General features: G+C 32.0%; 54 protein-coding genes and 1 tRNA gene (2 of these 55 only partly in view). 31 read left to right on the top strand and 24 right to left on the bottom strand.

Annotation, left to right across the window (positions count from 1 at the left end; genetic code table 11):
- Window positions 1-586, top strand: partial view of an O-antigen ligase family protein gene (locus EDB96_RS01000; RefSeq protein ID WP_134138808.1) — the final stretch only. 632 nt of this gene lie to the left of the window's left edge; 586 of the gene's 1,218 nt are visible here — the last part of the coding sequence; its start codon lies off the left edge, out of view; it ends in the stop codon at window positions 584-586.
- On the opposite strand, the gene EDB96_RS00995 is transcribed toward EDB96_RS01000, so the two are convergent.
- The 7 genes from EDB96_RS00995 to EDB96_RS00965 all read right to left on the bottom strand — a co-directional run bounded on the left by EDB96_RS00995 (window position 530) and on the right by EDB96_RS00965 (window position 7,783).
- Window positions 530-1,717, bottom strand: a complete 1,188-nt coding sequence (locus tag EDB96_RS00995; RefSeq protein WP_134138807.1) for a hypothetical protein — start codon at window positions 1,715-1,717, stop codon at window positions 530-532. The genes EDB96_RS01000 and EDB96_RS00995 overlap by 57 nt on opposite strands.
- 34 nt (window positions 1,718-1,751) lie before the next feature.
- A complete protein-coding gene (locus EDB96_RS00990) occupies window positions 1,752-2,279 on the bottom strand; it encodes a hypothetical protein (protein ID WP_134138806.1) in 528 nt (175 codons plus the stop codon).
- A 17-nt stretch (window positions 2,280-2,296) separates the two neighbouring features.
- A complete protein-coding gene (locus EDB96_RS00985; protein WP_057115478.1) occupies window positions 2,297-3,277 on the bottom strand; it encodes a hypothetical protein in 981 nt (326 codons plus the stop codon).
- Complete coding sequence (locus EDB96_RS00980; RefSeq protein ID WP_113676991.1) at window positions 3,278-4,966, bottom strand: DUF6909 family protein; 1,689 nt, start codon at window positions 4,964-4,966, stop codon at window positions 3,278-3,280.
- 120 nt (window positions 4,967-5,086) lie between these two features.
- A complete protein-coding gene (locus EDB96_RS00975; RefSeq protein WP_057115476.1) occupies window positions 5,087-5,767 on the bottom strand; it encodes a hypothetical protein in 681 nt (226 codons plus the stop codon).
- 13 nt (window positions 5,768-5,780) lie between these two features.
- Window positions 5,781-7,265 (bottom strand): GH3 auxin-responsive promoter family protein, encoded by a 1,485-nt coding sequence (locus EDB96_RS00970; RefSeq protein WP_134138805.1) that lies wholly within the window; start codon window positions 7,263-7,265, stop codon window positions 5,781-5,783.
- Between the two features lie 11 nt (window positions 7,266-7,276).
- Entirely contained in the window at window positions 7,277-7,783 is a 507-nt protein-coding gene (locus tag EDB96_RS00965; RefSeq protein ID WP_057115474.1) for a hypothetical protein, read from the bottom strand.
- Between the two features lie 212 nt (window positions 7,784-7,995).
- Here EDB96_RS00965 and EDB96_RS00960 point away from each other — a divergent pair, with 212 nt between their 5' ends.
- The 9 genes from EDB96_RS00960 (at window position 7,996) to EDB96_RS00920 (ending at window position 17,933) form a co-directional block, all read left to right on the top strand.
- Window positions 7,996-8,172: a twin-arginine translocase TatA/TatE family subunit gene (locus tag EDB96_RS00960; RefSeq protein ID WP_057115473.1), complete on the top strand. Its 177-nt coding sequence runs from the start codon at window positions 7,996-7,998 to the stop codon at window positions 8,170-8,172.
- Window positions 8,173-8,399: 227 nt separating this feature from the next.
- The gene (locus EDB96_RS00955) at window positions 8,400-9,068 is read left to right on the top strand and encodes a twin-arginine translocation signal domain-containing protein (RefSeq protein WP_134138804.1); all 669 of its coding nucleotides are present in this window, start codon (window positions 8,400-8,402) and stop codon (window positions 9,066-9,068) included.
- A gap of 35 nt (window positions 9,069-9,103) precedes the next feature.
- A complete protein-coding gene (locus EDB96_RS00950) occupies window positions 9,104-9,613 on the top strand; it encodes a phage tail protein (protein ID WP_134138802.1) in 510 nt (169 codons plus the stop codon).
- Between the two features lie 21 nt (window positions 9,614-9,634).
- Window positions 9,635-10,156 (top strand): phage tail protein, encoded by a 522-nt coding sequence (locus tag EDB96_RS00945; protein ID WP_134138801.1) that lies wholly within the window; start codon window positions 9,635-9,637, stop codon window positions 10,154-10,156.
- 108 nt (window positions 10,157-10,264) lie between these two features.
- Window positions 10,265-10,717 (top strand): phage tail protein, encoded by a 453-nt coding sequence (locus tag EDB96_RS00940; RefSeq protein WP_348773906.1) that lies wholly within the window; start codon window positions 10,265-10,267, stop codon window positions 10,715-10,717.
- Between the two features lie 13 nt (window positions 10,718-10,730).
- Window positions 10,731-11,225 carry a GNAT family N-acetyltransferase gene (locus EDB96_RS00935; RefSeq protein ID WP_198530105.1) on the top strand — a complete coding sequence of 165 codons (495 nt, stop codon included), beginning with the start codon at window positions 10,731-10,733 and terminating at the stop codon, window positions 11,223-11,225.
- Between the two features lie 27 nt (window positions 11,226-11,252).
- Window positions 11,253-11,552: a DUF6916 family protein gene (locus EDB96_RS00930; protein ID WP_057115468.1), complete on the top strand. Its 300-nt coding sequence runs from the start codon at window positions 11,253-11,255 to the stop codon at window positions 11,550-11,552.
- A 23-nt stretch (window positions 11,553-11,575) separates the two neighbouring features.
- A complete protein-coding gene (locus EDB96_RS00925; protein WP_134138800.1) occupies window positions 11,576-16,426 on the top strand; it encodes an Ig-like domain-containing protein in 4,851 nt (1,616 codons plus the stop codon).
- 103 nt (window positions 16,427-16,529) lie between these two features.
- Window positions 16,530-17,933, top strand: a complete 1,404-nt coding sequence (locus EDB96_RS00920) for a glycosyl hydrolase family 8 (protein WP_057115466.1) — start codon at window positions 16,530-16,532, stop codon at window positions 17,931-17,933.
- Between the two features lie 98 nt (window positions 17,934-18,031).
- Here EDB96_RS00920 and EDB96_RS00915 read toward each other — a convergent pair whose 3' ends face one another.
- Window positions 18,032-20,155, bottom strand: coding sequence for a Tex family protein (locus EDB96_RS00915; RefSeq protein ID WP_057115465.1), 2,124 nt, complete (start codon window positions 20,153-20,155; stop codon window positions 18,032-18,034).
- 115 nt (window positions 20,156-20,270) lie between these two features.
- On the opposite strand from EDB96_RS00915, the gene EDB96_RS00910 reads away from it, so the two are divergent.
- Window positions 20,271-20,540, top strand: coding sequence for a DUF1294 domain-containing protein (locus tag EDB96_RS00910; RefSeq protein WP_057115464.1), 270 nt, complete (start codon window positions 20,271-20,273; stop codon window positions 20,538-20,540).
- Between the two features lie 155 nt (window positions 20,541-20,695).
- On the opposite strand, the gene rpiB is transcribed toward EDB96_RS00910, so the two are convergent.
- A complete protein-coding gene (gene rpiB / locus EDB96_RS00905; protein ID WP_057115463.1) occupies window positions 20,696-21,127 on the bottom strand; it encodes a ribose 5-phosphate isomerase B in 432 nt (143 codons plus the stop codon).
- Window positions 21,128-21,906: 779 nt separating this feature from the next.
- Complete coding sequence (locus tag EDB96_RS00900; RefSeq protein WP_134138798.1) at window positions 21,907-22,140, bottom strand: DUF2007 domain-containing protein; 234 nt, start codon at window positions 22,138-22,140, stop codon at window positions 21,907-21,909.
- A 110-nt stretch (window positions 22,141-22,250) separates the two neighbouring features.
- On the opposite strand from EDB96_RS00900, the gene rnr reads away from it, so the two are divergent.
- Genes rnr through EDB96_RS00885 form a run of 3 tightly spaced genes read left to right on the top strand, consistent with a single transcriptional unit; the run spans window position 22,251 to window position 25,817 of the window.
- Window positions 22,251-24,431 (top strand): ribonuclease R, encoded by a 2,181-nt coding sequence (rnr, locus tag EDB96_RS00895; RefSeq protein WP_134138797.1) that lies wholly within the window; start codon window positions 22,251-22,253, stop codon window positions 24,429-24,431.
- A 25-nt stretch (window positions 24,432-24,456) separates the two neighbouring features.
- Window positions 24,457-25,125 carry a head GIN domain-containing protein gene (locus tag EDB96_RS00890; RefSeq protein ID WP_134138796.1) on the top strand — a complete coding sequence of 223 codons (669 nt, stop codon included), beginning with the start codon at window positions 24,457-24,459 and terminating at the stop codon, window positions 25,123-25,125.
- Window positions 25,126-25,139: 14 nt separating this feature from the next.
- Window positions 25,140-25,817: a LysE family translocator gene (locus EDB96_RS00885; protein WP_057115459.1), complete on the top strand. Its 678-nt coding sequence runs from the start codon at window positions 25,140-25,142 to the stop codon at window positions 25,815-25,817.
- Between the two features lie 191 nt (window positions 25,818-26,008).
- On the opposite strand, the gene EDB96_RS20975 is transcribed toward EDB96_RS00885, so the two are convergent.
- The 4 genes from EDB96_RS20975 to EDB96_RS00870 form a co-directional block, all read right to left on the bottom strand.
- Window positions 26,009-26,079 (bottom strand) — tRNA-Cys (locus EDB96_RS20975).
- 94 nt (window positions 26,080-26,173) lie between these two features.
- Window positions 26,174-26,533, bottom strand: a complete 360-nt coding sequence (gene folB, locus EDB96_RS00880) for a dihydroneopterin aldolase (protein ID WP_129745791.1) — start codon at window positions 26,531-26,533, stop codon at window positions 26,174-26,176.
- A gap of 2 nt (window positions 26,534-26,535) precedes the next feature.
- Complete coding sequence (locus EDB96_RS00875) at window positions 26,536-26,844, bottom strand: hypothetical protein (RefSeq protein ID WP_134138795.1); 309 nt, start codon at window positions 26,842-26,844, stop codon at window positions 26,536-26,538.
- Window positions 26,835-27,050, bottom strand: coding sequence for a hypothetical protein (locus EDB96_RS00870; RefSeq protein ID WP_134138794.1), 216 nt, complete (start codon window positions 27,048-27,050; stop codon window positions 26,835-26,837). The genes EDB96_RS00875 and EDB96_RS00870 overlap by 10 nt, the downstream gene beginning before the upstream one ends.
- Before the next feature lie 144 nt (window positions 27,051-27,194).
- On the opposite strand from EDB96_RS00870, the gene EDB96_RS00865 reads away from it, so the two are divergent.
- From EDB96_RS00865 to EDB96_RS00845, 5 genes are all read left to right on the top strand, one after another.
- Entirely contained in the window at window positions 27,195-29,312 is a 2,118-nt protein-coding gene (locus EDB96_RS00865; protein ID WP_134138792.1) for a glutamine--tRNA ligase/YqeY domain fusion protein, read from the top strand.
- Window positions 29,313-30,445: 1,133 nt separating this feature from the next.
- Window positions 30,446-30,925 (top strand): hypothetical protein, encoded by a 480-nt coding sequence (locus tag EDB96_RS00860; protein ID WP_057115455.1) that lies wholly within the window; start codon window positions 30,446-30,448, stop codon window positions 30,923-30,925.
- Window positions 30,926-31,005: 80 nt separating this feature from the next.
- Window positions 31,006-31,332 carry a YtxH domain-containing protein gene (locus tag EDB96_RS00855; protein WP_057115454.1) on the top strand — a complete coding sequence of 109 codons (327 nt, stop codon included), beginning with the start codon at window positions 31,006-31,008 and terminating at the stop codon, window positions 31,330-31,332.
- An 86-nt stretch (window positions 31,333-31,418) separates the two neighbouring features.
- On the top strand, window positions 31,419-31,769 hold the full coding sequence (locus EDB96_RS00850) for a competence protein (RefSeq protein ID WP_134138790.1): 351 nt from the start codon (window positions 31,419-31,421) through the stop codon (window positions 31,767-31,769).
- A gap of 5 nt (window positions 31,770-31,774) precedes the next feature.
- On the top strand, window positions 31,775-32,029 hold the full coding sequence (locus tag EDB96_RS00845) for a DUF6327 family protein (protein WP_134138789.1): 255 nt from the start codon (window positions 31,775-31,777) through the stop codon (window positions 32,027-32,029).
- A 20-nt stretch (window positions 32,030-32,049) separates the two neighbouring features.
- On the opposite strand, the gene EDB96_RS00840 is transcribed toward EDB96_RS00845, so the two are convergent.
- Both EDB96_RS00840 and gltX read right to left on the bottom strand, forming a co-directional pair.
- Window positions 32,050-33,033 (bottom strand): SPFH domain-containing protein, encoded by a 984-nt coding sequence (locus tag EDB96_RS00840; RefSeq protein WP_057115451.1) that lies wholly within the window; start codon window positions 33,031-33,033, stop codon window positions 32,050-32,052.
- Window positions 33,034-33,166: 133 nt separating this feature from the next.
- Window positions 33,167-34,672 (bottom strand): glutamate--tRNA ligase, encoded by a 1,506-nt coding sequence (gltX, locus tag EDB96_RS00835; protein ID WP_134138787.1) that lies wholly within the window; start codon window positions 34,670-34,672, stop codon window positions 33,167-33,169.
- Window positions 34,673-34,835: 163 nt separating this feature from the next.
- Between gltX and EDB96_RS00830 the strand changes: the two genes are divergently transcribed.
- Window positions 34,836-38,246 carry a hypothetical protein gene (locus tag EDB96_RS00830; RefSeq protein WP_134138786.1) on the top strand — a complete coding sequence of 1,137 codons (3,411 nt, stop codon included), beginning with the start codon at window positions 34,836-34,838 and terminating at the stop codon, window positions 38,244-38,246.
- Window positions 38,243-38,662, top strand: coding sequence for an rRNA maturation RNase YbeY (gene ybeY, locus EDB96_RS00825; RefSeq protein ID WP_134138785.1), 420 nt, complete (start codon window positions 38,243-38,245; stop codon window positions 38,660-38,662). Before EDB96_RS00830 ends, ybeY begins: the two co-directional genes overlap by 4 nt.
- A gap of 291 nt (window positions 38,663-38,953) precedes the next feature.
- Here ybeY and EDB96_RS00820 read toward each other — a convergent pair whose 3' ends face one another.
- Window positions 38,954-39,355, bottom strand: coding sequence for a hypothetical protein (locus EDB96_RS00820; protein WP_134138784.1), 402 nt, complete (start codon window positions 39,353-39,355; stop codon window positions 38,954-38,956).
- A 72-nt stretch (window positions 39,356-39,427) separates the two neighbouring features.
- On the opposite strand from EDB96_RS00820, the gene mnmG reads away from it, so the two are divergent.
- The 5 genes from mnmG (at window position 39,428) to EDB96_RS00795 (ending at window position 46,501) form a co-directional block, all read left to right on the top strand.
- A complete protein-coding gene (gene mnmG / locus EDB96_RS00815; protein WP_134138782.1) occupies window positions 39,428-41,299 on the top strand; it encodes a tRNA uridine-5-carboxymethylaminomethyl(34) synthesis enzyme MnmG in 1,872 nt (623 codons plus the stop codon).
- A 324-nt stretch (window positions 41,300-41,623) separates the two neighbouring features.
- Complete coding sequence (locus EDB96_RS00810) at window positions 41,624-42,472, top strand: class I SAM-dependent methyltransferase (protein WP_134138781.1); 849 nt, start codon at window positions 41,624-41,626, stop codon at window positions 42,470-42,472.
- Between the two features lie 225 nt (window positions 42,473-42,697).
- Window positions 42,698-43,282 (top strand): OmpH family outer membrane protein, encoded by a 585-nt coding sequence (locus tag EDB96_RS00805; RefSeq protein ID WP_057115446.1) that lies wholly within the window; start codon window positions 42,698-42,700, stop codon window positions 43,280-43,282.
- Between the two features lie 101 nt (window positions 43,283-43,383).
- Window positions 43,384-45,663 carry a helix-turn-helix domain-containing protein gene (locus EDB96_RS00800; protein ID WP_134138780.1) on the top strand — a complete coding sequence of 760 codons (2,280 nt, stop codon included), beginning with the start codon at window positions 43,384-43,386 and terminating at the stop codon, window positions 45,661-45,663.
- Window positions 45,664-45,739: 76 nt separating this feature from the next.
- The gene (locus EDB96_RS00795; RefSeq protein ID WP_134138778.1) at window positions 45,740-46,501 is read left to right on the top strand and encodes a hypothetical protein; all 762 of its coding nucleotides are present in this window, start codon (window positions 45,740-45,742) and stop codon (window positions 46,499-46,501) included.
- A 41-nt stretch (window positions 46,502-46,542) separates the two neighbouring features.
- Here the strand turns inward: EDB96_RS00795 and EDB96_RS00790 are convergent, their stop codons facing one another.
- Both EDB96_RS00790 and EDB96_RS00785 read right to left on the bottom strand, forming a co-directional pair.
- Complete coding sequence (locus tag EDB96_RS00790; RefSeq protein ID WP_134138777.1) at window positions 46,543-46,983, bottom strand: hypothetical protein; 441 nt, start codon at window positions 46,981-46,983, stop codon at window positions 46,543-46,545.
- A gap of 123 nt (window positions 46,984-47,106) precedes the next feature.
- Window positions 47,107-48,078, bottom strand: coding sequence for an SPOR domain-containing protein (locus tag EDB96_RS00785; RefSeq protein WP_057115442.1), 972 nt, complete (start codon window positions 48,076-48,078; stop codon window positions 47,107-47,109).
- Between the two features lie 236 nt (window positions 48,079-48,314).
- Between EDB96_RS00785 and dprA the strand changes: the two genes are divergently transcribed.
- Window positions 48,315-49,415 carry a DNA-processing protein DprA gene (dprA, locus tag EDB96_RS00780; protein ID WP_134138776.1) on the top strand — a complete coding sequence of 367 codons (1,101 nt, stop codon included), beginning with the start codon at window positions 48,315-48,317 and terminating at the stop codon, window positions 49,413-49,415.
- 258 nt (window positions 49,416-49,673) lie between these two features.
- On the opposite strand, the gene trpS is transcribed toward dprA, so the two are convergent.
- The gene (trpS, locus tag EDB96_RS00775) at window positions 49,674-50,648 is read right to left on the bottom strand and encodes a tryptophan--tRNA ligase (protein WP_134138775.1); all 975 of its coding nucleotides are present in this window, start codon (window positions 50,646-50,648) and stop codon (window positions 49,674-49,676) included.
- A gap of 264 nt (window positions 50,649-50,912) precedes the next feature.
- Here trpS and EDB96_RS00770 point away from each other — a divergent pair, with 264 nt between their 5' ends.
- Window positions 50,913-51,296 (top strand): GxxExxY protein, encoded by a 384-nt coding sequence (locus EDB96_RS00770; protein ID WP_134138774.1) that lies wholly within the window; start codon window positions 50,913-50,915, stop codon window positions 51,294-51,296.
- A gap of 141 nt (window positions 51,297-51,437) precedes the next feature.
- Entirely contained in the window at window positions 51,438-52,184 is a 747-nt protein-coding gene (locus tag EDB96_RS00765; RefSeq protein WP_057115438.1) for a lysophospholipid acyltransferase family protein, read from the top strand.
- 547 nt (window positions 52,185-52,731) lie between these two features.
- On the opposite strand, the gene recA is transcribed toward EDB96_RS00765, so the two are convergent.
- The 4 genes from recA to EDB96_RS00745 form a co-directional block, all read right to left on the bottom strand.
- Window positions 52,732-53,739, bottom strand: a complete 1,008-nt coding sequence (recA, locus tag EDB96_RS00760; protein WP_057115437.1) for a recombinase RecA — start codon at window positions 53,737-53,739, stop codon at window positions 52,732-52,734.
- Between the two features lie 157 nt (window positions 53,740-53,896).
- Window positions 53,897-54,406, bottom strand: a complete 510-nt coding sequence (locus EDB96_RS00755) for an acyl-CoA thioesterase (RefSeq protein ID WP_134138772.1) — start codon at window positions 54,404-54,406, stop codon at window positions 53,897-53,899.
- A 123-nt stretch (window positions 54,407-54,529) separates the two neighbouring features.
- Window positions 54,530-54,913 carry a hypothetical protein gene (locus EDB96_RS00750; protein WP_057115435.1) on the bottom strand — a complete coding sequence of 128 codons (384 nt, stop codon included), beginning with the start codon at window positions 54,911-54,913 and terminating at the stop codon, window positions 54,530-54,532.
- Between the two features lie 7 nt (window positions 54,914-54,920).
- On the bottom strand, window positions 54,921-56,069 hold the full coding sequence (locus tag EDB96_RS00745) for an ATP-binding protein (RefSeq protein ID WP_134138771.1): 1,149 nt from the start codon (window positions 56,067-56,069) through the stop codon (window positions 54,921-54,923).
- A gap of 433 nt (window positions 56,070-56,502) precedes the next feature.
- Between EDB96_RS00745 and EDB96_RS00740 the strand changes: the two genes are divergently transcribed.
- Window positions 56,503-56,955, top strand: coding sequence for a hypothetical protein (locus tag EDB96_RS00740; RefSeq protein ID WP_057115433.1), 453 nt, complete (start codon window positions 56,503-56,505; stop codon window positions 56,953-56,955).
- A 190-nt stretch (window positions 56,956-57,145) separates the two neighbouring features.
- Window positions 57,146-57,671, top strand: the start of a protein-coding gene (locus EDB96_RS00735; RefSeq protein ID WP_057115432.1) for a hypothetical protein. It continues 767 nt past the right edge of the window; 526 of the gene's 1,293 nt are visible here — the first part of the coding sequence; its start codon is at window positions 57,146-57,148; its stop codon lies off the right edge, out of view.

The raw sequence follows: 57,671 nt of genomic DNA, 5'->3' as shown, positions 1-57,671 counted from the left end.
TCTTTTTATTGTTGTTTTATTGCGTTTGGCAATTTTAAAAAGAGAAAAAATTACAATAAGCATTAAACAAAAGATAAGTATAGCAGTGATCATTTTACTAATCATCTTATTATCTCAGAGATATCTTGATGCAATTGATTTTTTGGCTAATGATTCTTTTAAAAATTCTACGCGATATGCAAGCTGGACATGCAGTTTAAAACTTATTTATGATTCGCATTTTTTTGGAATGGATTATAATTTAATTCAGCAAAAATTAAATGAATGTTACGTTCCTTTCAATAATTTTGAATTGAAAAAATTTCGGATAAACTCTCACAACCAATATCTGGATTTTTTATTAAAGGGTGGATTATTACTATTTTGCGCTTTTATTTGGTCGTTATTTGTTAAACTAAAAGAAACTTTACAACAGAAACAATATCTATATTTTTCTGTAACTGTTTTATTTGCAATAGCATTTATCACAGAAAACATTTTAGTACGCCAATATGGTATTTATATTTATTTTCTTTGTGATATTTTGCTTTTAGGCGCTCTTTTTAGGAATAAAGATCATGGTATTAATGAAGTAAAAGAATGCTAAAGTAGGAATGTAAAGCATACAGCCATCACTTAAGCACACAAACAGATAAGTTAGACTTCCTAAAAGATAGGGATAATTATTATTTCTGGTACTTAGCGCAACGTAAATTTGTGAAAAAAAAGAAATTAGAAACAATATTAAACCGACAATTCCTAGTTGTTTAAAAATTGATAAATAAACAATTTCTTCAATAAAATCGAAGGTCTGGCTGCCAAAAAAACTTAAGCCTGTAAATTGTTTTATCTGGCTTATTCTTCCTCCTAAATTAGAATCTAAAATAAATCCTGATAATGAACCATATTGAAAATATCGATTCATTAAAAAGGTGGCAAAAACAAATAAAATAAGTCCTAAAAAAGCATATACCTTGACAAGTTTAAAAACTCTATCTCTGTAAATAAGGACAAAATAAAAAAGCAATCCCAGCCAAACGGTTCTTGAAAGTGTAAGAAGTAAAGCTAAAATTACAATTCCAAGTTTAATTTTTGATACATTTTGCTTATGAAATATTGGAAAGAGCATTAACATACAAACCCCAAAGATATTACCGTTGTTGTAAGTAGAAATTAGTTTATACAAGGACCCTCTCATGTTATACTTTCCCTCGAGCGTGCCTAAATCGTCAGCATTTACAGTTAAATAGGGAATTTCGATATAACTTCCCGTTATTTGTTTGAAAGCAAATAAAATTATTCCATAAAGCGAAATCCAAAAAACGGCATTGGTCAGCAAATTTTCAACAAATTCCTGATTTATTTTCTTTAAAAAGGAACTTAAAAAGATATAAAATAATAAAGGGAGAAATCCAAAACTTACATAAAAAGCAATTAGATTTCCGAAAGAGCCATCATAGCCCCTAAACAATAAATTAATAGAAAAATATATAACAAACGGTAAAGTGGCAGCCCAACACAAAAAGTGTTTTGATGAAACCAAAAATCTCCTTTTGTCTAATATTATTAAAATTGAAAGCAAAAAAAGAAATCCTAAATATAAATAGCCCCAAGTAATTGGAATTCCTGCAATTTTAAATCCTCCCTTTGGTAATAATATTAAAAATAGAACGCCTATAAAAAAAAGATACTCTCTAATTTTTTCATTATTTAAGATAATTTTAAAATTAAAACGCATCTTCAAATTTTTAAACTATTGCTGTAGAATTACTCTATTCTTTAATTGGGTTTTTTATCTGATCAAGCTTATCTATTAGTACATCATTACCCATAAAATAAGGATCATATCCGTTATTAATTTTACTAAGCTTATAACCAAAATATACTGGATCCCATGTTATAAATTCATTTGGATAAAAATATATTTTAAAGTTATCATTATCACCGCTTATAGTATCATTTTTATATAATACAGAAATATTTTTTAGCGTAATATTTGATTGATATTCATTTTCGCTGACATCAACTCTTATATTTTTGGGTACTATTTTTTCAGGAAAATCTATTTGAATTTTCTGCATTTCTGATGAAGCATAAACGGGAGTAATTACTGAGTTTTCATCATTCCAGTCTTTATCTTTCGTTAAATAAAAAATCTGAATCCTGTCATTTTTTGCAAAGATTCCCTCCAGAATTACAGAAAAATTATCTTGTGAAGCAGCTTGGTTTTCACTTTTCTGGTTACAGGAAATTAAGGTGAAAAACAACATTAAATAAAAATAAAATGATTTTTGGCTCATTATTTTAGCGTTAGAATTTATTTGTTCAGGATAGAATATCTTTTATAAAAACTAAGAAATCGTATAGCAAAAATATACAAGAACAGAAACAAAATTGGCAATACAAATTTCATTTTTCCTTTTATAGATTTTGTTTCCTCAATATTAGTCGTGACAGAACATTCTTTTATAATTTTATCCGATTTACTAATCTGAAGTTTTAATTCTCCATTTTCTTTTATGAGTCCATCTTTGGTTTTGATAATATCGTTTAATTGTACATTTTCACTGTAATAAACGAGTTTATCATTTCTTAAGGAACTTGGTGATTCATTATTAGAAAACTTACTTAAAATACCATCTATCTGTAAAAGTATTTCTTCATTAGCTTTTACTTTTTGTTTCATATTGTTTAATGAAATCTTTTGAATTTCAACATAATATGAATCGGTGTTAAGATAATTCAATAAAGCTTTTACCGTATTGCTGTTTTTTAAAATTCCTGTTGTCGAAAAACTTATAATATAAAAAGGATAGTTTTTGCTTGTAGTTTTTTCTGTAATTATCGATTTCAAATCTCCATTTGGAGTCATTAATTTTAAAACCTCTAAATTCTGTTCATTATTATTAACAAACTTAAATACATCAACAATTGGTTCTATTTCAATTTTAGTTATTTTTGGAATTTCAGATATTCCGATTTTTTTTAAAAATACCTCATCTTTTGAGACAATCTTAGACTGAAGCAAATCAATTTTAGCATATAAATAATCGACACTGCCAAAATTTGGTGTTACAATTATTTGATTATCAAAAGTTTTCTGCGTTTTATCTAAAACCATTCCCAGACCAAACCCAGCCACAATTAAAATTAAAACTATAATCCAATTTCGAACAAAAAACTGAATTCCATTAAAAATAGAAATTTTAAGAGATTCAAAAAAATTGCCTATTTTTTTTGAAATCTTGGCCAAATCAATCTCTTGATCTTCTGAATTGTGGGGTACTTTTGTACTCATTTACACTGGTTCTTTTATATTGAAAATCTGTTCAAGAATTTTTATTGTAATCAAATAAGTTGGTTTTACTCCTGTTGTTCCTAATCCGCCTGATGCTAATGTACTTCCTGTTTCTAGCGGGTTATCTGAAGCGTAATAAGCATAACGAACTTTAATATCATGCGGCACACTTTTTCTAATTTTAGATGCCGACTGAATTGCTTTTTGGTAATAAGATCCTTCCATTTCAAGACCAATTACGCCCCAAGTTGATTCATGGAAAAATTTTAATAAATCTCTATTTTGTAAAGATGTTCCAAGAACGGTAACCATCGCACCTTCATAAATGTCAATATCATTTCCTTCAAACATAGCGCCTGTAAGTTCATTTTCAAAGAAATAATTATCTGCTGTACCCTCGTTTATATGTGCCGTCGGGATCATGATATCTCCTTTTCCACCTTCTAGAATTCCAGCTTTACCCATAATAGAAACCGATTTTACATTTAGTAAAGTCTCTTTCTTAAATGGTTTCAAAAGTTCATCGATAGTTTCATAAGCTTGTTCTCCAAAAGCATAATCCATTACAATGATAACTGGTTTTTCTTCGTCGATATTAGCATAAGAAAATGCCGTTTTCGACCAGTCAATTTTCGCCGTATCAAAAATCTGAACGTCGATATTCGTTCCAGAAGTATCTGGAAGCGAAATCATTCCGTTTTTAAGAGCCAATTCTTCAACTTGCCCTCTAATTTCTTTTGATCCTGAACTGCTTAGTTCTTCGTAAATAAAGAAATCTGTTTTTCCTTTAAATTTTGTTTTTAATAACGGCGTTGCAAAAATCGAATTCATGACACTGTGCATATTCGCACTAATGACGTGAATTGGTCTTTTCAGCAAATCGTTTGCTTTAAGAACTTCCTTGATATTTGTTGCCCAGATTTCTCCGTGAATATGATGCCCTAAACGCTCGCGTAAAACCGGGCTAAAAGTAATTGTACGTTTATTATTCTCAACAATCTCTTCGATTGCCAATTTTCCTAACCAATAAATAACATGCAGGAAACGATCTGGCGCATTTTCAGAACCAAAAGCATCGTAAATATCTAAAACTTCCTCGAAAGTTCTTGCTAAAATATTAGCAACGTGAGAAATAGCTTTTTCTTTTTCGACTTGAGAAAGCTTTTTGGTCTGCATAACTGCTTGTTCCAATTTCTGCCAGTCGCGAGAAACTTCTCCTCCATCATCAATTAAAACTCTATTTTTAATTTTATGAGATTCAATAAAAATGAAAGTCAAATGCGTTAGAATGTCATAGATATCAGAGCGTCCGCGTGTAATTTCTACGTTCATTTGTTCTTCGTCGATTCTGTAGCAGTTTCTTCTTCTTTTTGGAGGAACAATTGCCTGAAAATGCGATTTAGAATATCCTTCGTCCGAAGTTAAATTGATAAAACGGCATTGTTCGATTCCAATTGGTAAACGCTCAATAACGTATAAAAGTCCGTTAAGTTCTACTTTTTCTTCGGCTATATTTCCGTAGATTTCAGGACGTAATGCTAATAATGATTCTCGTAAGCTGTCGCCAGAAACTCCCATTGGTTTGTAAAAACCACGGTTGAATAAATGGCGCATTGTAATGTACATTTTTTCTATAGCCGCAGATGATTCCTGCGCTCTAGATCTTGATATATGTTTGGTTTCTTTCATACTTTTTGATTTTATAAATCTTCTATATAGAAGATATAATATGTACTTTGATTAACGAAAATACTAATTAAATAATAATTTACTCTGAAATCATTATTTCCAAATCAATATCATTAATCTTTAATCTATAATTTTTTCAATTTTTAATAACTTCAGAAATATATCACACTCTTCCTTATTTTTCCCATAAATGTGAATATAAAAAGAATGTTCATGGAGCCATAGTCCTTTATTAATTACTAAACTTCCATTAGATATCCATTTATTAAATTTATCATTTGAAGAATCATAGATAGTAAAACTTTTAACTAATTCATCAAATCGAGTAAAATCTAATAAATTATAGTATCCAGGATGTTCATATTTTTTATTTTGTTTAACTAAATCAATGAACGCATAATTTTCAATAAACTTTTCAAATGAAGTATATAAAATATTTACAGTTTCGTTATTGTTATTATAAGTGCAAATTTCACCTTTATCACTGATTACAAACCAAAACTGAGCCGTTTGATGATCTCCACAAAAAAAATAATAAGTATTTTCGATTATCAAATATTCGATTTCATTATTATTCTTAATATCAGTTTTAGAAACTAAAAAAGCATTGAAATTTGAAGATTCATCATTTTCAATTTTTAACTCTATTCCCGAGAATTTCAATTGGAATTCTATTATTTTTTCAAACTTGGGAATATTATGTACCTCAAAATATTTTATTAAGTCATCCGCATTTATTACAAATTCTTCATTTCTCTTTAATTTAGAGAAATATCTATCAGCATTATTTGACAACTTCATTTTATAATAATTTCTACTTTAAATTATCCGCAATATCTCTATTATTCGACAATCTCGGAATTTTATTCTGTCCGCCCAATTTTCCCTGTGATTTCATATAATCCTGAAATCCGTTTTTAGAAACTTTAGTAACCACGACTTTTCTTAAAACATTTCCAGTAATCAAATCATCGTAATAAATGTTTTGCTTGCGCATTGAATTGTCAATAGTTTCGGCAAAAACTTCCATGTTTTCTGGCTCATTTTCAAATTCAACCAACCATTCGTGATATGGAAGTCCGTTTGAAGGATTAATTTGCGGCGCTACCGTGAATTCGTTAATTACAATATTAGTCGATGCAACGGCTTCTTTCATTGCATTTTCTACTTCATTAGCAATTACATGTTCGCCAAAAGCCGAAATATAATGCTTAATACGTCCAGAAACTATAACACGATATGGAGATAAAGATGTAAACTGAACAGTATCTCCGATATTATAACGCCAAAGTCCTGCATTGGTCGAAATAATCAAAACGTAGTTTACTCCTACCTCAACTTCCCCAATTGTATATACTTTCGGATTTTCGTTAAAAAATTCGTCTGCTTTTATGAACTCGTAGAAAATTCCTGAATTCAACAATAAAAGCATTCCTTTTTCTTTCTGAGAATCCTGATAGGCAAAAAATCCTTCAGAGGCCGGAAATAATTCTATACTATCTACCTTTCTGCCAATCATGTTTTCGAACTTTGCACGATATGGTTCGTAATTAACGCCCCCATAAATAAACAGATTAAAATTTTTAAAAATATCGCCTATTTTCTTCCCGCCGCTTTTTTGCTGCAAACGTTCAAAATACATCTGAACCCAAGACGGAATTCCAGAAATCACCGACATATCTTCTTTAATTGTTTCGTCTACAATTGCATCTACTTTGGTTTCCCAATCTTCAATGCAATTGGTTTCCCAAGATGGCATTCTATTTTTCTGGAGATATTTAGGAACAAAATGCGCTACAATTCCAGAAAGCCTCCCAAATTTGATTCCATATTTTTCAGTCAGAATAGGGCTTCCCTGCAAAAAGATCATTTTTCCGTCAACAAAATCGACATTTCCGGTTTCATGAACATAATGTAAGATGGCATTTCGAGCAGCTTCAATATGATAGGGCATGGATTCTTTCGTCAGCGGAATAAATTTTGCGCCCGAAGTTGTTCCCGAAGTTTTAGCAAAATATATGGGCTTTCCTTTCCATAAAATATCTTCTTCTCCTTTTACAACTTTTTCTATATAAGGTTTTAAATCTTCATAATCTCGTACCGGAACATTTTTCTGAAAATCTTCAATTGTATTTATTTCATCAAAACGATGGTCTTTACCAAAACTTGTTCCTTTTGCCTCTTTTATTAATTTCTTAAAGATTCTCTGTTGGGTTTCGACTGGTTTTTGTGCCCAAGTTTGTGTTTGATGGTATATTTTACTGGCAAATAATTTTGCCGCGATTCCTTTAATTGACATTTGATGTGGTATTATTTTTTGTCACTTTTCTTTTTGTCCTTCGATTTGGTGTTTTGTTCCTTTTCAGTTGCTGCGACTTCTTCTCTTAATTTAATTTCAGCATCAGAAGCTTTCATGTTTAAATCTGATGGATCTACAACTGTTTCTGCTAAAATAGAATCTTTGTTAAATTTTGAATATTCTAATTCTCCTTTTAATACTTTTTGAACTCCTTTAATATAAGCTTCATTTTGTTTTAAAGCTGTTTCTAGTGAATCTGATTTAATTGCCAATTTCGTAGCATTTCTTTTTAATTCGGTAGAAGAATATCCTGGAATAAACTCGCGAAGCGGTGTAAAGGCTATTATGAAAGTTGTAATTAGAATTAAAAAAATACCTCCTAAAGTAAATGTCACAAATACATTCATTAAAGTAAGTCTAAAGGAAAATATTTCTTCAAAAGTATCCTCATTCAAAACTACCAGCCGATTTTTGATGAATAATTTTTTCCTTAGATTTTTCTTTTTTTTCTTAGCCATTATACTTCTTTATTCAAGCAAATATAGTAATTAATCATATTGATAATGCCCCGTTAATTTCTCCAAATTTGCTTAATATAGCATTTTATAAAATATTTAACGTGGTATAAGACAAATATTTTAAACCAAAAATACTTTTAGTTCGTATATTTCTATATACCTTTGCGGTGAAAACTTAATAATCAATTTGCTTCGGCATTAAATATACAGTCATGGGAAGATTAGGTCTTACAGAAATCCTTGTTATAGTAGGTATTGTGATATTACTTTTTGGAGGTAAAAAAATTCCAGAATTAATGAAAGGTTTAGGAAGTGGAATTAAGGAATTTAAAAACGCTGCTAAAGACGATCAACCTGCTGCTAAAAAACAAGAGGAAGAAACAAAATAGTAACCTTCAACTTATTAATTAATCCCAGACTATAAATTATAGTCTGGGATTTTTTTGTGCTAAAAATCCCAGTAAATACAAAATTTTAGCTTATAAGTGTTTTCTTTAAAAAATAAAAAAAGCAACGTAGTTATACGGTTTTTATTGTTCTTTTAACATAATTTTATCATTTGCATTTTTCTTTTACTTATTTTTATCAAGAATTTGTAACTGATAAGCAGATAATTATGATTAATTCAACACGTAGGAGTTTTATAAAAAACGTTGGCATTGCAGGAGCTGCAACATTATTCAGCAGTTCTCTTATTGCCCAAAATACCTTTACAGACTTTTGGGATTTAAAGCATTCAAATGAGGAAAATATTCTATCAAAGTTTTTAAAATTATCCGCTTCAAGTACTTTTCAACTTGACCATTCTTTGCAGGAATGCTATGCTAAAGGTATTATAACTTGGCAAAAAAATGGATATGAAGCAGCTTCAGATGTTTGTTACAGTTCTCAAGATGGTTTTTTAAAAATGTTTCCAATGCATCTTCATACCGAAACAACTGGAAAAATAGATGATGTTTTATTGTGTTTTGGAAAAAATGAAAACGGCGAATGGAAACCTGTAAAATCTTTATCAGGTTTTGATTTGGAAGCGATTTCTCATGCAATGACAGAATTAAAGAAAAATAATCCTAATGTTGATTTATCAAAATATTTATTTCCTGCTCCAACGCAGCAATTAAATCCGTATTCTTTTGATACACAAAAAGGAAGCGTTTCTTTGCAAACTATTTTAGCTTCAGATCAAACTTCAACAAAAATTATCATAAAAGAAGGTAGTTCTATTGTATATCAAAAAGAAGTTATTTCTCAGCATAAGCTTACTGTTAATTCTTTTTTGATTTAAAAAAAATCTTCTTTAACCTATAAATAGTCAAAATTATGGCACAACCTTTTTTAGGAGAAATACGCATCATGTCATTTAACTTTGCTCCAAAAAACTGGGCGATGTGTAATGGACAGCTTTTACCGATAAATCAAAACCAAGCTTTGTTTTCATTATTGGGAACGATGTATGGTGGAGATGGAAGAGTTAATTTTGCTTTACCTAATTTACGCGGCAGGACCCCTATTCATTTTGGAAATGGACATATTATTGGTGAACAAGCTGGCGAATATGCACATACCTTAAATATTTCTGAGCTGCCACAGCATACTCATGCCTTGAAGGTGAAAACAGATGCAGTAAATACAAATATTCCTGCTTCTGCAAATTATTTAGGAAATACAGCTCCAAATTTAGTTTATAGCGGCCAAAGTCAAAATTTTACTGCTATGAACTCTGGATCAATTACAAATGTGGGTGGAAGTCAGGCACATTTAAATATGCAGCCTTTCTTAACGTTGAATTTTTGTATTTCGTTAGTAGGTATTTTTCCAAGTCAAAATTAAAATAATTAGAAAAAATTAGATATGTCACAACCTTACATTGGTGAAATCAGAATGTTTGCGGGAAATTTTGCTCCTAACGGATGGCAATTTTGTGAAGGACAAATTCTCCCTATTTCGGAAAATGAAACGCTATTTCAATTAATTGGTACTACGTATGGAGGTGACGGCCAAAGTACATTTGCACTACCCGATTTAAGAGGCAGAGTTCCTATACATACGGGTAATGCTAATTATGGTACAAACTTTACATTAGCAGAAACAGGTGGTGCTGAAGAAGTGACTCTTACTGTTAATCAAATTCCTGCGCATAGTCATTCATTATTGGCGGCAACAGATTTAGCAGATACTGCAAGCGCTGCAAGCTCTCAATTAAGTACAACTCCGCCGGGAAGTAAAATGTATTCAAGTGCTAATCCTACAACAGCTTTAAACTCAGCTGTAATAACTCCAGTTGGAGGTAATCAGCCACATACTAATTTTCAGCCGTATTTGTGCATCAATTTTATTATCTCTTTGTTTGGAATATTTCCTAGTCAAACTTAAAAATTTAAAGTTTAATTTTTTTTAATAAACAAAAACGATATATCTATGGATCAATTTGTTGCCGAGATACGCCTGTTCCCATTTAACTTTGCACCCACAGGTTGGGCTATGTGTAATGGCCAATTATTACCCATATCTCAAAATACAGCACTTTTCTCTTTACTGGGGACAACTTATGGAGGTGATGGAAAAAGTAATTTTGCATTACCCGATTTACAAGGGAGTGTACCAATGCACCCCGGACAAGGTCCTGGTTTATCATTACATAATCTGGGAGAAATTGGTGGATCTGAAACGGTTACTTTACTAGAATCTGAAATTCCATTGCATACTCATTCATTAATGGCGGCTACTTTAAATTCTCAATCAACTTCTCCCGCTAATAATAGTTTAGGTCGAGGTAATCCTATAAGAGTTTATACTAATGCTGGTACAGATGCTCTTATGGGAGAAAAGACAATTGCTACCAGTGGATCGAGCATCCCTCACAATAATATGATGCCTTATTTGACAATGAATTTTTGTATCGCTCTTCAAGGAATTTTTCCTCAAAGACCCTAATTTTATTAATGATTTGGAATTAGAAATAAAAGATATTGGTTTTCGCAGCATTGAGGAAATGGACATGCCACTTCTTCGTGAAATATATGGCAGTACACGTCAAGAAGAATTAGATAAAGGAACGAATTGGAATGATGAACAAAAAAAGCTTTTTATTGACCAGCAGTTTTATGCTCAACATCAATATTATCAGAAAACTTTTTTAAAAACTAAATACTATATAATTGAAAAAGAGAATATACCAATCGGAAGATTATATATTGATTTTTCTTTTGAAAACGAAGGGATTAAAATTATAGACATTACAATATTACCAGAGTGGCGAAATAAAAGTATTGGCAGCTCTATTTTAAAAGAAATTTTGAAAAAAGCGGCTGATCATAACCGAAGTGTAGAGATACATGTAGAAGTTTTTAACCCTGCGATGGAATTATACAAAAGATTAGGATTTAAAAAAATAAGCGAAACAAATGGAGTTTATCATTTAATGGAATGGACCTCTAAATAATTGAAATATAACGACTAACTATACTCTATGGATATAACTTTACTCTCTGTAAATAACTTTAATTCATTACTTAATACAATTTTTGTCATTAAAATTTCGGAAGAAGTTCAGCTTGACGCGGAATTAATTTCGGCAACAGAATTCAACAGTTATTCTCCCTTAGAAAGAACTCCATTTTCTTTAGTTTTTCGTACTCAACAAAAAGATGAATATTACGAGCAGGGTATTTTTACTGTAATCCACCCTCAAGAAGGCAATTTAGAATTATTTCTGACTCCACTTGGTTTTGATGAAGTGGGAATGAAATATGAAGCAGTATTTTCTTAATCAGGCAATTTAAAGCAAAAAAAATGAAAAATAACAAACTCTTAGTTGTAATAATATTATTAGGATTTCTAAGCTTCGGTATGAAATACAATAGTATTATCAAGAAAAATGTTGTTGCCCCTATAGTTGAAAGTTTAGCAAAAGCTGAAATAACTTTTATTAATCAAAAAGAAGAAAAAAATAAAGGTAAAAAGCCTGAGATTAAGAAAATCCAGAAAACTACCTCTGCAGTTGCTGCAACTGTTACTGTAACAAATGCTGTAGCTGTAAATGGTGGTGGAAATGCACAACCTGGTTCTCAGCTTGATTATACTATTACAATTACAAACACGGGCGCAGATGATGCATTAGGAACCACTTTTCAGGATATATTAGATTCAAATTTAACCTTAGTGCCTAATTCTTTTAAAGCCACTCCAATTGGTAATAATGATTCTTATTCTTGTATAGGAAATGTTGGTATTACTGTAAATGCTGCACAAGGAGTTTTAGTAAATGATATAAGTCCAGACGGAACAACTTTAACCGCTGGTGTTTTAACTAATCCGACAAACGGAACTGTTAATCTGGCATCAAATGGCTCTTTTACCTATAATTCTAATGCAGGATATTCTGGAGCGGATAGTTTTACTTACACTGTAACAACTGGAAGCGGAAAAACCTCAACAGCCACAGTAAACATTACTGTTACTACACCTATCATATTTGTTAACGGAGCCGCTGCAACAGCAGGAAACGGTACTTTGGCTACACCTTATAAAGCTTTAAGCAGTATTACAGGTACAAGCGCAAATCCTATTTTTATATATAGTGGAACAGCTCTTGGAACTTTGAATTTAAATAATGATCAAAAAGTAATTGGCCAAGGTGCGGCGCTAAGTTTAGTTTCTATATTAAGCCTTACAGTGCCAAGTTATAGTAACACACTCCCTTCAACAGCAGGAACAAATCCTATTATTGCAGGTATTAATTTAAAAGCAAATAATGATATTCAGGCTGTAGCAATGACTGGAACCTTGTCTGGGTCTGCTGTTGGTAATTTAAAAATCAAAAATGCTACGATTAGTGTAACAAATGGTCAAGCTGTAAGTATTGGTAATGCAAGTACAGCAAGTACAATAGATTGCGTTTTTCAAAGTATTTCTTGTAATAATGCTGTAAAAGGAATCTCGGTTACAAATGCTGCAGGAAATTTTCAAATAACAGGAACTGGAACTACAGCAGGATCTGGAGGTACTATTTTAAATATTCAAGATAGAGGTGTTGAATTTATTTCATGTGCCAATATCTCACTTAAAAACATGAATTTTACGAATGCAAATAGTTCAACTTCAATCGCAAGTAATCCAGAAGATGATAACAGCAGTTCTTTTGGAGCGATGTTTTTTAAATCTATTTCTGGTGGTGTTACTTTAGATAACATTGCTATTACAGGAACAACTAATTCTATGGGTATTAACCTTAATAATGTTACTAATTTTGCTTTAAGTAATAGTACATTAACTGGTTGCGGAAGTTATAATGGCGGAAATGTAAATGTCGGCGGAATATTTGCTCTTAACTTAAAAGGAACTTGCTCCATAACCAACACAAATGTAAATGACTCTTGGGGACGAGGCTTTTTTGGATTTAATGGACTTCTTTCTCAGAATCCAAATCTTTCATTGGCCGTTACAGGATGTCAATTTAAAAATTCTTTCAATAAATCAAACGGAGATAGTAACTTTATTTTTCAGGCTAAAGGGAGCACCATTAACAATTTAGTTTTTAAGAAAAATGATTTTTCGAATTCTAAAAGTACTGGTTTAGCACTAAACTTTTATGGAACATCTTCAAATACTTTACAAATAGGTGGTAATAATGCTGCTACAGATGCAAATACTATAAATGCAGCAACCTCTAGTCCAGGAAGCAGTGGTTTATCATTACAAGTAAATGAATCTGCAACTGTAAATTATAATATTATAAACAATACTATAAAATCAAGTTATAATGCCCTTTATACATGCAATGTTGGAAATCAAGGATCTGGAACTGTTAAAGGACGAATAAATAATAATATCATTGATGCAGGTGGTGTATCATCTTCTACTACTGCAATTACTGTTTCTGCATACGGAAGTGCCAAACATATTACTGAAATAATTGGTAACACCATTACCAATGCTGGTACTTATGGTATTTCTTCTGAGGCAAATGATAATAATACAGTAAGTACTGCTAGAATCGATGCTACAATTAAAAATAATAACATATCGCTTATTAACGGTAGCTATGCTCATATAGCAATAGTATCTTATGCTGATAATAATTCAAGTAACATGATAAGTGCTGCCAATATAACAGGAAACATAACAAACGCTCCTACTGGATTAATAGCAGGAACATTTGATGTTGTCTCTCAAGGTACAAATTCTCAAGTAATATTGCAGGGTACAGCTGCCTTTGTTCCTGGAACAAATTTTACCAATAATTCTGTGCAGCTAAAAACATTCTGGGACGCAAATAATAGCACTGGGACAGCATTACATGAGCCTCCATATACTGGAAAAATAGTTTCAGGTACAGTTACTGCTCCTGATAATGCTTCAGCTTCAAAAATGGCTCCTACTCAAACCGTTCCTACAGAAGAAACAGCTCCAACAGTAGAAACTGTTGCTGCAAATCTCCAAAACAATAATTCAGTTACTGCAAAAAGTGCATCTGCTGCTGCAACTGCAACAACACTTTCTGCTGGACCATTTACTTTACCAGCAGGAAAATCTACAGTAATTACATTTAGTGCAACAATTAATGCTGCTGCGACATTACCACAAAACACTTGTTCTGTTACAAATCAAGCGACGGTAAGTGGTTCAAATTTTGCAACGGTAAATTCAAATATCACTACCACATCGATCAAACCAGCAAATGCTACAGTTACTACTGATACACAAAATATTACTTGTTTAGGAAGTACTGCAGTTACTTTGAATGCTGTTTGCCCGCTTAATACAACTGCTACTTGGTATACTGCAATGACTGGAGGAACAAGTTTTGCAACTGGAGCTTCCGTTTCAGCAACTCCAACGGCAAATAATACAACTTACTGCGTAGCGTGTGAAACTGCATATTGTGCAAGTGACAGAGTTTTGGTAAAAACGGTTACTGGTACACCTTCCACTGCTTCTCCACCAGAAAATGTAGTCGCGTGCGATACTTACAAATGGAGTGTAAATGGAACAACATATACTAGTTCAGGTACATATACATCGACTGTAGGCTGCGATACTAAAACGTTGAATTTAACCATAACACCTTCTACAACTTCTGCACCAGAAAATGTAGTTGCATGTGATACTTATAAATGGAGTGTTAATGGAGTAACTTATAATAGTTCTGGTACATATACAGCTACTGTTGGCTGTGATACTAAAACATTGAATTTAACCATAACACCTTCTACATCATCTCCTGTGGAAACAATTTCTAGATGTGATTCATATACTTGGCCTGTAAATGGACAAACATACACAGCTTCTGGAACTTATACAGATAAGATAGGTTGTGATACAAAAACTTTAGCATTAACAATAACTAATACAACGAATTCTACACAGACAGAATCTGTTTGTGACAGTTACACTTGGCCAGTAAATGGAGAAACATACACAACTTCTGGAACATACACAAAAACTGTAGGATGCGATACTAAAACTTTAGTATTAACAATAACTAATACTACAAGCTCTACCCAGACAGAATCTGTTTGTGACAGTTACACCTGGCCTGTAAATGGGGTAACATACACAACTTCTGGAACATACACAAAAACTATTGGTTGTGATACTAAAACTTTAGTATTAACAGTAACTTATGCAACAAATTCTACGCAGACAGAATCCGTTTGTGACAGCTACACTTGGCCTGTGAATGGAGAAACTTATACAACTTCTGGAACATACACAAAAACTGTAGGATGCGATACTAAGACTTTAGTATTAACAGTAACTAATACTACAAGTTCTACGCAGACAGAATCTGTTTGTGACAGTTACACCTGGCCTGTGAATGGGCTAACATACACAACTTCTGGAACATACACAAATACTGTGGGATGTGATACTAAAACTTTAGTATTAACAATAACTAATGCAACAAATTCTACGCAGACAGAATCTGTTTGTGACAGTTACACCTGGCCTGTGAATGGGCTAACATACACAACTTCTGGAACATACACAAATACTGTGGGATGTGATACTAAAACTTTAGTATTAACAATAACTAATGCAACAAATTCTACGCAGACAGAATTAGCTTGTGACAGTTACACTTGGCCTGTGAATGGGGTAACATACACAAATTCTGGAACTTACACTTATAGTGCTGGCTGTGATACTAAAACGTTACAATTAACTATCAACAATTCATCTGCCATTTTAAAATCTGTAAGTTTAAATTCAGGAATATTAACATCTGATCATGCAGGAGCCGTATACCAATGGTATAAATGTCCAAATACATTATTAGCTAACGAAAACAATCAATCCTTTACACCATCTGTTGTTGGAGAATATAAGGTTGAAATTACGGTGGCAGGCTGTACAATTGTTTCAGATTGTATAAATGTATCAACATTAGGTGTTGATGATTTTAAATCAGCCGAATTTAGAATGTATCCTATTCCAAGTAAAGGAATATTAAATATTGTAACTAAATATAATGGAAATTATATCATTATTGATGCTTCTGGTAAAATTGTAAAATCAGTAAATCTAGATTCAGATATTCTAAATACAATTCACATAGAAAATCTTTCTGATGGTGTTTATTTAATTAAAAACAGCAATCATAATACATTTAAAGCTCAAAAATTTATTCTAAAAAAATAATATATTTTAATATTTAAAGTAGCCCCGAATTAAAATTTAATTCGGGGTTTTTTATATCTAAAAATCTTACTTTTAGAGTCCCTAAATCTATTAAACAATAATTATGAAAAACCTACTTCTAATTACTGTTGCTTTTTTGTGCCTCAAAAGTAATGCACAAAAGCAGCCCTTTCCTGCCAATGTTGTTTTTGCGAATGGCTTGATGCCTTCACCCAAAAACAGTCTGGATGCCCAAAACAATTATGATATTTGGAAAAACAATTTTGTTGAGTCTTGTTCTAACGGAAGATACAGAGTGAAATTTGATACTTCTTCTCAAACAGTTTCTGAAGGAATTGGATACGGAATGCTCTTATCTGCTTACATGGCAGACAAAAACCTTTTTGATGGACTTTGGTTGTATTATAAAGACAATGTAAACAGCAACAAAGTAATGAACTGGAAAATTAATGGCTGTTCTGGAGCTATTGGTCAAAACGGAGCTACAGATGCAGAACTTGATGCTGCATTTGCCCTTATCGTTGCCGATTATCAATGGGGAAGCAGTGGTAACATTAACTACAAAACCGATGCGACTGCTTTAATTTCTGCTATTAAAAATTATGAAGTGGAAGCCAATACTTATGTTTTAAAACCTGGAGATCAATTCGGCGGCAGCCAAATCACAAATCCTTCTTACTTCTCGCCTGCTTATTACAGAGCATTTGGAGTTTTTACAAATGATGTCGTTTTTTGGAATCAGGTTGCAGCGAAATCTTATACGGTTATTAACAATAATCTTACTGTAAACAATGCCGTTGGCGGATTAGTTTCGGACTGGTGCGAAGCTTCTGGCGCTTATTCTGCTATAGCTGCAGCAAACGGATATAACAATTCCGGAAAAGGATATACATATGATGCTGCAAGAACTCCTTGGCGTATTGCGGTTGATTATTTATGGTATGGAAATGCCGATGCCAAAACTTATGCTAAGAAATCATCTGATTTTGTTCGTGTTAATCTTGGAGGTTCGGCAAATATTAAAGATGGATACAATCAAAACGGAACAGTAAGCGGCCAATGGCACAATGCTACTTTTGTGGGTGCATTTGCCTGTGCTGCAATGGCTGGAGAAAATCAAGCGCATTTAGATGCTTCTTACACCGATTTAAAAAACCTCAACGAACCAAACAGCTACTTCAATCACACCCTAAAAACATTATATTCTTTTTTACTAACTGGTAATTTTTATCTGCCTCCAACTGCTACTTTGTCCAATGAAAATTTTGATATTGAAAAATCTACTGTTACGCTTTTTCCAAATCCGAGCGCTGATCGAATCACAGTTAGTGCACCTGGGAAATCTACTATCTCGATAATATCTCCTTCAGGGAGTGTTATTCATCAACAAAAAACAACTTCAGAATTGACAGAAATAAATTTAGCCAACCAAGCGCGAGGAGTTTATTTGGTAAAAATATCCAATGATGATTTTAAAAACATTACCAAAAAAGTGATTTTGAAATAGTCTAAAAATAGAAACTCCCAAATTACAATTGTAATTTGGGAGTTTTTCATTTAAAGATTCCAAACAGTTTGGAATTTGGAATTTTATAAATTGGAATTTTATAAAATCATCGTCAGCTGAATCCTTTTTCTATCTTCATCAACTTCCGTAACCTTCACATCAACATGCTGATGTAATTTTACAACCTCGTTTACATCGCTTACAAATCCAGCTTTTAACTGTGAAATATGTACTAAACCGCTTTCTTTGATTCCGATGTCAACAAAACAGCCGAAGTTGGTAATGTTATTCACAATTCCAGGTAAAATCATTCCTGTTTTCAAATCTTTGATTGATTTTACATTGGCGTCAAATTCAAAAACCTTAGCCGACTTTCTTGGGTCTAAGCCAGGCTTTTCCAGCTCTTTTATGATGTCTTTTAGCGTAAGCAAACCAATTTCAGGTGTAATATAGTTTTCGGCCTTAATAAGCGCTGTTTTCTCTTTATTAGCAATTAATTCGTTTACAGAAATTTTCAAATCTTTTGCCATTTTCTCCACAACTGGATAAGCCTCTGGATGCACTGCCGAATTATCCAGCGGATTTTTAGCATTTGTAATTCTAATGAACGCTGCTCCTTGTTGATAAGCCTTATCTCCCAAACGAGGCACTTTTTTCAACTGTTTTCTGTCTTCAAAAGGTCCGTTTTCAGAGCGGTATTGTACGATGTTTTCTGCCAGCTTCTCTCCTATTCCACTCACATAACTCAGTAAATGTTTACTTGCGGTGTTGATGTTAATTCCAACCGAGTTTACGCAGCGAATTACGGTGTTATCCAATTCTTCTTTTAATTTCGTTTGGTCAACATCGTGCTGATACTGACCTACTCCAATGGCTTTTGGGTCAATTTTTACCAATTCGGCTAAAGGATCTGAAAGCCTTCTTCCGATAGAAACCGAACCACGAACCGTTACATCATAATTTGGAAATTCTTCCCTCGCAATTTTGGAAGCTGAATAAACTGAAGCTCCAGCCTCAGAAACTATAAAAACCTGCACTGGTTTGTCGAACGCGATTTTTTTGATGAAAAATTCGGTTTCGCGCGAAGCAGTTCCATTTCCAATAGAAATCGCATCAATTTGATAGGCGTTAACCATCGAACGAATTTTTTTAATCGCCATAGATTCTTCGTTTTGAGGCGCGTGCGGGTAAATCGTTTCGTTATATAACAAATCGCCTTTTTCGTCTAGACAAACTACTTTACAACCGCTTCTAAATCCTGGATCGATTGCCAGAATACGTTTTTCTCCCAAAGGCGGTGCCAATAATAATTGTCCTAAATTGTTGGCAAAAACCTGAATAGAATTCGCATCGGCTTTTGCTTTTGCTTCCTGAAGTGTTTCGTTTCCAATTGCTGGGTTTAATAAACGTTTGTAACTATCTTCAATTGCTAACTGCAAATGAGCTGTTGTGCTATTTTGTTTTTTAATAATGATTTCGTCAATAACATCGTAAGCATCATCGATATCAACATCTATTTTCATTTTAATAAAACCTTCGTTTTCAGCGCGAAGCATTGCCAATAAACGATGCGCCGGCGCTTTTGTCAAAGGCTCCTCCCAATCAAAATACTGACTGAATTTTTGTGCTCCTTCTTCTTCCGCTTTCTTTTTTACGACTTTGGTTGCAATTGTTGCTTTTCGTTGATATAATCTACGAAGCTGTTTACGAACATAAATATTTTCATTAATCCATTCTGCCACAATATCTCTTGCGCCTTGCATAGCCGCTTCTTCATTAATCACATTTTCATTAATGTATTGTGTCGAAACAAAATCGACATCAACATCACTTTCAGACATTATGATTTTTGCCAAAGGCTCTAAACCAAACTCGCGGGCAACATCTGCTTTTGTTTTTTTCTTCTTTTTGTACGGAAGATAGAAATCTTCAATTTCCTGCAGATCAAAACTGTCTTCAATTTTTTTCTTCAAATCCGCCGTGAGCGCTTTTTGTTCTTCAATAGATTTCAGAACTGCTTCTTTACGCTTTACAAGTGTGTCAAAATCTTTCTGCAATTTTGCAATCTGTTCAATTACAGTTTCATCAAGATTACCAGTCGCGTCTTTTCGGTATCTCGAAATAAACGGAATTGTACAATCTTCCTCTAATAATTTTACGGTGTTTTGAATGCTGACTGCAGGTGCCTGAACAGATTTGGCAATGAATTGAATATTAGTCATACGTTTAATGAAATAAATTCTTAATTACAACATGATATAATTTACTTGTTAAAACGATTTGTAAATTCATCAATGATTCGGCTAAAATAATATCTTTGTTTTTAATTTTACGCCAATGGAAATTTTTTTACTCTATTTTTTATTTATAAATATTGTTCTTTTTATTCTTGCTGGATACGATAAATATCTGGCTCGAAAAAATAAACGAAGAATTCCTGAAAATACTTTGTTTTTTCTTCAAACAATTGGCGGAACAATAGGTTTATTAACAGCTATGTTTTTCTTTAAACATAAAACGAGTAAAACTTCATTTATTGTCAAATTCTTATTGATTCTTTTACTACAAGTTGTTTTAATTTACTTCATGCTAACTCAAAAAATATAGATATTAACATTGTTAATAACCTTAAAAAGTATAATTTAAAATAACTTCAATATATTGAATGTAAGTACTTTAAATAAAAAAACCGGATGAATTTTAAAAATCCGCCCGGCTTGTTTATTTACATTGGTGCGAAGCACCCGATTTTTTTTGACTTTTTACGAACAAGCAATCTTATTAACTCTGTTTTGATGTCTTCCGCCTTCAAAAGCTGTTGTCAGGAAAGTTTCAACGATTTCAACTGCTTGATGAATAGAAGTAAAGCGCGCCGGAATACTTACAATATTAGCATCGTTATGCAAACGTGTCAAATAAGCAATTTCCTTAGTCCAGCATAAACCAGCTCTCACTTTCGGATGTTTATTAACAGTCATTGCAATTCCGTTACCGCTTCCGCAGATCACAATTCCAAAATCAGCTTTTCCTTCAGATACATCATTTGCAACTGGATGTCCAAAATCTGGATAATCTACAGAAGCATCAGTATCAGTTCCGTAATTCGTTACTTCGTATCCTTTTGCTTTAAGCATTTCAACAATTGCTTTTTTATATTCTGGTCCAGCGTGGTCGTTTCCTATCGATATTTTCATTTTCTATACTATTAAGTTGTGTAGTACAAATTTACTCAATTAATAAATGGTTGCCACGAATTACACCAATTTTCACAAATTATTTTCTTTTTTGAATACTATATAAACATTCCAATATAAATTCGTGTAGATTCGTGAAATTCATAGCAAAAAGCTTAGAAAGATAACTTACGTAATATCAAATATTTACCACTTATTAACAATTTTAATAACTTCATAAGTATCTCATAATCAATAAAGAATAATCAGAATATTTGTTAAAATTTTAGGGTGTTAATAGGAGTTTGTAATTCGTTGATATTCAGTTAACTTTAAATTAACAGAAACTGTTAATAAGTTCGAAAAGAAAATTAGAAGTTTTTTTTGGTTGTGTCGAAAAAAAACCTAATCCAAAACTGGAATCAAAAATCCTAATAAAGTTTCGGGAATTTTTAGAAAAGTTATCAATATCAAAAATGCCATTTTCAACAAATATCAACATATGAACTTATCTACAAAATCAATTCAATTTTGGTTGTCAACCGTTGTTAATTAAAATACAAAAAGTCTTATAAATTAATCATTTAACTAAAAATAACTATGTTGATAACTCAAAATAACTAAGAGAAACTTCATTTCAATGCTTTTAAAAATAAATTTATTCGACATATTAACACACTATAATAACCAACAAATTTTTTTAAATTTTTAAAAATCTTTTTTGTTGTATTTAATATATGTTGAAAACTAAAAAAGTTTAAAAAGAAAAAAATTGAATTTAGTTTGAAAAAAGAATTTGTTTAAACGATTTTTAGAGGATTGTTTAGTCTGTCAAGAATTTCTTGAACTTGTTCGAAATCGTTGGGATGAACTTTAAGTTTGATTCCACCCAGCGCCGAAGTGTACATTGGGACTACTGAAAGTGTCATTTCGTTTTCGAAAAAATAAGGGATTTGTTCCTGTTCCAGTAAGTGTTTGAGAACCACTGTTTCGTGCTGATAATTGAATATGGCGATGGTCTTAAAGCTTTCCATATGAGGTGTTTTTGTAAATGTACGAAAAGTTATATTTTTAATAATTCTATTTGTTAAAAAGTATTATCTGATTTCTTATTTGTAATTTTAAACCTTATAAGAAAAGATATATGAGTAAGAAAATTAGAAAGCCGATAAAAAAAGAGAAAGATTTCTCTGGAAAAATAATAAAGATTTTATCGCAAAATGCTAATAAACCATTCAATTATAAACAAATAGGAGCAAAGCTTGAACTTGACGATACCAATAGCAGGAATCAAATTATAAAAGAACTAAAAATTCTAGCTTCGCAAAAGAAAATTATAGAATCAGAGCCTGGAAAATATCTAGTAAAAGCCGAAAGTCAGGATTACTACGAAGGAACAATAGATATGACGAGCAGAAAAACTGCTTATTTTATTTGTCCAGATTTTGCAGAAGATGTTTTTATTCCGACCAATAATTTGAATCGTGCATTAGATAAAGACAAAGTAAAAGTCTATGTTTATAATAGAAGAAAAGGTAAAAGACCTGAAGGTGAAGTAATTGAAGTTGTAGAAAGAGATAAAACAGAATTTGTTGGTGTAATTGATATGCAGCCAAATTTTGCATTTGTTTCTACTGCAAATCCTAAAATGTATACCGATATTTTTATTCCGAAGGATAAAATTGGTGAAGCAGAAAACGGTGATGTTGTTTTAGTTAAGATCGAAGATTGGCCAAAAAGAGCTGACAGTCCGTTTGGATCTGTCATAAAAGTTTTAGGAAAACCTGGTGAACACAATACTGAGATTCACGCTATTTTAGCGGAATATGGACTTCCATCAGATTTTCCGGTAGAAGTAGAGGTTTATGCACAAAAAATAGATACTTCGATTCAGGAATCTGAAATAGCGAAACGTCGTGATATGCGTGATACGCTTACGTTTACGATAGATCCAAAAGATGCAAAGGATTTTGATGATGCCTTGTCATTCAAAAAGTTAGAAAACGGAAACTACGAAATTGGGATTCACATTGCCGATGTTTCATATTATTTGGAAGAAGGTACAATCTTGGATGATGAAGCTTATCAAAGAGCAACTTCTGTTTACTTAGTAGATAGGGTAGTGCCAATGCTTCCTGAAGTTTTATCTAATTTTGCCTGTTCACTTCGTCCGAATGAAGAGAAATATACATTCTCTGCGATATTCGAAGTTTCGCCAACCGCACAAGTTATTAACCAATGGTTTGGTAGAACAGTAATTTATTCAGATCAGCGTTTTGCTTACGAAGAAGCACAGTATATTATTGAAACAAAAGATAATACAATTCCAGTTGATGTTTCAATTACTGGAGAATCTTATGTTGTTTCAGATGAAATTACAGAAGCAACTTTAAAATTAGATGAATTAGCGAAGATTTTAAGAAAGAAAAGAATGCAGAATGGTGCTATTTCTTTTGATAAAGTTGAAGTGAAATTTAATTTGGATGCAGAAGGTGAACCAGAAGGAGTTTACTTTAAAGTATCTAAAGATGCCAATCATTTGATTGAAGAATTCATGCTTTTAGCCAACAGAAAAGTGGCTGAATACATTGGAAAACAAAAGAAAACATTTGTTTACAGGATTCACGACGAACCAAACGAAGAAAAATTAATTGCGATGCAAACCGTAATTGCTAAATTTGGTTATAAAATAGATTTCCGTAACAAAGGCGATATTTCAAAGTCTTTGAATGCATTGATGGAAGAAGTAAATGGTAAAAAAGAACAGAACTTAATCGACACTCTTGCGATTAGAAGTATGAGTAAAGCCAAATATTCTACAGATAATATTGGTCATTACGGTTTAGCTTTTGATTATTACAGCCATTTTACATCGCCAATTCGTCGTTATCCAGACGTTATGGTACACCGTTTGCTGCAGTATTATCTGGATGGTGGAGCTTCTGTAGACGAAGAAGTGTACGAAACAAAATGTCTGCATTGTTCCAATATGGAAAGTTTAGCGACAAATGCTGAGCGTGACAGTATTAAATACATGCAGGTTAAATACATGCAGGATCATCAGGATGAAGAATTTTTGGGAGTTATTTCAGGAGTTACAGAATGGGGAATTTATGTTGAAATTGTTTCTAACAAATGCGAAGGAATGGTAAGAATCAGAGAAATAAAAGATGATTACTATACTTTCGATGAAAAACAATATGCGTTAGTTGGAGCAACTTCAAATAGTATTTTACAATTAGGAGATGAAATTTATGTTAAAGTAAAAAATGCCGATTTAGTTAAAAAACAATTGGATTTTCATTTTTTAAGAAGAGCAGAATAAAGTTTAATTTAAAAAAAATAAAAGTATGAAAAAGTTAATTATAGGAGCTGCAATTTTATTTGTTCAAATGTCTTTTGGTCAGGTTACCAAAGAGTTAGGTGAATTTGATACCGTAAAAGTTTACGATAAGTTAAGTGTAAAATTAGTTCAATCTTCAGAGAATAAAGTTGTTATAAAAGGAGCAAGAGAAGCAGAGGTTGAAGCTGTCAATAAAAATGGAATATTAAAATTAAGAATGCCTTTTCCTAAACTATTATCAGGAAATGATTTAGATATTACTTTGTATTACAAAAGAATAGAATTGATTGATGTTAATGAAGGAGCAGAAGTTACAAGTAAAGAAACACTAAAAGCAACTTCGTTTAAAGTAAGTGCGCAGGAAGGTGGAAAAATTAATGTAGATTTGAATGTTGATAAGTTAAAAGTAAGTTCAGTTTCTGGTGGAGAAATCACTGCAACTGGTAAAGCAGATAGCCTTGATGCCAGTTTAGGAGCCGGTGGTTATTTCCTTGGAAGTAAATTAGCGACTTCTCAGACTAATGTAAGCGTTTCTGCGGGAGGAAAAGCTGATGTTAATGCTTCGACCTTAGTTGATGCAAAAGTAAGCGCAGGAGGCTCTATTTACATTTATGGAAAACCAAAGCAAATAAATCAAAAAACAGTTTTTGGAGGTAAAATCGAAGAAGTAAAATAACAAGTTGTATTTTGATGGTAAATGATATTTTGGCTGGACTGCCATGGGGACTTTTTCTAAGTTTTATGGTAGGTCCAGTATTTTTTATACTACTAGAAACCAGTATTACAAAAGGATTCAGAGCAGCAATTGTCTTTGACTTCGGTGTAGTTCTAGGTGATATTTTTTTTATAGCTATCGCGTATTTAGGAAGTTACAGATTAATTCAGAGTTTAAAAGATAAACCAGCTTTGTTTATTTTTGGAGGAATAATAATGCTGGCTTATGGTATAATTTCTTTCGTTCGTTTAAAAAATGAAGAAAAAATAGACGATGAAGAAATTGATCGTGATATCATCAAAAGAAACTACGGAAGTCTATTTATAAAAGGCTTTTTACTCAACGTTATCAACATTGGAGTATTAGGTTTTTGGCTGGCTGTTATCATTTCTGTAGGACCAAAATTAGAAATGCAAAACTCAAGAATGATTACTTTTTTTACATCAGTTATCATTACTTATTTACTGGTTGATTGTCTTAAAATAGTATTAGCCAAACAATTAAAATCTAAAATGACACCAACTAATATCGTTAAAATCAAAAAAGGAATTAGTATTGTTTTAATGGTCTTTGGAGTTGCTTTAATCACACAAGGATGGTTTCCAAAAGAAAAAGAAATGGTTAAAAATGCTTTCGAAAAAATAGAAAAGTAGTTGTTAATAACTCAAAAATATAAAATTAAGCCTCTGAATTTCAGAGGCTTTTTTGTGTTTATAAGTCTTTGCGAGGAACGAAGCAATCTAACTAATTATATCAACATTTATAATCTATAGTAGTGAGATTGCTTCGTTCCTCGCAAGGACAAGACATAAAAAAAACCTTCAAATTGCTTTGAAGGTTTTTGAGGCATCGTCCGGATTCGAACCGGAGTAGGAGCTTTTGCAGAGCCCAGCCTAGCCGCTCGGCCACGACGCCATTGCTTGAACGGATGGCAAAAGTAACTAAAATCTTTAAATTTCAAAAGTTTCATATGAACTATTTTGAAAAAATACGATTTTAAATAAAATAATTACTTTCTAATTTCTGTCATTTTTATAGTAACTGACTCAACATCACCACCAATAGGAGGATTAATTTTAGAAACCCAAACTGTTGTTTTTTCTACAGTTTCTATCTCTGCCAGCACACGAATATTGATTCTTTTGGCTACATGTTCTAGTAAATGCGAACGAATTGCCATTTCTTCAGTAACAATTTTATTCAAATGAACGTAATCAACAGTGTCTAAAAGATGATCTGTTTCAGCCGATTTCTGAAGATTTGTTTTAATTTTTAGATCTACAGTATAGTCAGATCCTATTTTTCCTTCTTCAATTAAACATCCGTGGTACGAAAAAGTGCGAATGTTTTTAAGTTTAATGATTCCCATTTTTATAATTTTATTCTTGTAGTGTTTGGATCTTGATAATTGGATGTTACAGCTTGGATTGAAACTAATTTTTCGTTTTCATCTACTGTAAAATGAATGGTATAAGGGAATTTCTTTAGTGGTAATGTGCGGACAATATTATATTTTTCTTCGAAAAAAGGAATATTAGTTAATGTTTTACTGTAACTTTTAAATTCTAAATAGAATAATTTTCCTAGTCCTTTGTTTTTAGATTCATAATAGTATGCTGCTTCATCAACTTCTATTTTTGCTCGAGAAAGTATTTGAAGTTTAAAATTCTTTAGAGCCATTTCTTATCCATTTCTTTTTCAAAATCTTCCCAACAAATGTAGTCTTCTGGTTTTGCATTTTTAATACGCTCTAAAACCATTTCTTGCTGCCAAAGCGGAATTTCATTCTCTGGAGTTTCATTTATAGAAACTTCAGGAACATGTTTAAAAAAACTAATAAAAGTTTCGTAAAAATCGTCTGGAATTGTAACAGTTAATTGTCTCATAACTTCAATATTTATACAAAAGTAATAATAAATTTAGTTTCAAGTTCTAAGTTGCAGATTTACTGACAAGTTTCCAAAGAAAACCATAAACCATAAACTATTAACTATAAACTTTTTTATCTTTGCTAAAATTACTATAAAATAATGGCATCAGAAGAGAAATCACTCAATTTTATTGAACAAATCATAGAGGAAGATCTAAAATCAGGTCTTTCACAAACTAAACTTCATTTTCGTTTTCCACCAGAACCAAACGGTTATTTACACATTGGGCACGCTAGTTCTATTGCTTTAAATTTTGGTTTAGGTATTGATTATCAGTCACCTGTAAATTTACGTTTTGACGATACAAATCCAGAAAAAGAAGAGCAGGAATTTGTTGACGCCATTAAAAAAGACGTTGAATGGCTGGGTTATACCTGGGCAGAAGAACGTTATGCTTCTGATTACTTTCAACAATTATACGATTGGGCTGTTTTATTAATTAAAAAAGATAAAGCCTATGTTGATAGCCAGTCTTCTGAAGATATGGCCATTCAAAAAGGAACGCCATCAACAGTTGGGACAGATAGTCCGTACAGAAATCGTTCAGTTGAAGAAAATTTAGATTTATTTGAAAGAATGAAAAATGGTGAATTTGAGGCTGGTACACATATTCTTCGTGCAAAAATAGACATGAAATCAACTAATATGTTGATGCGTGATCCTATCATGTACAGAATTTTACACAAGCATCATCATAGAACTGGAGATGCCTGGAAAATTTATCCAATGTACGATTGGGCACACGGACAAAGTGATTATTTAGAAGAGATTTCACACTCATTTTGTACACTTGAATTCTTGCCTCACCGTGAATTATACGATTGGTTTTTAGACCAGATTTTAGACGAAAATAAACTGCGTCCGAAACAAAGAGAATTTGCCAGACGTAATTTATCACATACGGTTGTTAGTAAAAGAAAATTACAGCAACTAGTTAAGGAAAAGCATGTTAACGGTTGGGATGATCCTAGAATGTCAACAATTTCTGGATTAAGAAGACGTGGTTATACAGCTGCTTCTTTGCGTAATTTTGCTAATACAATTGGTATTGCAAAACGTGATAATTTAATCAATGTATCGGTTTTAGAATTTTGTATTCGTGAAGATTTGAACAAAATTGCACCTCGTGTAATGGCTGTTTTAGATCCGGTAAAACTGGTAATTACCAATTATCCAGAAGGGAAAGAGGAGTGGCTGGAAGCTGAAAATAATCAGGAAGATGAAAATGCAGGTTTCAGAAAAGTACCTTTTTCTCGTGAATTATACATCGAAAGAGAAGACTTTTTAGAAGAAGCTCCAGCTAAATTTTTCCGTTTGACTTTAGGAAAAGAAGTTCGTCTTAAAAATGCTTATATCATTAAAGGTGAATCTGTTATAAAAGATGCAGAAGGAAATATTACTGAAATTCATGTTACTTATGATACCGATTCTTTAAGCGGAAGCGGGACAGAAGCAAGCCAAAGAAAAGTATCTGGAACATTGCATTGGGTTTCAATTCAGCATGCATTAGAAGCAGAAGTTCGTTTATACGATCGTTTGTTTACAGATGAAGCTCCAGACAGTTATAAAGAGAAAAATTTCTTAGATTTTGTGAATCCAAATTCATTAGAAATTGTAACTGGATATGTTGAACCAAGTTTAGCTACAGCTCAAAATGAAGATAAATTCCAGTTTCAACGTTTGGGTTATTTTACTGTTGATAAAGACTCAACTGCTTCAAAATTAGTGTTTAACAAAACTGTTGGACTAAAAGATGCTTGGGAAGAAAAAGGTAAAAAAGAAGAAAACAGCATTAATAATTCGTTAAAAGAAATCAACAAATATTTTAAAGTTGAAAGTAAACCAGAACGTATTGCAATTGAAAGTGCAATAGGGGAGAACATTAAAAATGTTACTAGTTTTTCACTTTTACAGAATTCTTTAAAGAAAAATATCAATAATAATAAGGCTTCGTTGTTGTTTGCTCAATTTATTTTGAAATATGGAAGTTGGAAATCAACAGATTTTGAAGAAGAAGATATTAAGAAATTATATTCAATGTCTTTAAAAAGTGAATCAACTTATGTTCGATCTAAAGCATTATTAAATTTGAGAGATATCGAAGAAGTAAGTTTCAAAAATCAATTTGATGATGAAATTTTAAAACTATATTCAAATCCTCCCAAAAATGCATCGGAGAGAGAAATTGAAATTCTTGCCGAGATGGTAAAAAAATAAAATAATTACAATCTATGGAGAAGCGCTTTTTAAAAGCGCTTTTTTTATTATATATAAAATTTATTAAAATATTAAAATCTATAATTTTTATAAATTAAAAATAGCTTTCATAAATTAATTTTAAAGCATTTTTTTTAATCTTCCACCTCATTAATCTTATTTTAAAAGATCTTTTATTACAAGTCTTTATTTTAAATTTTACTTTTTTTACTACCTATTTTACTTTTTTTAGTCAATTTTTTTCTTTAAAAATTTTTAAATGAAATTCTGGTATAATTTTTTAGTGTATTTTAAATTATAAATTAGTATTATCGCTATTTTGTATTTGATAATTTATTTTTATTATTATTAAAATTGATGTATATAATAAAAAATATAGATTTTATAAATTAAAAGTGACCTTCATAAATGTATTATAAGAGGCTTTTTAAATTTAGCCATCTCTAGAATCCTATTTTTTAAATTGATGGAAATTTGCTGCTTATTTTAAGTTTTGAATTTTTTGACCAGATTTTTTACCTTCTCCTAACTTTTTTATTTTTTTATAATGTAAAACCGATTTTTATTATATAAATTAATTTGATTAAAATTTTAAAACGATAGTTTAATTTAATAATTACTATAATTGATTAAAATTATATTTATTATAGTTTTTATATATTAGGAATAGCTTAAATAAATTAATTTTAACGCATTTTTTTATTCAAGTTGATATGTAACTCGTTTTTTGATTTATTGTTTATTTATGAGCTTTATTTTAGTTTTAGCTGTTATTTTTATCAGTTTAACGGGTTGTTAACATACAATTGTTTATAAAGTTGCTATTTTTAACTCAATACCAAAAGTCAGAGATGATTTTTATAAAAATTAAAATTTGCCGTTAAAGAAACTAAACTGAAATTTATTGTTTTTAAAAACTCGTAATTTTTACAACAGTAAATCTTCAAAATTGATTTCTTGAAAAGACAATTTTATGTTCTCATTTTTATTGTGATGTAATCCTGATAATATTTCGCGTAAAAGGTATTTTTCAAATTGTATCATAATGTACAAAATTCCATAATGTTGAATTTGTGTTAAGCTTTAGTTTTTAAATTTCAAATCTGATCATTTTTAATTTAAATCTAATTATCATGAAAATTTTATATTTTACGCTAGCAATGTTATTTGCAAATGTTGCAATTTCACAAACACATCAAATTACAAAACACAATGGTGAACAACTTGATGTTAATTTCATAAAAAACGAAAATGGTTTAATTTATTATTCACTAAACGGAAGTTCAGAAGAAATTAAAATTAGCAAACATGCTGTTTCATCAATTACGAATAAGCAAACCAAACAAACTCAAAAAATTTCTGATAAAATAATAGTAGATTCAAAAGACGATTACAAAATGGTAACTGTTCTGCCTCAGGAAAAGACAATAGGACTGAAGCAATCTGCTAGTTTTACTGGTGTCTCGACAAGGACAAAAGGTGAACCGCCAATTGCAAACCAGAAACAAACTGCTATGAGAATAAAATCTAAGTCGGCTTCAAATGGTTCTCCTTTTGTGAGTATTGTTGAAAAAGGTGATGGAAAATATGAAGCAGTTACTTATGTGTATTAATTCTATTGTTAAATTTTGAATTTTACTGTTTAGCATTTTAAAAAAGAACTATCTTTATTAATCACTTAAAAAGAAATGTTATGTCTAATAATTCAAATACAATTGCAGCAATTTTAGCTGGTGCTGCAGTAGGAGCGGCAATCGGGATTTTATTTGCTCCAGAAAAAGGATCAAAAACCCGAGCTAAAATTAAAGAAGGAATTGATGATGCAAAACATAATTTGCAGGATTCATTTGAAGCAAGTTCTGAAGTACTACGTGAAAAATTCACAGGTGCAACAAAAAATCTTGATGGAACTTTGAATGATTTACTTTCAAATGTAAGTCATAAGACAGAAGAAGTGATCACTTTTTTAGAATCTAAATTGGCTGATTTAAAAGCACAAAACGCTAAACTTCAAAAATAAAAATCTATTAAATTGTACAAGAAGCACTTAACTTGCTTATTTTTATAAGACAGTTTTGTGCTTTTTTTATTTTAAAAAATCTAGTTATGGCTTTTGAAGAGTTAAAAGAAAACACCGAAAAAATTCAGGATCAGACTAAAGTTTACATCGACAGTCATTTGGCCTATTATAAACTTTGGGGTTTTAAAGTTGCAATGAAATCAACAACGCTAATTTTTAAATTCACGTTAATATTATTGTGTTTTAGTATGGTTTTGATTTTTGGATCTTTTGCAGCAGCTTATGCTTTTGGAGATTTGTTAGGCAGTAATGCTCTAGGATTTTTAGCAGTAGGAGGGATCTATCTTTTATTTACTATTTTACTTTTCTTTATAAAAGATAAAATGGTTGAAGGACCAATTTTAGAAAAGTTTTCAGAAATATTTTTTAACGATTGAGAATTATGGAAAAGAAAAAATACTCATCTTATGCTGAAATTGACAGAGATTTAGAAATCTTAAAATTGGAAAAAGATATCAATTATCAGAAATTGGTTTTAAGTTTTCAGAGAACAAAAGAAAGCATAACTCCGCAAAATATAGTAAACGGATTTGTTTCATCGTATACAGATTATTTTAAAAATTCGTATCCGCAAATACTACAATCTATAATACCATTTGTTATCAATTGGTTTACAAATAAAAAAAGAGGCAGTTAAGCCTCTTTTTTATTTTACAATTATTGCTGAACATCTGGTTGAATATCATCTTCATAACCAGATTGAGGTTTTATTTGTTTTGGTTTTTCTACTTTTTTATTATTTTTCTTCATCATTTCGCCAACTTGGTTTGAAGCTGAAAATGATGCAACCATATTATTCAACATGTCACTTCCGGCTTGTGGTGAGTTTGGTAAAAGAATCAAGTTAGAGTTTGTATCAGATCCGATAGATTGTAGAGTATCATAATGTTGTGTAACTACAATTAAGGCAGATGCTTCTTGAGAATTAATTCCAACATTGTTCAAAACTTCAACACTTTCTACAAGACCTCTAGCAATTTCACGACGTTGATCTGCAATACCTTGACCTTGTAAACGTTTACTTTCTGCTTCTGCTTTTGCTTTTGCAACGATTCTAATTCTTGAACTTTCTGCTTCAAATTCTGCTGCAGTTTTTTCTCTATCAGCAGCATTAATTCTGTTCATTGCATTTTTTACCTGGATATCTGGATCAATATCAGTTACCAAAGTATTGATAATATCATAACCGTAAGTAGTCATTGCTTCATTCAATTCTCTTTTTACCGCAATTGCAATATCATCTTTTCTTTCAAAAACATCGTCCAGTTTTAGTTTCGGAACTTCGGCACGGACAACGTCAAAAACGTAAGCCGTAATCTGATCGTGTGGATATTCTAGTTTGTAAAATGCATCATACACTTTGTCTTGAATTACTTTAAACTGAACTGAAACTTTCATTTTAATAAAAACGTTGTCTTTAGTTTTAGTTTCGATGATAACATCTAATTGCTGGATTTTAAGATTTACACGTCCGGCCAATCTATCTACCAACGGAATTTTAAGTTGTAATCCTGAATTTCTAACACTCTGAAATTTTCCGAATCTTTCTATTATGACAGAACTCTGCTGTTTTACTGTAAAGAAAGAAGACATGAAAATGAAGAATGCCAATACTAAAAAGATAATTAATCCTGTACCCATGGTTATAAAATTTATGTTTATGATTTTGGTAAATTACGAAAATTCTTCTAAAATAAAATTTTTAGACATTAAAAAAACGCTAAGAACATTTGTGATATGTTTCTTAGCGTTTCAATTTTAATTCGAATTCTAATTATAAAGTAGCTATCGCTTTCTGAATTCTCGAAATAGTTTCTTCTTTTCCAATGATTTCAACAATGTCAAATAGGTGAGGACCTTTAAGAGCTCCAACCAAACTTAAACGGAAAGGCTGCATAACTTTACCCATTCCGATTTCGTTTTTGGTTAACCAATCTTTTACAACACTTTCAATATTTGCCGAATCAAAGCCATCAATATATTCTAGAGTAGAAATCAATTCCTGCATTAAAGCTGGTGTTTCTTCTTTCCAGTTTTTGCTTGCTTTTTCATCATAAGATGTTGGAGCTTGGAAAAAGAAATCTGTTAGATCCCAAAATTCAGAAACAAAATGCGCTCTTTCTTTTATTAATGAAACAATTCTTGTGATGTCATATTTAGAAATGTCAATTCCTTTTTCCTGTAAAATAGGAGTGAAGGCTTTAGCTAAATCTTCGTCATTTTGTTTTACTAAATATTGGTGATTGAACCATTTGTTTTTCTCTGGATCAAATTTAGCTCCTGCTTTATGAACTCTATTTAAGTCAAAAGCTTCTGCTAATTCTTCAAGAGAAAATAATTCTTTATCAGTTCCATCATTCCATCCTAATAAAGCTAGGAAGTTAACAACTGCTTCTGGGAAAAATCCTTTTTCTCTGTAACCAGAAGAAACTCCTTCTTCAGTTTTCCATTCTAAAGGAAATACTGGGAATCCCATTTTGTCACCATCTCTTTTTGATAATTTACCATTTCCAATTGGTTTTAAAATCAAAGGTAAATGAGCAAATTCTGGAGCTTCCCAACCAAATGCTTTGTATAATAAAACGTGAAGTGGCATAGATGGCAGCCATTCTTCACCACGAATAACATGTGAAGTTCCCATCAAATGATCATCTACAATATTCGCTAAATGATAAGTTGGCATTCCGTCACTTTTAAACAAAACTTTATCATCCAAAAGATTAGTTTCAAACTTCACATCACCACGAATGATATCTTTCAAATGTAAAGTTTCATCAACCGGAGTTTTAAAACGGATTACATAATGCTCTCCATTTGCAATTCTTTTAGCAGTTTCTTCTGCAGAAATTACTAATGAAGTATCTAATTTTTCACGGTTGTGATGATTGTAAATAAATGTTTTTCCTTCAGCTTCGTGTTGTTTTCTATGTGCATCCAAAGCTTCAGGAGTATCAAAAGCATAATAAGCCCAGCCAGAATTTATTAATTGATCTGCATATTGCTGGTACAAATCTTTACGTTCGCTTTGTCTGTATGGACCAAATTTTTCATTTTTTCCAACCGTTTCTTCAGGAGCAATTCCTAACCATTCAAGTGCTTCCATAATGTAAGCCTCTGCACCTGGAACAAAACGGGTCTGATCTGTATCTTCAATTCGAAGATAAAAAACACCGTTATGTTTTTTTGCAAATAAATAATTAAATAGGGCAGTACGAACTCCGCCAATATGTAATGGTCCAGTTGGACTTGGTGCAAAACGCACGCGAACTTGCTTTGACATTTGTTTAAAATTTTGTTGCAAAGATACAACTTTAGATAAATCCCAATTTTTTAAAATTCCAAATTCCAAACACAGTGAATAGTTGGAATTTGGCATTTAATTTTTTGGAATTTGAATCTTTATAATTACTACTTTTATAGGTTATAATTAAAACAGATTTATTTTGAAAACAACATCTGCTATATACCAGAAGCTCGAGGCTTTCATTAAGAAATATTATACCAACGAACTGATAAAAGGAATGCTTCTTTTTACTGGTTTTGGTTTATTGTATTTTTTATTTACGCTTTTTGTAGAGTACTTTCTATGGTTAAAACCTTTAGGAAGAACTTTTCTATTCTGGTTATTTATTGCAGTTGAAGTTTTCCTTCTGGTTCGATTAATTATTTTCCCTTTGTTTAAATTATTTAAACTTCAAAAAGGAATAGATTATACTCAGGCCTCTAAAATTATTGGAAATCATTTCACAGAAGTAAGTGATAAACTAACTAACTTTTTACAATTATCAGCTGATAATAATGCTGAAAGTTCTGAATTGGTTTTGGCTTCGATAGAACAAAAAGCAAATTCTTTACAGCCAATTCCTTTTGGAAATGCCATTAATTTTAAAGCCAATAAAAAATATCTGCCATTGGCTTTGGTTCCAGTTTTGCTTTTTGCAGTGTTTTATATTTCTGGAAATAGCAATATTATTTCTCAAAGTTTGAATAGAGTAGTGCATTTCAATTCTGCATTTTTACCGCCAGCTCCTTTTAAGTTTGTGGTTTTAAATTCTAATTTGCAAGCAGAACAAAACAAAGATTTCGTGATCAAAATGGAATCAGTTGGGAATGTTGTTCCAGAAAATGTAATGATTCATATTGGTGATGAAAGTTATTTTATGGAATCTTCACAGCCAGGAAAGTTTGAATTTAAAGTTGAAAAACCAGCAGAAGATCTTAGCTTTTCTTTTGAAGGAAATAATGTTACTTCTCAAGAATATGAATTGAAAGTTATCACTGTTCCATCAATTGCAAACTTTGAAATGATTTTGAATTTTCCTTCTTATCTAAAGAAAAAATCAGAGACCATTCAAGGAACTGGAAACGCAATTGTACCTGAAGGAACAACGGTAACTTGGAAAATGAATACCAAATCGACTCAAGAAATTGTATGGAAAAGAGATAATGAAGTTTTTAGATTTAATAAGATAGAAAATGACTTTAAATTGGCTAAAAATATTATTCAAAATACAGAATATCAAATTCTTACGTCAAATGATAAGGTAAAAAACTACGAAAAACTAGATTATCAGCTGTCTGTTATCAAAGATCAGTTTCCAACCATCAATGTTGGTCCAGCACCAGACAGTTTAAAGCTGGATAAGAACTATATTTTAGGAAGATTAGGTGATGATTACGGACTTTCAAAACTACAAATTGTATACTACGAACGTAACAAACCTCAGTCTGCTAAACGTGGAAACATTCCGGTAAAGGCTGGTGTATTCGATCAGTTTGTTTTTAATTTTCCAAGTAACCTTCCGGTAGAGGAAGGAGTTTCATACGAATACTATTTTGAAGTTTTTGATAATGATGCGCCACATGGTTTTAAGAGTACAAAGTCTTCAACGTTTTCAGATCGTGTAGCTACAACAGACGAGATTCAAGATCAAGAATTGCAACAGCAAAATCAAAACATTAATAGTTTATCTAAATCTTTGAAGAACCAAAACAAGCAGATTTCAGAAATGGATAAGCTTCAAAATACCGGAAAAGAGAAAGATAATTTAGAGTTTAAAGATCAGCAAAAGATCAATGATTTTATCAAACGTCAGAAACAACAAGACGAAATGATGAAACAGTTTTCTGAAAAAATGAATCAGAACTTAGATAAATTTAAGGATGATAAGAAAGATAAAACGGCTGAAGATTTACAAAAACGTTTAGATAATGCACAGAAAGATTTAGAAAAGAATCAGAAGTTATTAGACGAATTGAAGAACTTAAACGATAAATTAAACAGTGAAGAACTGTTTGATAAGATGGAAAAGTTCAAACAAATCAGCAAAAACCAATCTCGTAATTTAGAACAATTGGTTGAGTTGACCAAGCGTTTTTATGTTTCTAAGAAAGCAGAACAAGTTGCTGAGAAACTATATAAACTGTCAGAACAACAGGAACAGTTATCTAATAAAGAGAAAGAAAACACTAAAGAAAAACAAGATGAAATCAATAAATCTTTTGATAAGATTCAAGAAGATTTAAAAGATTTGAAAGAGGAAAATAAGACTTTGAAGAAACCTTTGGACATTCCATCTGATGCTTCAAAAGAGAAAGATGTAGATAATGATCTTCAAAAAGCTTCAGAAGAATTAAGCAAAAAGAATACTTCTTCGGCTAAGCCAAAACAGAAAAGTGCTTCAAAGAAAATGAAAAGCATGGCTCAGGAAATGCAGAGCGAAATGGAAGGCGGCGAGCAAGAACAGATGGAAGAAGATGTAGCAATGCTTCGTCAGATTCTAGACAACCTTTTAGCATATTCTTTATCACAAGAAGATGTAATGAAACAGTTTAAATCTATGAAATTAGGTTCATCTGCATTTACAAAAAACATTAAAATTCAGCAGAATTTGAAACAACAATTCAGACATGTTGATGATAGTTTGTTTGCACTTTCACTACGTAATCCAAAAGTAGCTGAAGACGTAACCAAAGAAATTGGCAACGTACAATATAACATGGATAAAGCTATAGAAACTCTAACAGATGTTCAAATTCCAAGAGGAGTTTCACACCAGCAATATGCAGTTTCATCTGCCAATAAGTTAGCCGATTTTCTAAGTGATTTATTGAACAACATGCAGATGTCTATGTCTAAACCGGGTACTGGAAAACCTAAACCTGGAGACGGACAAGGAATGCAACTACCAGATATTATTCAGAAACAAAAAGGACTTGCTGATAAAATGAAAGAAGGAATGAAACCAGGTCAAAAGCCTGGTGATAAACCTGGGGAAGGTCAAGAAGGAAAGTCTGGTCAAGGACAAAGTGGAAAAGGAAAAGAAGGTCAGGGTAAAGAAGGGCAAGGTAACAAAAGCGGTGATAAAGGTTCTTCTGGTAAAGATGGAAAAAGCGGTAAAGGAGAAAAGGGAGATAAGAATGGAAATGAAGGTGAAGATGGAGAAGGAGATGCAGAAGCTATAATGGAGATATACAAAGAACAGGTTAAACTTCGTGAAGCTTTACAAAAAGAATTAGCGAAGAAAGGTTTAGATTCTCAAGGCAAATCTGTAATCGATCAGATGAAGCAATCAGAAAAGCAAATTTTAAATAAAGGATTTAAGAATGAAAACCTGCAGCGTATCTTAAATATTCAACAAGAATTATGGAAACTAAACAACGCAGTTCAGCAACAAGGACAAGATACACAAAGGCAATCTGAAACCAATAAAGCTGAATTTAGTAATCGTTCGAATGTTTTACCAAGTTCATTATTGGAATATTTAAACAGTGTAGAGATATTAAACAGACAATCACTACCTTTGCGCTCGAATTTTAATCAAAAAGTTCAAGAATACTTTAATACAAAATGATAAATTTTAATTACGAAACTGATTTTACTTTAGGAGACGAGCAGGCTTTTAGTGACTGGCTTAGTGCTGTGATTGTTTCTGAAAAGAAAAAAGAAGGAGAGATCAATTATATATTTTGTGATGATGAATATCTACATAAAATCAATGTTGAATATCTAGATCACGATACACTTACAGATATTATTAGTTTTGATTATACTGTTGGCAACGAGTTAAATGGAGATATTTTTGTATCTGTGGAACGTGTTGCAGACAACGCTAAAGACTTCAATGTTTCGTTTGCTGAAGAATTGAAAAGAGTACTTTCTCATGGAATACTTCATTACTGCGGTTACAAAGACAAAACAGAAGAAGATGCTCAATTAATGAGAGCGAAGGAAGAAGAAAAGATGAAGATGTTTCACGTGGAACAGTAATTAAATCTCTTTTTTATTTTTCAATGTTCCACGTGAAACGTTGTGATTTTTAATTTTTAAGAACGTTCCACGTGAAACATGTTTAAAGAAAATGAAGGTTTTTTTATAACGTTCCATGTGGAACGTTGAAGTAAAGAAATTAATAAAAGATTAAATCGTTCCACGTGGAACACGATTCTTGATAGGTTTTTAGAAGTAGAGAATGGAAGTTTAGGAAATGGTTCACGTGAAACATTTCGTTTTAAAGATTGTATTTTGAAAGTCTGGATTTAAAGTTCTATTTTGAAGATTCTATTTTGAAGATTCTATTTTGAAGATTCTGGTTTGAAGATTCTGGTTTGAAGATTCTGGTTTGAAGATTCTGGTTTGAAGATTCTGGTTTGAATATTCTGGTTTGAATATTCTGGTTTGAATATTCTGGTTTGAATATTCTGGTTTGAAGATTCTGGTTTGAAGATTCTGGTTTGAAGATTCTGGTTTGAAGATTCTGGTTTGAAGATTCTGCTTTGAAGATTCTGCTTTGAAGATTCTGCTTTGAAGATTCTGGTTTGAAGACTCCAGTTTGAAAACTCCAGTTTGAAAACTCCAGTTTGAAAACTCCAGTTTGAAGACTCCAGTTTGAAGACTCCAGTTTGAAGACTCCAGTTTTGGAATTTGGAATTTTATAGATTGAAAATTAACTATGCGTTCCACGTGGAACAAGAAAAAAATATAAATGTAATTCTAAAAACCGCGTTAGCGGTTTTTGGAGAATAATAAAACAAAATGTTTTTAGAAGAATACGATGTTATTGTGGTGGGTGCAGGCCATGCTGGTTCTGAAGCTGCGGCTGCGGCTGCAAATTTGGGATCTAAAACTTTATTGGTTACAATGAGTTTGCAGAACATAGCACAGATGTCTTGTAATCCTGCGATGGGTGGAATTGCAAAAGGACAGATCGTTCGAGAAATTGATGCGCTTGGAGGATATTCAGGAATTGTGTCGGATAGAACGGCAATTCAATTTAAGATGTTGAATAAATCAAAAGGACCTGCAATGTGGTCGCCGAGAGTTCAAAGTGATAGAATGCGTTTTGCTGAGGAATGGAGAATGATGTTGGAGGGAACTCCAAATCTTGATTTCTACCAAGAAATGGTAAAAGGACTGATTATTGAGAATGGAAAGATAAAAGGAATTAGAACTTCACTTGGTGTAGAGATTCGTTCCAAATCTGTTGTTTTGACAAATGGTACCTTTTTGAATGGTTTGATTCATATTGGAGAAAAACAATTCGGTGGAGGAAGAGCAGGCGAAAGTGCTGCAACTGGAATTACCGAGGATTTGATTAAAGCAGGTTTTGAAGCTGGAAGAATGAAAACAGGAACGCCGCCTCGAGTAGATGGGCGTTCTTTGGATTATTCTAAAATGAATGAAGAAAAAGGAGATGCGAAGCCATCGAAATTTTCGTATTCAGATGTGACAGCTCCATTAACACATCAGCGTTCTTGTTACATGACGTATACGTCATTGGATGTTCATGATATTTTAAGAGAAGGTTTTGATCGTTCCCCAATGTTCAACGGAAGAATCAAAAGTTTAGGTCCAAGATATTGTCCATCGATTGAGGATAAGATAAATCGTTTTGCAGATAAAGAACGTCATCAATTATTTGTAGAGCCGGAAGGATGGAATACTTGTGAAGTTTATGTAAACGGATTTTCAACTTCGCTTCCTGAGGATATTCAGTTTAAAGCGCTTCGTTCTGTAGCAGGTTTTGAGAATGTAAAATTCTTTAGACCTGGTTATGCTATCGAATATGATTTCTTTCCGCCGACACAATTAAAGCATACTTTGGAAACAAAGTTGGTAGAGGGATTATATTTTGCTGGACAAATAAATGGAACAACTGGATATGAAGAAGCAGCTTCTCAAGGTTTGATGGCTGGAATAAATGCGCATTTAAAAGTGCACGAAAAAGATCCGTTGATTTTAAAACGTGATGAAGCGTATATTGGAGTTCTAATTGATGACTTAATTACTAAAGGTACTGAAGAACCATATCGTATGTTTACATCGAGAGCAGAATATAGAACATTGTTGCGTCAAGATAATGCCGATTTCAGATTGACTCCAATGTCATACGAAATTGGTTTAGCTTCTGACGATCGTTTACGTAGAATGGAACAGAAATTAAACGAATCTGAAAAGATGGTTTCATTCTTCAAAGAAACGAGTGTTAGTGTTGCAGAAACAAATCCAATTTTGGAGGCAAAAGAATCTGCTCCAATTACACAAGGAGATAAAATGTTTAAAATTTTCTCTCGTCCACAAGTTGAATTAGAGGACATGGTGAAATTTGAAAAAGTCGCATCATATATTCAAGAAAATGATTTGGATGAAGAAATTGTGGAGCAAGCAGTTATTCAAGTAAAATATTCTGGTTATATTGAGAAAGAAAGAAATAATGCTGATAAACTAAATCGTTTAGAAGAAGTAAAGATTCCAGAGAATTTCGATTACAATAAAATTAAATCAATGTCAATTGAAGCAAAACAAAAATTAAGTAAGATACGTCCTGTGACAATTTCTCAAGCTTCAAGAATAAGCGGGGTATCACCAAGTGATATTTCCGTACTTTTGATTTATATGGGAAGGTAGTCTAATTTTAGATTTCAGATTGTTGATTTTAGATTTTAGTTTAAGTTGTATTATAAATCTAAAATGTGAAATGTTCCACGTGAAACCTTTTACAAAATAAATAATCTAATTTATCGTTTCACAATCTGAAAAAGACATATTTTCGAGTATAATATTTTCTAAAACTTCTGCAAAATAAGATTTGCAATTATGTTGAATATTAAATCTCGTGAGAACGAAAAGAATTTAAAAGAATAAAATAAAAAAACTAAAAATCCTAAAAGCGATAAAATTTCGTTTTTAGGATTTGCTATAAATTAAACCCAATATCTATAAAATTTAAAAATGAACGTTTTAAACAAAAAACACTTTCTAACTGTAAAAGACCATTCTGTTTCAAAAGAAATTTTTGATTTGTATTACGATGAAGAATTAGATATGCTAATTACTTCTCCACAACCCGAACTTCAAAATTTAGGAAAATACTACGAAAGCGAAGATTATATTTCGCATACAGATAACAAACGTTCATTATTTGAAAAAGCTTATCATTTTGTAAAAAATATTGCACTTCAAAACAAATTGAATTTAATTAATAGTGAACAGCCTAAAAAAGGTAAACTTCTGGATATTGGAGCTGGAACTGGAGATTTTCTTTTAACAGCAAAAAATAATGGCTGGGAAACAATTGGAGTTGAACCAAGCGAAAGAGCAAAGAATATTGCCAAACAAAAAGGAATTTCATTTGTGGAAGAAATGAGCAGTTTAGAAAATAATTCTTTAGATGTGATTACAATGTGGCATGTTTTAGAACACGTGCCAAATTTAGAAGTTCAAATTAAAGAATTGAAACGTTTACTAAAACCAACTGGAACATTAATTGTTGCGGTTCCAAATTACAAATCGTTTGACGCAAATCATTATCAAACTTTTTGGGCAGCTTATGATGTGCCCATTCACTTTTGGCATTTTTCAAAAAAATCAATTCAGCTGCTTTTTGAAAGGGTAGATATTAAATTAGAAAAAATACTTCCAATGAAGTTTGATTCATTTTACGTGAGTCTTTTATCAGAAAAATACAAAACAGGAAAAATGAATTATATCAAAGCTTTTTTTATTGGTTTGAAATCAAATTGGAAAGCTCAAAAAACAAATGAATTTTCATCACACATTTACGTGTTGAAAAATAAATAAGATTTTATAAAGCTATTTTTACCCTCGATGGGTGAGATGGCTTTTTTAGATTAAAAAAAGTCGTAAAAAATGCGATTTTATTCTAATAGTGTCAGTTTATTGTAAATATTTTTTCAATAAATAAAAACAATATCATAAAATTTGCGCATTTTTTAAACTTTATGCTGATGCTATTGATTTTTTTATATTTTTGTCTTCAATACTTAAAAAATAGAATTAAAAAAAATGAAAAAAGCATTAGTTATTATCGCACTTTCAGTTTTCGCAGTTTCTTGTAATAAAACAGCAGAGGTAAAGGAAGTAAAAACAGCTTACGTGGATACTTCGGTTTTGATGAAAGAGTACACTGAGGCAAAAGATTTAGAGGCAAAATACAAAGCTCAAGCGGAAGAAAAAGGAAGACAATTACAAGCTGAAATTTCACGTTTTAAACAAGACGCTGCTAATTTTCAAAGTCAAGCGCAGGCTAATGGTCAAGCATGGGCACAGCAAAGAGGTGCTGAATTGCAAAAAAGAGAGCAGCAACTAGGATATGCTCAACAAGCACTAGCACAACAATTACAACAAGAAAGTGGTGTAGAAATGGATTCTCTTGTTAGTGGAGTTAAAAAATTCATCAAAGATTACGGAAAGAAAAACGGTTATTCTTACATCTACGGAACTGGAGATGCTGCAAGTATTTTGTATGCTGAAGATAAATATGATATTACAAAAGATATTATTAAAGCATTAAATGATAAATATAAAGCAGAGCCAAAAACAGATGCAAAACCAGCAGCTGAAGCTAAAGAAGGCGAAGCAAAAAAATAAAACTACCAAACTAACTAAATTACTGAAAACCTAAATCCACTAAGATTTAGGTTTTTTCTTTTTATAAAAATGCGGTAATTTTATTTTTTAATACAAGCCCAATGCAAAACGTTTCAGAAGCGGCAGCTTACACTTTACAATTCATCAATCAGACGCAAAAATCTATTTTCCTTACTGGTAAAGCAGGAACAGGAAAAACTACGCTTTTACGCGAAATTATTGCCACAACCCACAAAAATACGGTAGTAGTTGCCCCAACAGGAATCGCTGCCTTGAATGCAGGTGGAGTAACAATTCACTCGATGTTTCAACTTCCTTTTTCAGCCTTTATTCCGTCTTACGAGGGGAATGCGCAATTTACAGACACTGTTAAGTTTGAAAATAAAGAATCGCTTCGCCGTCATTTTAAGATGAATAACGTCAAAAGAAATGTAATTCGAAATATGGAGCTTCTGATAATTGATGAAGTCAGTATGCTTCGCGCAGATTTATTGGATGCAGTCGATTTTATGATGCAGTCTGTGCGACGAAACAGCCAAGCTTTTGGAGGTGTTCAAGTTTTATTTATTGGAGATTTATTACAGTTACCGCCGGTTATTCGCGATGAAGAGTGGAGAACTTTGAAAAATTACTATCGAGGAAAATTCTTTTTTCATTCGCATGTGCTGCAGCTCAATCCGCCGATTTATATCGAGTTGTCTAAAATTTATCGCCAGACAGACGATATTTTTATTTCGGTTTTGAATAATCTGCGAAATAACCAGATTACACCAGAAGACGTTGCGGTTCTAAATCAATATGTTAAGCCCGATTTTGATTTCAAGGAAAACAAAGGCTACATAACGCTTACAACGCATAACGCTAAGGCAGATTCTATTAACTCACAGTCAATCAATGATTTACATGGTAAAGAGTATATATACACGCCGTTTGTTGTGGGCGATTTTCCAGAAAAGATTTTCCCAGTCGAAGAAGAATTAAAATTGAAAGTCGGAGCACAAATCATGTTCGTTAAGAATGATTTGTCTTTCGAAAAAAGATATTTCAACGGAAAAATGGGTGTAATCAAATCACTTTCAGACGAGGAAATCTTTGTTCATTTTCCAGAAGAGAATATGACACTTGAAGTGGAAAAGTACGAATGGAAAAATATTCGGTACAAAGTCAACGAACAGACAAAAGAAATCGAAGAAGAAGTTTTGGGCACATTTGCGCATTATCCCATCAAACTTGCTTGGGCGATTACGGTTCACAAAAGTCAAGGTTTAACTTTCGACAAAGCTGCGCTCGATGTATCGCAAGTTTTTCTGCCGGGACAAGCCTATGTTGCACTTTCGCGTTTGCGTTCGTTAAACGGGCTTATTTTGCTTTCTCCGATGCAGATGAATGGCATTTCGAACGATCAAGATGTGATGGATTATGCTTTGAACAAAGCAACAGAAGAAGTTTTAAAAAACTCACTGCATTTTGAAACCAAGAATTTTATTCATAACTATTTGATAAACAGTTTTAATTGGACAGAACTCGCGCAGGAGTGGCGAAATCATCGTTTTAGTTATAACGAAAATGCGGCAGGTTCAGAAAAATCAAAGCATACCGTTTGGGCACATAAGCGTCTAGACACAATCGAACAGCTTTTAGAGCCTTCGCAGAAATTCATCATTCAGCTGAATAAAATTTTCAGCAAAGAAACGGTTGATTTATTTTTTGTGAAAGAAAGGGTAGAAGCGGCCTATGATTATTTTTTCAAACCAATGGACAAATTAGTCGATGACTTGATTTATAAAATTGCTGAAATCCAAAAATTTAAAAAAGTAAAAGAGTTTTATGAAGAGCTTCATTTTTTAGAAGATCTGCAGACAAAAGCAGTTTTGAGATTATTGAAAGCAAAATTGTTGATCGAAGTTATGGTTTCTGGTGAAGCAATCTCCAAAGAAAAGCTTTCATCTCCATTTATTAGAAATTATAAAAGCAATAAAGCCGAAAGGATTCGTGATGAGCTTAAAATAACAAATACAGACATTTTTAGAACCGAAGAACCAGTTGTTCGATACAAACCAGCTAAAGCAGATAAAAATGAGCTTAAAACGGCTAAAAAGACAACAGTAGAAGAAACGTACGATTTGTGGCTGGAGAAAAATTCCGTTGAAGATATCGCAAGAATGCGTAAATTGAATGTTCAAACTATAGAAGGACACTTGATAAGACTTATTCAAGCGAAGAAAATTGACATTAACGAAGTTTTGCCTTATGATAAAATTTTGGCTTTGAGAGAAGCGTTTGAGTTTTATCAAGAAGAATCTCTAAGCGGTTTGAAAGAAAAACATGGAGATGAATTTAGCTGGGATGAACTAAAAATGTTCAAAGCCAGTATTAATTGATTTTCTAGAGGTCCCACGTGAAACATCATTTTCGTTTTTCAAAATACTTATTTATAACGCATTAAATTATTTTGATATGAAAATAGTCAGATTGTTTTTAATTTATTTTATGTTTTGTGCTTTAAGCATGAGCGCACAGGATTTGAAACCTGAATACCAAAAATTTGTTTCAAAATTTATTTCAGAAGTAAAAAGCGGTAATAAAACTGCCGTTTCAAATCGGATAAAATTTCCATTAAAAAGAGATTATCCAATTCCAGCGATAAAAAATAAAACAGATTTTGTTAAAAAATACGATCAAATTTTCGACCCGATTTTAGTTGAAAAAATTAGCAAATCAGATCCTGCAAAAGATTGGTCGGAAATGGGCTGGAGAGGAATTATGCTGAATCAAGGAGATTTGTGGATTGATACTGATGGAAAAATCATCAGCATAAATTACCAGTCAGAAGCAGAGAAAAAATTAAAAAATTCGCTGATTGCTTCTCAGAAAAAAAATGTAAACAGTTCGATTTCAGATTTCAAACAACCTGTTGCGGTTTTAGAAACGTCAAAATTTCGAATCAGAATCGATGATTTAGGAAATGGCAAATATCGCTACGCTTCTTGGTCAATCAAACAAAAAATGACAGACAAGCCAGATTTAGTAATTGAAAATGGAGTTTTCTTTGCCGATGGAACAGGAGGGAATCATCATTACGAATTTAAAAAAGGTGATTTTAGATATGAATGTCATTTTATCGTTTTGGGCGAAAAAAATTCGGCGCCTGCGGCGTTAATTGTATATCAAGCCGAGAAAAAAATTCTATCACAAGATGCAAAAATTGTTTCACGATAAACATTAAAAAAGCCTAATTCATAACGAATTAGGCTTTTTAATTAGATTGCTGAAATCACTTTTTCAAGTTCTTTTTCCTGAGTAATTTGAGTCAGTTTAAGCTTCTGAATGTTGACCTCATTTTCTTTAGTTTTGATTCTCTGCTTTTGAATTTCTTCATCAGAAATTGAAGATGTTGTAATCTTGTTTTCAATTTTCTGATTAGCAAGTTCAAGTTTGCTGATTTTTTCCTTCGTCGATTTCAAATTGTTTTCAGATTTCGAAAGGTTTTTCTTTTTGCTTTCCAGTTCTTTCTGCTCCTTCTTCAGCTGTTCAATTTTGTCATCCAATCTTTTATAATTTTCTTTTAAGATTTTTTGCGTTTCAGCTTCTGTTTTTTTTAGCTCTAAATTTTGAGCATTGTTACTTTGAATTTGCTGTGCAAAAAATGACTGCGAATTAAGCAATAATAAGAATACTAGGGTTTTGAAGATTTTATTCATTTTGTTTTAAATTTTTACGGGACGAATTTATTCGAAGGAATCTTCAAAAAGTGCCAGTCAAATTTTTTAAAACAACAGAATAGGACAAAAAAAATCCCGTTCAAAAGAACAGGATTTTTAAAATTATAAGTTTTCGACCAAGATCCAGGCTTGTGGATTTTCGCCTTTTTGTATTTCTTTCTGAGCTACTTCAGCTTCTTTCATTGTAGCATAACTTCCGTATAAAACCGGAAACAAACCGTGCTTATTTTCTTTTAGCATTCTAGCTTTAAAACCATCTTTAATTAATTGATTATAAGCTTTTCTAGCATTTTGTTCGCTTCTAAAAGCACCGGCCATAATGTGGTATGGCATTGTTGGCTCAACAGTTTCAACTTTAGCAGAATCTACAGAAAGCGTAACAGCTGGAAGCGGACTTTTGATAAAAAATGTTGCTTCTTGAATTTTGTCTTGTACTTTTTTCTGAACCGATTTTTCTACCAAAAGGGTTTGGTTATCAATTTGGTTTTGGTACAATGGATAACCGATGCTTCCTGTAATTCCAAGTCCTAAAACTAGAATAGCAGCATATCTTAAGAATGAATTTGAAGATTTAGTCTGTTCTTCGTTTTCATATAACAAAACAGCGTCTTTTTCTTTTGCCGCAATCTTTTCGATTTTTTTCTCGAAAATTTCTTTTTTCACAACTGGAGAAACAAAAGGACTTAATCCGAAAGAAGTAGCCAAATAGTTAGTTTGATCGTTTGGTCTGAAAACAATATTCCCTTCAGAATTTAAACGAAGCTCTCCAATGTTTTTTAAAAGAATAACACCATTTTCATCTAAAGTTTTTTTCCAATTTAAAACCTCAAAAGCAATTGCGCTAACTGCAAAACCATAAGATGTTTTTTCAGCTTGAGCAATATGATTTGCCAGCAATCCGTCATTATTTTTGATACGGCTGTTGAAAGAAATGGTTTTTTTTGGAGGAAAAAACGAATTAGTGCTCTCATTCAGCTGAGCCGAATGAATTTCGGTTAAAAATGCACCAAATCCTGGAACCGTTACACACTGATAACGATACAATAACTGCGAGATATATACTTCGATTTTCATAGTAACAAAGTTATGCATCGCTTATAGTTATCAAAATTTTATTCACAATTTTTATTAACAATTCACAATTATTTTTAGACAATTCGTTTTCAAATATTTAGCTCAATGTTTTGGCTTAGTACAAAAAGTAAATAGATTTTAATTTTAAAATTTATTAAGAAATTACTTTGTTTTAATGATATTTGCGCCTCCTAAAAAGTAAAATTATTTTTCTATTTTACATAATGTTTTAAAAGATGACCGATCAAGAATTGTTTTATTTATTAGCCCTGCTAAAGGTTGATGGAGTGGGTGATATAATGGGTAAAAAGCTGCTCCATTCATTTGGTAGTGCTCAAGCTATTTTTAATGCAAAAAACAATCAACTAGCAGCAGTTGACGGAATTGGAACGGTTTTATTGAAGAACTTAAAAGATAAAAGTGTTTTTGAAAAGGCTCAAAAAGAATTAGAATTCATACAAAAGAACAATATTCAGATTTCTTGCTTTAAAGATGAAAGCTATCCCGAAAGATTAAAGCATTGTATTGATGCGCCAATTTTAATTTTTACAGCTGGGAATATTGATCTTAAAAACAAGAAAATAATCAGCATTGTCGGTACTCGGCAGATTACTTCGTATGGAACTGAATTTTGTAAAAAACTGATCGAAGATTTGGCGCCCTTAGACCCTATAATCGTCAGCGGATTTGCTTATGGTGTTGATATTGTTGCACATCAAGCCGCGATGGATTATAATTTGCAAACGATTGGAGTTTTGGCTCATGGTTTAAATCAAATCTACCCCAGAACGCATAAAAAGTACATGGCAAAAATGGAGGAGAACGGCGGCTTTATAACTGAATTTTGGAGCGATTCTAATCCTGATAAAGAGAAATTTGTACGCCGAAATCGAATTGTAGCTGGAATGACCGAAGCAACAATTGTAATCGAATCTGCAGACAAGGGAGGTTCTTTAATAACGGCAAATATGGCCAATGAATATAATCGCGATGTATTTGCTGTACCTGGAAGAGTTACAGACAAATACAGTCAAGGCTGTAATAATTTAATTAAAACTCAGAAAGCTAATCTGTTAACAGATGCAGCCGATTTGATTTATATGTTGAATTGGGATATTAAAGAAAAATCAAAAAGTATTCAGAAAGAGCTATTTATAGAACTAGAACCTGACGAACAGAAGATCTATGATTTTCTTCAAAAAAACGGAAAAGAATTGCTGGACATTATTGCTGTTAAATGTGATTTTCCAATTTATAAAATGTCTGGAATTCTAATTAATATGGAACTTAAGGGCTTAATACGACCACTTCCTGGAAAACTTTTTGAGTCAATTTAACGCAGAAAATCTTATTTTTTATTTTTAAAGTGTTTGTACAATTTGTAAAGTATAAAAATCAGTAATAACCCAAATAGGATATTTAAGATTTGAAATAAATAGGGCGGCACATCATAATCTTCAATATATTTATTCATCTTTTTATTATTTAAAAGATTAATATAGATGAAGTTACAAAAAAATATTCAGATATTTTACAAAAAAAACGTTGACCAGTTTTGAAACTTGATCAACGTTTTAATTTATGAAACTTAAATTTTATTTTGTGAAACCAAGTACTTCGCGAACTTTTGCTAAAACACCATCGGCAACAACAGAAGCTTTTGCTGCACCTTTTTTCAATAGAGCATCTACCTCTTCAAGGTTATTGATGTAGTAATTGTATTTTTCTCTTTCAGTTTTGAATTTCTCTGTAATCAATTCAAACAAAGCTTGTTTCGCGTGACCGTAACCATAATTTCCGCCTAAATAATTTGCTCTCATTTCGGCAATCTGATCTTCATTTGCTAACAAAGAATAAATTGCAAAAGCATTACAAGTATCTGGATTTTTCGGATCTTCAAGCGGTGTACTGTCTGTTTCGATACTCATTACCTGTTTGCGTAACGCTTTGTCGTCCAAGAAAATATTAATAATATTATTGGCAGATTTACTCATTTTTCCTCCGTTTGTTCCAGGAATCAACATAATGTTTTCTTGAATTTTAGCTTCAGGAATTACAAAAGTTTCGCCCATTTGATGATTAAAACGAGAAGCAACATCACGAGTAATTTCTAAATGCTGCAGTTGATCTTTTCCAACTGGAACAAATTCAGCATCATACAATAAAATATCTGCCGCCATTAACATTGGATACGTAAAAAGTCCAGCGTTAACATCGTCTAAACGATCCGCTTTATCTTTGAAAGAATGTGCTAAAGTCAATCTTTGGAAAGGGAAAAAACAGCTTAAATACCAAGTCAATTCAGTAGTCTGCACCACATCAGATTGTCTGTAGAACGTCACTTTTTCGGGATTTAAACCACATGCAAGCCAAGCCGCAGCTGTGCTGTAGGTGTTTTCTCTTAAAGTTTTTCCGTCTTTAATCTGAGTAATCGAATGTAAATCAGCAATAAACAAAAAAGATTCGTTATCCGGATTGTTTGACAATTCGATTGCTGGAATAATTGCTCCTAATAAATTTCCTAAATGCGGTGTTCCTGTACTTTGAACACCCGTAAGTATTTTTGCCATTCTAGATTTTTTCTGAAATGCAAATGTCGTGATGTTTTTTTTAACCGCAAAGTGTGCAAAGGTTTATAGCAATGTTTTTGTTTTTTTTGTGAGTCATTTTAACGCAGAGCGCGCAAAGGGTTTTCGCAAAGGAAACAAGTTAATTTCTTTGAGATATTGCTTTGCAATAAGTTCACTAAGCTTTATCTTCTGTAAAGTAGTCTGAATTAAAACCATTCAATTAAATTATAAGAAAATATTTATAATTTTGATTTTTTTTAGATTATGACAGAAAACGAAATATCAAATATTGTAATTGGGTTAGCTATTGAAATTCATAAAAAACTTGGACCAGGTTTATTAGAAAATGTGTATAAGGAATGTTTGCTTTATAAGATTAAACAAAAAGGTCTTCTTGTCGAAAAAGAGAAAGCTTTGCCAGTAGTTTTTGAAGAAGTTAAGCTGGATTGTGGATACCGCATTGATTTGCTTGTGGAAAACAAATTATTAATAGAAATAAAAAGTGTGGAATCACTCACCGTTAATCATTTGGCTCAAACATTAACGTATTTAAAACTTGGAAATTTTAAACTCGGCCTTCTCATTAATTTTAGCGAAAGTCTTTTAAAAAACGGTGTCAGAAGAGTAGCGAATAATTTACAACAATAGCTTTGTGAACTGATTGCAAAGCAAAAGAACTTCTAAATCTTTGCGAAAACTCTTTGCGGTCTTTGCGTTAAAAGATATTTTGCGGTGGCATTAATAATTCTTTTTGTAAAATTCGCTTCTGTTTTTCTTACTTTTGAAACCATGAAAGGATTAAAGATTATTTTTTGGGTTTTATGGCGCGTTTGGTTTTACATTTTAATGGCCATTCCGATTTTGATTATGCTGCCGTTTTTACTGATTTCTATTATCTCAGAGAAAGGTTATCCCTATTTTTTTAAAATGGCTCGTATTTGGGCGAAATTTATCCTTTTCGGAATGGGTTTTTACTATACCGTAAAACGCGAACAGAAGCTCATTAAAGGCAAAAGTTATATGATTGTGGCCAATCATACCTCAATGACAGATATAATGCTTATGCTGGCCATAATTAAAAATCCGTTTGTTTTTGTTGGGAAAAAAGAGCTTGTGAAGATTCCGCTTTTCGGATTTTTCTATAAAAGGACCTGCATTTTGGTTGACAGAAGTTCTTCAAGAAGTAAAAATGAAGTTTTTAAAAGAGCTCAAAGCCGTTTAAATCAAGGTTTGAGTATTTGTATATTTCCAGAAGGCGGCGTCCCAGACGATGAAAGTATTTTGCTTGATGAATTTAAAGACGGGGCTTTCAGACTAGCAATAGATCATCAAATTCCGATTGTTCCAATAGTTTTTGCCGATAATAAAGAACGTTTTTCGTATACTTTTTTAAGCGGAAGTCCTGGCAGAATGAGAGTTAAAGTTCTTCCTTTTATAGAAACAAAAAATTTGACCATTGATCATAGGAAAGAACTTAAAGATCAGGTTCGAAATATAATTTACGATGGTTTGGTTGATTTCCAGAAGACCAAATAAATATAAAAGCCGATAGATTTCTTAAATCTATCGGCTTTTGTTTTTGAATTAAAAACCCCCCATTTTTATTCAAAAGTTATCTATGAATTATTTTTTCAGAAATAAAACGCAATACTTTTTTAAATTTCAATTTGGTTTTTCTTCGGTTTTTATTGTACAACAATTCTATTTTTTCTTTCATGGTTAAAAATATTAATGGTTGATAATAAAGAGTTTAAATTAATAACTCAAGTTAATGTCACATTATTATAGATAGAGAAAAATAAAAATGGTTGCGTCAAAATTGGAAAAAAAAGTAAAAAAAATTTGATAAAACCCGTTAGTATGAATTACTAACGGGTTTTAATTCAAATAACCAACCAATTTAAATTCTAAAAAAGCCTCAAATTGATATATGGCTTACCAATTTGGAAACCCTGCTTTTTTTAATAGATGCACTTTTGTCGAAAAGGTTGCGTCAAGTTTTTATTTTTATTTGAATAAAAAATCCTGACAGATTTTATAGTCTATCAGGATTTAGATTAGTCATTTTTTGACTTATATGAGATTAAGCATTTGCTAATTCTTTAATATGTTCTTTAATTTTAACTTCAAGTTCGTCAGCAAGTTCTGGATTATCTTTAATTAAAGTTTTAACAGCATCACGACCTTGTCCTAATTTTGTATCGCCGTAGCTGAACCAAGATCCTGCCTTTTTAACGATGTCAAATTCTACAGCTAAATCTAAAATTTCTCCTGTTTTAGAAACTCCTTCTCCATACATAATGTCAAATTCGGCAGTTTTAAAAGGCGGGGCAACTTTATTTTTAACAATTTTAACTTTAGTTCTGTTTCCAATTACATTTTCACCGTCTTTGATTTGTGCAGAACGACGAATATCTAAGCGTACAGAAGCGTAAAATTTAAGTGCGTTACCTCCAGTTGTAGTTTCTGGATTTCCGAACATTACACCAATTTTTTCACGAAGCTGGTTGATAAAGAAAACAGTACAATTTGTTTTGCTGATAGTTCCAGTAAGTTTTCTCAAAGCCTGAGACATTAAACGAGCATGAAGACCCATTTTAGAATCTCCCATTTCACCTTCGATTTCGCTTTTTGGAGTCAACGCTGCAACCGAGTCAATTACGACAATATCAATTGCTCCAGAACGAATTAAGTTCTCTGCAATTTCCAAAGCCTGTTCACCATTGTCCGGCTGAGAAATAATTAAATTCTCGATATCAACATTTAGTTTTTCTGCATAGTTTCTATCAAAAGCATGTTCCGCATCGATAAAAGCAGCAATACCTCCAGCTTTTTGAGCTTCTGCAATAGCATGAAGCGTCAAAGTAGTTTTACCAGAAGATTCTGGTCCGTATATTTCAATAATTCTTCCTTTAGGATAACCATTCACTCCAAGAGCTAAATCAACGCCAAGTGAACCAGAAGAAATCGTTTCTACCTCCACAATGGCTCTGTCGCCCATTTTCATTACGGTTCCTTTTCCGTAGGTTTTGTCAAGTTTGTCAAGCGTTAATTGTAACGCTTTTAATTTGGCTTCTTTGTCTGAACTCATCTTTTTATTAAGTGTCTAAATTGTTATTTTCTTTCAAACAAAAATCAAAAAGAGCAAATAACTTCCTGGTTTTTATTTGTGACTTGTAATTTGGTAAAATTAGTTCTTTTTTTTGAAGTTAATTGTCCCAAATTGTATCAAATTTGCACAAATTGTACTATAAAAATAAAGCCTTTAATTCTGTTGCATCAGATGGTTTTATCTTTCCGGCAAGTAGTAAACTCAGCTGTTTACGACGAAGCGCTGCGTCAAAACGTTGTATTTCTAGATCGGTTTCAGGTACAATCGCAGGTACTTCAACTGGTCGTCCAGTGTCGTCTACAGCAACGAAAGTATAAATTGCTTCATTTGCTTTTGTTCTGTTTCCAGATTCGCGGTCTTCTACCCACACATCAATAAAAACTTCCATAGAACTTTTGAATGATCTTGAAACTTTTGCTTCTACCGTTACAACGCTTCCAAGCGAAATAGCTCTGTTAAAAGCAACGTGATTTACAGAAGCCGTAACTACAATTCGACGTGAATGTCTGCGGGCAGCAATACTTGCAGCGCGATCCATTCGGGCTAATAACTCGCCGCCAAAAAGATTGTTTAAAGGATTAGTTTCGCTCGGTAAAACTAAATCAGTTAAAATAGTTAGAGATTCTGAAGGATGTTTTGGATTCATTTTTTTAATAATAAAATTTTGTTTGGATGCCCAATAATTGGACTTTTTTTGCCACAGATTAAACAGATTAAAATCTGTTAGAATTTGTGAAATCTATGGCTAACTTTAAAATATTTAAGGTTGTTAATTCAACCAATAAACTGCCATTACAGCTGGTATAAAATATATAACAATGGTTCTCGCGCCATCGTAATCTTTTGCCAGTCTTTGTCCGAAAAGCATCATTAAGAGACAAATACATGAAAATATAGCTCCGTAAAAACCAAATTCTCTTCCGTTATTTGTTAGTAATTGAATACCTCCGACAACACATAAAATTCCCGAAATTAATTCTAATATCAGTAAGTGTAAAAGAGCGAGCGGTACTTGATTTTTTAGTGGTGTTTTGGCAAAATGTTCTTTAAGCCAAGTTACATTATCATTCCAATAAAAAATTTTTTCGTAGCCCGATTGTAAAAAAGTTAAGGCTAAAAATGCCAAAAGTAAGATTGAAGCAACATTGTTCATTTGAAATCTATTTTTTATGAATTAAACGTGTTAGTTTGATCGATAAATCAGTTAGAATTATTTTTGCATTTCCGTTTCTTTCAATATGGTACATGGCATCTGAAAGTTCTTTAAAAATTTCGTGAATGTTGTTTCCATTTACAAAAGGCGCAAAATTTTCGAGTTTAAATTTATCAACTTTAGGTTCTATGTAAACTAAACTCGGCGCTTGATAATTTAACATTAGAGCTTGTCGGAACATTTCGATACAATATTGTATGAATTTTTTCTGGCTTTCGCGTCCAAGCGCAGCGATTTGCTCGCTCCATGAAATTAAATCCTGAATGGCTGCCGCATTTCCTTTTGCTCTAAAAGCAGCTCGAACCCAATTTACAAACCATTGTTCAAATGGAAATTCGTCATCATCCTCTTTCAATAAATGGAGCGCTTTGCTAAAATTACCCTGCGCTTGATGCGCAATTTTTTTAGCTAAATTCGGATCTATACTTTCTTGTGCAACCAAAGCTTCGGCTATGACTTTTTCTGGAAGTCCATTAAAGTGAATTACTTGGCAACGAGAACGAATGGTTTGAATAATATCTTCTTCATTTTCAGAAATCAGAATAAACATGGTTTTATCTGAAGGTTCTTCTAAAAGTTTCAAAAGTTTATTAGAAGCGGCGATATTCATTTTATCGGCCATCCAGATAATCATGATTTTATAACCGCCTTCATAAGATTTCAAAGCAAGTGATTTTAACACTTCCTGCGCATCTTCTACACGAATTTCACCTTGTTTGTTTTGAACACCCAAAATTTTGTACCAGTCGAACAAACCTCCGTAGGGCATTTCTTGAATGAAACTGCGCCAGTCTTGTATAAAATCTAAACTTTTGGGTTTGGTTTTTACATCTTCGGTAGTAACGGTTGGATAAATAAAATGCAGATCTGGATGTGAAATGTTTTCAAACTTAAGATTACAAGAATCGTTTCCGTTTGAATTTTCGTCGCCTGTATTACTGCATAAAATGTACTGGGCATAAGCAATGGCAGTGATTAATGTGCCGCTTCCTTCTGGACCAACGAATAATTGTGCATGCGGGATTCTACCAGAAGCAGCACTTTTTATCAAGTGGCTTTTGATGTAATCTTGACCTAAAATTTGAGAAAATTGCATGGAGCAAAGATAGAAGAAAATGATGTAGTCAAAAATTTTACAGATAAGATTATTTCGTAGTTATAATTTTGAAATTACAAACTCATTTTTCGATTTTTTTCGGATGACTTTCGACATTATTTTGTTAATAAATGTCTCAACCTGAGCAGATATCAAGATTTTTTTGTTAATATTTTTTTTCAAAAAACGCGAAACGTAAGTATTTTTTTATTATTTAAAAGAAAGGATTCGTTTTTTTTATAGCGATTATCTTACGGTTTAGATTTTAACAAATTTAACAAAAAGCACGTTAAAACGCACATTTTCTCGACATAACACTGGTTTTTAAGGTTTTTTTAAGGTTTTTTTTTGAAAAAAAAAATCATTAGAGTTGTAATTTAAGTTAATTTATATATTTTTGTTTTTATCAACAACCAATTATAAATAAGAATCTATGAAAGGGAAAATTACTCTGTTAAGTGCACTTTTTATCTTAACTACTGCAGCCGTTTCGGCACAGGCAAAAAACGCACCAAGAAGTATTATTAGTACAACAGCTCTTATTCGTAAATACCATGATCAAAAAGAATTGAGCGGTATGCAAAAAGGAGAACTTTTGGAATTATACATTGAGCGTATCAAGGTTCTTGTAAAAACCCTTCCTTACATTGCTTTGGTTACAAAACCTGGAGTTACTATGGCCGATCTTGGTATTCCAGACGATAACGAACACAAAAAAGTTTTAGATGCTCAGGCAGTTGGTACATCAACATTTTTGGATACTACAGTAGAATTCCAAAGAAAAATGATGCCTTACTCTGATAAAGGAAATCTAATCGCTGCAATCTTGTTCTACGAAAGTACATTGAAATCATTACACGAGTTCAACGATTTGAACGAAATGTAATAAAGATATTTTTTTTTAAAACCTTTTTCGAAATGTTTACGTAGATGGATGAAATCTATTTGAACATTCTTGAGAAACAAAATAAAAAAAAACTCATTCTCGAGGGTTCTGATAATTTCGGAAAACTCGAGAGGAGTTTTTTCATTTACGCATACCCAAATTTATTATTAACCGTAATACCCCCCTTATCATGAAAAAAATTACTCAATTAATCTGCGTTCTTTTGACAGTTACGAGTATGAGTGCTCAACAAGAGAAAGGAATTATGGGCTACAACAATTGGTTAAACAATTGGACTGAATTTAAGCCTAACAAAGTGGACTATGGAGAAGCAAACCAAATTTTAGCAGGAAATATTTCTGTTAATACTAAATTGCTGAAAAGAAATATCTACGTTTTGCAAGGAAACGTATATGTTACAAACAATGCTGTTTTAACTATTGAACCAGGAACTTTAATTATTGGTGATTTCGAAACAAAAGGAACATTGGTAGTTACAAAAGGTGCACAAATTGTTGCAGACGGTTTAGAAACAGATCCAATTGTATTTACTTCAAACCGCAGCATGAAAAAAGCTGGAGACTGGGGTGGACTTGTAATTCTTGGTGATGCTCCAATTAATAAATTTGGAAATGTAGGTTCTTACAACCTTGATCTTGACCCAACTCTTACTACTTACGGTGGAGACAACGTAGCTTCAAACTCTGGAATTTTAA

Source organism: Flavobacterium sp. S87F.05.LMB.W.Kidney.N (genome assembly GCF_004366435.1).
In the GTDB taxonomy this organism is placed as follows: Bacteria; Bacteroidota; Bacteroidia; order Flavobacteriales; family Flavobacteriaceae; genus Flavobacterium.
This window is presented reverse-complemented; position numbering and strand designations above follow the sequence as displayed.

Coding starts and splice junctions, on each gene's coding strand:
- EDB96_RS00920 (WP_057115466.1), top strand. CDS start 16,530: ATGAAAAACCTACTTCTAATTACTGTTGCTTTTTTGTGCCTCAAAAGT.
- EDB96_RS00800 (WP_134138780.1), top strand. CDS start 43,384: ATGCAAAACGTTTCAGAAGCGGCAGCTTACACTTTACAATTCATCAAT.
- ybeY (WP_134138785.1), top strand. CDS start 38,243: ATGATAAATTTTAATTACGAAACTGATTTTACTTTAGGAGACGAGCAG.
- EDB96_RS00845 (WP_134138789.1), top strand. CDS start 31,775: ATGGAAAAGAAAAAATACTCATCTTATGCTGAAATTGACAGAGATTTA.
- EDB96_RS00850 (WP_134138790.1), top strand. CDS start 31,419: ATGGCTTTTGAAGAGTTAAAAGAAAACACCGAAAAAATTCAGGATCAG.
- EDB96_RS00755 (WP_134138772.1), bottom strand. CDS start 54,406: ATGAATCCAAAACATCCTTCAGAATCTCTAACTATTTTAACTGATTTA.
- EDB96_RS00950 (WP_134138802.1), top strand. CDS start 9,104: ATGGCACAACCTTTTTTAGGAGAAATACGCATCATGTCATTTAACTTT.
- EDB96_RS00855 (WP_057115454.1), top strand. CDS start 31,006: ATGTCTAATAATTCAAATACAATTGCAGCAATTTTAGCTGGTGCTGCA.
- dprA (WP_134138776.1), top strand. CDS start 48,315: ATGACCGATCAAGAATTGTTTTATTTATTAGCCCTGCTAAAGGTTGAT.
- EDB96_RS00765 (WP_057115438.1), top strand. CDS start 51,438: ATGAAAGGATTAAAGATTATTTTTTGGGTTTTATGGCGCGTTTGGTTT.
- EDB96_RS00955 (WP_134138804.1), top strand. CDS start 8,400: ATGATTAATTCAACACGTAGGAGTTTTATAAAAAACGTTGGCATTGCA.
- EDB96_RS00990 (WP_134138806.1), bottom strand. CDS start 2,279: ATGAGCCAAAAATCATTTTATTTTTATTTAATGTTGTTTTTCACCTTA.
- EDB96_RS00790 (WP_134138777.1), bottom strand. CDS start 46,983: ATGAATAAAATCTTCAAAACCCTAGTATTCTTATTATTGCTTAATTCG.
- EDB96_RS00740 (WP_057115433.1), top strand. CDS start 56,503: ATGAAAGGGAAAATTACTCTGTTAAGTGCACTTTTTATCTTAACTACT.
- EDB96_RS00810 (WP_134138781.1), top strand. CDS start 41,624: ATGAACGTTTTAAACAAAAAACACTTTCTAACTGTAAAAGACCATTCT.
- EDB96_RS00925 (WP_134138800.1), top strand. CDS start 11,576: ATGAAAAATAACAAACTCTTAGTTGTAATAATATTATTAGGATTTCTA.
- mnmG (WP_134138782.1), top strand. CDS start 39,428: ATGTTTTTAGAAGAATACGATGTTATTGTGGTGGGTGCAGGCCATGCT.
- EDB96_RS00875 (WP_134138795.1), bottom strand. CDS start 26,844: ATGGCTCTAAAGAATTTTAAACTTCAAATACTTTCTCGAGCAAAAATA.
- EDB96_RS00900 (WP_134138798.1), bottom strand. CDS start 22,140: ATGGAAAGCTTTAAGACCATCGCCATATTCAATTATCAGCACGAAACA.
- EDB96_RS00980 (WP_113676991.1), bottom strand. CDS start 4,966: ATGAAAGAAACCAAACATATATCAAGATCTAGAGCGCAGGAATCATCT.
- EDB96_RS00975 (WP_057115476.1), bottom strand. CDS start 5,767: ATGAAGTTGTCAAATAATGCTGATAGATATTTCTCTAAATTAAAGAGA.
- recA (WP_057115437.1), bottom strand. CDS start 53,739: ATGAGTTCAGACAAAGAAGCCAAATTAAAAGCGTTACAATTAACGCTT.
- gltX (WP_134138787.1), bottom strand. CDS start 34,672: ATGTCAAAGCAAGTTCGCGTGCGTTTTGCACCAAGTCCAACTGGACCA.
- EDB96_RS00915 (WP_057115465.1), bottom strand. CDS start 20,155: ATGACTAATATTCAATTCATTGCCAAATCTGTTCAGGCACCTGCAGTC.
- EDB96_RS00985 (WP_057115478.1), bottom strand. CDS start 3,277: ATGAGTACAAAAGTACCCCACAATTCAGAAGATCAAGAGATTGATTTG.
- trpS (WP_134138775.1), bottom strand. CDS start 50,648: ATGGCAAAAATACTTACGGGTGTTCAAAGTACAGGAACACCGCATTTA.
- EDB96_RS00785 (WP_057115442.1), bottom strand. CDS start 48,078: ATGAAAATCGAAGTATATATCTCGCAGTTATTGTATCGTTATCAGTGT.
- EDB96_RS00965 (WP_057115474.1), bottom strand. CDS start 7,783: ATGGCTAAGAAAAAAAAGAAAAATCTAAGGAAAAAATTATTCATCAAA.
- EDB96_RS00870 (WP_134138794.1), bottom strand. CDS start 27,050: ATGAGACAATTAACTGTTACAATTCCAGACGATTTTTACGAAACTTTT.
- EDB96_RS00860 (WP_057115455.1), top strand. CDS start 30,446: ATGAAAATTTTATATTTTACGCTAGCAATGTTATTTGCAAATGTTGCA.
- EDB96_RS00745 (WP_134138771.1), bottom strand. CDS start 56,069: ATGCAATTTTCTCAAATTTTAGGTCAAGATTACATCAAAAGCCACTTG.
- EDB96_RS00945 (WP_134138801.1), top strand. CDS start 9,635: ATGTCACAACCTTACATTGGTGAAATCAGAATGTTTGCGGGAAATTTT.
- EDB96_RS00805 (WP_057115446.1), top strand. CDS start 42,698: ATGAAAAAAGCATTAGTTATTATCGCACTTTCAGTTTTCGCAGTTTCT.
- EDB96_RS00970 (WP_134138805.1), bottom strand. CDS start 7,265: ATGTCAATTAAAGGAATCGCGGCAAAATTATTTGCCAGTAAAATATAC.
- EDB96_RS00795 (WP_134138778.1), top strand. CDS start 45,740: ATGAAAATAGTCAGATTGTTTTTAATTTATTTTATGTTTTGTGCTTTA.
- EDB96_RS00960 (WP_057115473.1), top strand. CDS start 7,996: ATGGGAAGATTAGGTCTTACAGAAATCCTTGTTATAGTAGGTATTGTG.
- folB (WP_129745791.1), bottom strand. CDS start 26,533: ATGGGAATCATTAAACTTAAAAACATTCGCACTTTTTCGTACCACGGA.
- EDB96_RS00890 (WP_134138796.1), top strand. CDS start 24,457: ATGAAAAAGTTAATTATAGGAGCTGCAATTTTATTTGTTCAAATGTCT.
- rpiB (WP_057115463.1), bottom strand. CDS start 21,127: ATGAAAATATCGATAGGAAACGACCACGCTGGACCAGAATATAAAAAA.
- EDB96_RS00995 (WP_134138807.1), bottom strand. CDS start 1,717: ATGCGTTTTAATTTTAAAATTATCTTAAATAATGAAAAAATTAGAGAG.
- EDB96_RS00930 (WP_057115468.1), top strand. CDS start 11,253: ATGGATATAACTTTACTCTCTGTAAATAACTTTAATTCATTACTTAAT.
- rnr (WP_134138797.1), top strand. CDS start 22,251: ATGAGTAAGAAAATTAGAAAGCCGATAAAAAAAGAGAAAGATTTCTCT.
- EDB96_RS00865 (WP_134138792.1), top strand. CDS start 27,195: ATGGCATCAGAAGAGAAATCACTCAATTTTATTGAACAAATCATAGAG.
- EDB96_RS00910 (WP_057115464.1), top strand. CDS start 20,271: ATGGAAATTTTTTTACTCTATTTTTTATTTATAAATATTGTTCTTTTT.
- EDB96_RS00840 (WP_057115451.1), bottom strand. CDS start 33,033: ATGGGTACAGGATTAATTATCTTTTTAGTATTGGCATTCTTCATTTTC.
- EDB96_RS00885 (WP_057115459.1), top strand. CDS start 25,140: ATGGTAAATGATATTTTGGCTGGACTGCCATGGGGACTTTTTCTAAGT.
- EDB96_RS00940 (WP_348773906.1), top strand. CDS start 10,265: ATGTGTAATGGCCAATTATTACCCATATCTCAAAATACAGCACTTTTC.
- EDB96_RS00750 (WP_057115435.1), bottom strand. CDS start 54,913: ATGAACAATGTTGCTTCAATCTTACTTTTGGCATTTTTAGCCTTAACT.
- EDB96_RS00770 (WP_134138774.1), top strand. CDS start 50,913: ATGACAGAAAACGAAATATCAAATATTGTAATTGGGTTAGCTATTGAA.